We start from the raw sequence: 56,423 nt of genomic DNA, 5'->3' as shown, positions 1-56,423 counted from the left end.
CGACTGCGCGGGCCGCGAGGTCACCACCATCGAGGGCCTCGCCGACGGCGACCGGCTCCACCCGGTGCAACAGGCCTGGCTCGACTGCGACGTCGCCCAGTGCGGCTTCTGCCAGCCGGGCCAGATCATGGCCGCGGCCGCCCTGCTGAAGAAGACGCCCCGGCCCACGGACGCCGACATCGACCGGATCGAGAACGTCTGCCGCTGCGGCACCTACTCCCGGATCCGCGAGGCGATCGACAAGGCGGCCGCCGGCAGCTGACCTGCCGCCTTCAGCACGGCCGGGGACCGCCGTACGCTGAGGGCCGTGCGCAACTCCTTGGACGGCCCGGGCGCCGCGGCGACGCGGTTCACCGGGCTCGCGGCCACCAGTGAACGCCGGCTCTCCGAAACGCTCGCCGAAGTCACCCTGGACAGCGGGCAGGTGGTGATCGTCAAGCGCGGCGACGGCGACCGGGCCTCGCGGGCCGAGGCAGCGGGGCTGCGCTGGCTGGCCGAGACCGGCACCGTGCGTATCCCCGCCGTGCACGGCCACGACGAGCGATGGCTGGTCACCGACCGGGTGGCGACCGGGCGTCCCCAGGCCGACGCGGCGGAGCGGTTCGGCCGCGATCTGGCCGCACTGCACACCGCCGGCGCACCGGCGTTCGGCGCCCCACCGCCCGGCGGCCCCGAGGACGCCTACATCGGGCTGGCCCCGATGCGCAACGCCACCGGCCCCGACTGGCCCCGCTGGTACGCCGAGCACCGGGTGCTGCCGTATCTGCGCCGCGCGGTCGACGCGGGCACGGTCAGTGGCGCCGAGGCACCGGTGTTCGAGCAGGTCTGCGCACGGCTCCCCGACCTGGCGGGCCCCGCCGAGCCGCCCGCCCGACTGCACGGCGACCTGTGGAACGGCAACGTGCTGTGGGGCGCCGACGGGCACACCTGGCTGATCGACCCGGCCGCGCACGGCGGCCACCGCGAGACCGACCTGGCGATGCTCCACCTCTTCGGCTGCCCGCACCTCGACCGGATCCTGGAGGGTTACCAGCGGACCGCGCCGCTGGCCGACGGCTGGGCCGACCGCATCGCCCTGCACCAGCTCTTCCCTCTCCTGGTACACGCCGTCCTCTTCGGCCGCGGCTACGCGGAACAGGCCCTCACGGCGGCCAGGACGACTCTGCGCCCTGGTTGACGCACGAACGATTACCGGCGCACAGACCATTGACTGCGCGCCGAACGCTCCCGACACTGGCTGACTACGTAGTCATGCCGCCGCTGGCCGAGCTGTCACCACGCATGACTACGTAGTCAAAGACCGATCGACCCGCTACTCCCGGGAGCTCCCATGGCGACGACGATGACCGAGGTCGCCCGCGCCGCCGGCGTCTCCCAGAAGACGGTCTCGCGGGTCGTCAACGGCGAGCCGCATGTCAGCCCGGAGGTCCGCGACCGCGTGCTCCGGGTCATCAGAGAGCTGGACTACCGCCCGAACAACGCGGCACGCGCCCTGCTCCTCGGCCGCTACCGACGGATCGGTGTCGTCTCCCTGGGCACCGCCCTGTACGGACCGTCGACGCTGCTCATCTCCCTGGAGCGGGCCATGCAGCGGGCGGGATACTCGTTCGCCCTGGCGAGCACCCTGGAGGGGCAGCCGGTGTCCGTCGCCGTCGAGGCGCTGCTGGAGCAGGGCGTCGACGGGATCGTACTGTCCGAGCCCATCGACGACGGCACACCGCTCAGGCTCAGCGCGGACGTACCGGTGGTCAGCCTCGGTGAGGGCGTCGACCTCACCGAGGGCGTGGGCGCGGTCGTCGGCGCCGACGGGGTCGCGGCCGCCCGCATCGCCACCGAGCACCTGCTCTCCCTCGGCCACCGCACCGTCTGGCACATCCCCGGCCCGCAGAACTGGTGGGCCGCCCGCGACCGGCTGCGCGGCTGGCGTGAGGCGCTGGCCGCCGCCGGAGCCCCCGAACCGCCCCTCGCCACGGAAGGCGACTGGAGCCCGGCCGCCGGCTACGCGGCCGGCCGGCAGCTGGCCCGACTGGCCGACGTCACCGCCGTGTTCGTCGCCAACGACGACATGGCGATCGGCGCCCTGCACGCCTTCACGGAGGCGGGCCGCGGCGTCCCCGACGACATCAGCGTCATCGGCTACGACGACATCCCCGCCGCGGCCTACCTCGCCCCGCCCCTGACCACCGTCCGCCAGAACTTCACCGCCGTCGCCGGCCGCGCCGTCGACCATCTGACCGCCCTGATCGAGGGCCGCCCCGAACCGGCCGGACCCACCGCACCGGCCGTCGAGTTGACCGTACGGGCCTCCACCGGACCCATCCGCACCACGTGAGGAGTCACGTGTGTACACCCCAGCACCCCCCGAACCGCCGCGCCCTGCTGCGCACCGCCCTCGGCGCCGGCACCGCCGCCGCACTCTCCGCCTGCGGAGCCGACCGCACCACCACCCTGACCTCAGGGAACGTCACTCTCGCCCTGTGGACCCACGACCCCGGCTACGAGGCCTTCTTCGAGAAGGGCATCCCGCAGGCCGACCGGCTCACCGACTTCCGCTACCACCTGAAGGTCACCCGCGCCGGAGCCCCCGACGTGGTCACCAAACTCCTCGCCCAGGCCGTCGCCGGGCGCGGCACGCCGGACCTGGTGGGCTTCGAGATCGGCAGCTTCCCGCGCATGCTGCGCGGCGACATAGCCGAACGGCTGCTGTACGACCTCACCGACGACATCGCCGCCGTACCCGGTCTGGCGCTGGACGGGCTACCTCACGGTCTTCTTCCTCGCCGGACTCCAGAACGTACCCAGGGAGTTGTACGAGGCCGCCGCCCTGGACGGCGCAGGACGCCTGCGCACCTTCACCACCGTCACCCTGCCCGCCCTGAAACCGGTGACCGCCTTCGTCATCGTGACGTCGTTCATCGGCGCGGCCCAGATCTTCGAGGAGCCCTACCTGCTGACGGGCGGCGGACCGGCCGAATCGACCCTCTCGGTCACCATGTTCATCTGCCGCGCCGCCTTCCAGCGCCAGCAGTTCGGCTACGCCGCCGCGGCGGCCGTCGTGCTCTTCGTCCTCGTCTTCGGGCTGAGTCAGCTCGTCAACCGTCTCCTCGGCATCGGGAGGGCCTCATGACGCGCACCCGTGTGCCGCTGTACGGCGTACTCGTCCTGCTGGCGGTGGCCTTCCTCGCCCCACTGCTGTGGGCGCTGAGCGGTTTGCTACAACAGTTTCCTGTGGCCGCTGGTGCTGGTCTCCGACAGCGCCCAGTACACCCTGCCGCTCGGCCTGCAGACCCTGTTCGTGTCGGAGCAACGCCAGTACGACCTCGTCCTCGCCGGAGCGGTCCTCGCCGTCGTGCCCGCCGTCGCCCTCTTCGTCGTGCTGCGCAAACAGCTCCTCGAAGGCCTGTCCACGGGTGCCGTCAAGGGCTGACGCCACCCCCGATTCACCTCAACCACCGTATGGGAGAAAGATGTTCGAGCTTCCGCCCCGTGTCCTGTTCGGCGCTGCCTACTACCACGAGTACCAGCCCCACGAGCGGCTCAAGGACGACCTCGACCTGATGGCCGAGGCCCGCTTCACCGTGATCCGGGTCGGCGAGTCCGTCTGGTCGACCTGGGAGCCCGAGAACGGCCGCTTCGACCTCGACTGGCTCCAGCCGGTCCTGGACGGCGCCCACGAGCGGGGCATCTCCGTCGTCCTCGGCACCCCGACGTACGCGGTGCCGCCGTGGCTGGCCCGGCAGTACCCGGAGATCGCGGGGGAGTACCGCACCGGCCTGCGCCACGGCTGGGGCGCCCGCCAGGAGGTCGACTTCACCCACCCGGCGTTCCGCTTCCACGCCGAACGGATCATCCGCAGGATCGCCGCCCGCTACGCCGACCACCCGGCCGTCATCGGCTTCCAGGTCGACAACGAACCCGGCCTGCACCTCTTCCACAACCACGGCGTCTTCCAGCGCTTCACCGACGACCTGCGCGAACGCTACGGCGACGTCGAGACCCTCAACCGCGAATGGGGCCTCGTCTACTGGTCGCACCGCCTCTCCACCTGGGCCGACCTGTGGACCCCCGACGGCAACGTCCAGCCGCAGTACGACCTGGCCTGGCGGCGCTTCCAGGCCCGCCTCACCACCGAGTTCATCGCCTGGCAGGCCGAGATCGTCCGCGAGTACGCCCGCCCCGGCCAGTTCGTCACCACCTGCATCTCCTACGACCGCCAGGGCGTCGAGGACGACAAGCTGACCGAGGCCCTCGACGTCACCGCCGGCAACCCGTACTACACGATGCAGGACGCCCTCGCCCTGCCCGACCGGAACCGCTCCGGGCAGGACTGGACGACCAACGGCACCTGGGCGCTCTACCGCAGCGCCGACCGCATGTACTCCTCCCGCCAGGAGCCGTTCCTCGTCACGGAGACCAACGCCCAGGCCATCAGCTGGCCGTGGAACAACCGGCCCGCCTACGACGGCCAGTACCGCCAGGCCGCCTGGGCGCTCATCTCGCGCGGCGCCTCGATGATCGAGTACTGGCACTGGCACACCCTGCACTTCGGCGCCGAGACCTACTGGGGCGGCGTCCTCCCGCACAACGGCCGCCCCGGCCGCGTCTATCGCGAACTCGCCGCACTGGGTGCGGAGTTGGAGACCGCCGGCGACCTGGTGGCCTCGCTCACCCCGGACGCCGACGTCGCGTTCCTCTACGACGGCCCCAGCAAATGGGCACTCCAGGCCCAGCCCCCGCTGGCCAAGCCCGACGGCGGCCCGGACGACCGGTCCTACGAGACCGTCTTCGACGCCTTCTACCGGGGCGCCTTCGACGCCGGCCTCCAGTCCCGCATCCTCCACCCCGGCCAACTCCCCGACACCGAACTGCCGTCGGTCCTCGTCGTCCCGGCCTACTACGCCGCCGACGACGCCACCCTGGACCGGCTCAAGGCCTACGCCGAGCAGGGCGGCCACCTGGTCCTCGGCCCCCGCACCGCCTACGGCGACCACGAGGCGCGCGCCCGCACCGACGTCCAGCCCGCACGCCTCGCCGAGGCGGCCGGCGTGACATACGACGAGTTCAGCAACCTGGACGCCCCGCTCCCCGTGACCGGCACCAGCGGCCTCACCCTCCCGCCCGAGGCCCGCGCGGTGCACTGGGCCGACGGCCTGCGACCGCGGGGCGCCGAGGCGTTGGCGTCCTACGAGCACCCGCACTTCGGACGCTGGCCCGCCGCCACCACCCACCCCCACGGCACCGGCCGCATCACCTACGTCGGCACCGTCCCGGACCCGGCATTCGCCAAGGCCCTGCTCCGGTGGGCGACCCCGGCCGCCGACGCCTGGTCCCCCGCGCACCCGAGCGTCACGTCGACCTCGGCCAGGTCCCGTGCCGGCCACCGGGTCCGCTTCCTGCACAACTGGTCGTGGGATCCGGTGACCGTCACCGTCCCGGAGTCCGTACGAGACGTACTCACCGGCGCCGTGTACACCACCGAAGTACCGCTCGGCCCGTGGGATGTGAAGGTCCTTCAGGAGCAGTGAGGCTCGGGGCGGTGCCCGTCAGACGACGCCGTCGGCGCGCAGGGCCTCGATCTGCTCGCCGGTGCGGCCGAGTTCGGTGAGGATCGCGTCCGTGTGCTCGCCCACCGCCGGTACGGGGTCCATCCGCGCGGGCAGTCCGGCGAGGTCGGCCGGCGGCAGCAGGGCCTGCACCGTCGCGCCACCAGGTACGGCCACGTCGTGCCAGCGGTCGCGGGCGGCGAGGACCGGATGGTCCAGGAACGCGGCGACGTCGTTGACCCCGGCGCAGGCGATGGCGACGGACTCCAGGTCCTTGAGGATCTCCTCGGCGTCGGAGCGGGCGCAGCGCTCGGCGACGAGGGCGTTGAGTTCGTCGCGGTGGGCGACGCGGGCGGAACTCGTGGCGAACCGCGGGTCGTCGGTCAGCTCGGGCCGGCCGAGGAACTCCGCGCACAGGACGGCCCACTCGCGCTCGTTCTGGATGGAGAACAGCACCTCCTTGCCGTCGGCGGCCGTGAAGGCGCCGTACGGGGCGAGCGTGGGGTGCTGGCTGCCCAGCCGTGGGGGCTGGGTGCCGCCGTAGCGGGTGTAGTTGGCGGGCTGGCCCATCCACTCGGCCAGCGCCTCGAACAGGGACACCTCCACCGGGTGGGCCGTACCCCTGGTGGCGCGCGTGAACAGGGCGGTGAGGATGCCGCTGTAGGCGTACATCCCCGCGGCGATGTCGGCGACGGAGATGCCGACCCGGGCGGTCCCGTCCGGGGTCCCGGTCAGCGACACCAGGCCGGTCTGGCACTGCACCAGCAGGTCGTAGGACTTGCGGTCGGCCCATGGCCCCGAGGTGCCGTACCCGGAGATCGTGCACGGGATCAGCCGCGGCCACCGCTCGCCGAGCGCGACGACGCCCAGGCCGAGCCGGTCGGCCGCGCCCGGCGCCAGGTTCTGTACGAAGACGTCGGCGCCGTCGAGGAGCTGGTGCAGGATCTCGCGGCCCCGGGGGTCCTTGAGGTCCAGCGTGAGGGACTCCTTGGACCGGTTGAGCCAGACGAAATAGCTGGAGTGACCGTGCACCGTCGTGTCGTAGCGGCGGGCGAAGTCACCGTCCCCGGGCCGCTCGATCTTGATCACGCGTGCGCCCAGGTCGGCGAGTTGCCGGGTGGCGTAGGGGGCGGCCACGGCCTGTTCGAGGCTGACCACCGTGATGCCGGACAGGGGAAGCTGCGACGCGATCATAGGGCCCAGTTCTACGACCCCGCCCGACCCCTGTCAATGCCGCCCCGACCCTCTTGACCTGCGCATTTCTCCACCCGGCCGACCTCAGGCGGGCACGCGGAGCGTCTCCACCGTCCGGACCAGCGGGGCTAGTTCGGGGTTCTGCGCGGCTTGGTCGAGGGCTTCGCGGAGGGCTTTGTCGTTGGTGGGGCGGGCTTCCTGCAGGAGGTGGAGGCCCGCCTCGGTGACGTCGGTGTAGATGCCGCGGCGGTCGGTGGGGCAGAGGTAGCGGGAGAGCAGGCCGCGGTCTTCGAGGCGGGTGACGAGCCGGGTGGTGGCGCTCTGGCTGAGGACGACCGCGTCGGCGACCTGTTTCATCTGGAGGTGGCCGCCTTCGCCGTCGTGCTGGCGGCTGAGCACGTCGAGCAGGGAGTACTCGCGCACGCTCAGGTGGTGTCCGGTCTGAAGGGCGCGCTCGATGTGCGCCTCGATCCTTCCGTGCAGCAGGGAGAGCGCGCACCAGCCCTGGGCGAGGGCGGTGAGTGCGGGGTCCGTGGCGGTCATGGGGCCGGCTTCCTTCGTCCCGATGAGATGGGACATCCAGGATAGGGCATCCGCGAAATATACGGCTATGGCGTTTATGGTGCGCCTGCAAGTAGTGCTTCTTGTTGTGGCCGTGTGGCCGGCCCTCCGGTCTACTGCTCTCCCTGGCTCCGCACCAGATGCCGCATAGCCAGGGCCAGACCCAGCCTGAACCGGCCCTGTGGAGTGCGCAGTGGCCAGCCCAGCAGGTGTTCGGCGTGGGCGAGCCGTTCCTGGAGTGTGGAGTGGTGGACGTTGATCTCGGACGCCGCCGCCCGCAGGCTCACCGTCGTGGCGACGGCGTGCAGCGTGGTGAGCAGCCACGGCGTGGCGGCCGCGGCGGCCTCCAAGGCCCGCACGTCGGGCGGCGGTTCGGCGCCCGGGGCGACGAGGTGGGCGAGGAGAGCGACGTCGCCCAGTTCGTCGGCGTGCACCACACCGGAGCCGGGGTCCTGCGCGGTGCCCTCGGCCGAGAACCGGAGTGCGACGCGGGCCTGCTCCCAGGAGTGCGGCAGGTCGAGCACGGGCACGACGGGGCCCACGCCCACCCGGCCGACCGGCGGTTCGGGGTCCCCTTGCGCGGGGGCGATGCGGGGGCGGCCGTCGAGCGGGGCGAGGGCGCGGGCCGGTGCGGCGGGGTCGAGCCCCAGCCGACGGGCCGCGTGCAGCCGTGCCGCCTCCGGTGCCGTGGCGTCGAGGACGGTCTCGACCAGCGCCGGATCATCGGCCGGCGCCCGCCCGCGCGTCCGGTCGAGGACGAGCCGTACGGCCCCGGCGGCCCGCTCCAGGATCACCGCGTCGACGACGCTGGGCTCCGCCGCACGGGCCCGCTCCAGCCACAGCGCGGGAGCGCCGCCCGGCGTCAGTGCCGCGTACGGCCAGCCGGGGTCGGGCGGCAGGTCGTTCTCCCGGCGTGTCCCGTCGGCCTCGACCCGCACCTGCACCCGCCGGTCCGCGTCCACCAGCCGCGCCGGGACCCCGGCGAGCACGGCGGCACCGCGCACCAGCGCCTCCAGCCCGGCCCGGGACTCGGCGAGCCGGTCGAAGTAGGCGATGACGCGCACGGCGGCCCCGGCATCCGGATCCAGCGCGGTGAGACGTCCGGCCAGCTCTTTCATAGGCCCATGGTGCGGTATGGGGTCAAGGGACGGGGGCCGTCGGTGCCACTCGCACCTGAAACACCGGGCCCGGCGGCCGACCCCAGGGGGTGCGGGGCTGCATCGACATGCGGTTCCGCCGCGTGGGCGCAACCAGCCACCGACGACCCGCACCCGCCCGACCACGGGTCCCGGCAGGTGAACAGCCGCGACACCACCCGGCACCGGGCGCAACGAGCAGCCGCCCCACCCCCTCAGCGGCTCAACAACCGCCGCAGCCACTCCACATGCGCCGCCCGGCAGGCCTGCGACAGCGCCGCCTGCGGAGCGAACCCGTCGAAGCCGTGGAAGCCGCCGGGCCACACATGCAACTCGGCCGCCCCGCCCGCCTGCCAGATCCGGGAGGCATAGGCGACGACCTCGTCACGGAACGTCTCCGCGGAGCCGACGTCCAGGAAGGCCGGGGGCAGCCCCGAGAGGTCCTCGGCCCGGGCCGGCGCCGCGTACGCCGGAACGTCGGGGCCGCCGCGGAGGTCGCCGAGCAACGCCGTCCAGCCCGTCTCGTTCGCCGTGCGGTCCCAGACGCCGAGGCCCGCCATCTGGTACGTGGACGGGCTGTCGTTGCGGTCGTCCAGCATCGGGCACATCAGCAGCTGGCCGATCAGCTGAGGGCCGCCGCGGTCCCGGGTCAGCAGGGCCAGCGCCGCGGACAGCCCACCGCCCGCGCTCGCCCCGGCGACGACGATGCGCTGCGGGTCGGCGCCGAGCTCGGCGGCGTTCTTCGCCGTCCACTCCAGGCCGACGTACACGTCCTCGACCGGCGCCGGGTGCGGGTGCTCGGGCGCGAGCCGGTACTCCACGGACACCACGACCGCGTCCAGCTCCTTCGCCCAGGCCAGGGCGGCGTCGACGCCGACGCGGTTGTTGCCGATGATCATGCCGCCGCCGTGCACGTGGTAGATCACGGGCCGCGGGCCCCCTTGCGCGGGGACGGCGGGCCGGCAGATCAGCAGGGAGATCTCGGGCGCGCCCTCCGGGCCAGGCACGGCGCGGTCCTCGACCTCGAAGAACCCGTCCAGGGTCAGATCCAGCTCGGCCAGCATCTGGATTCCCGCACCCTGCCGGACGTCGGCTATCTCGTCCATCGTGAGGCCGGGGGAGATCACGTCCTTGATGAGCTCCAGGGCGGCGGCGAGCTCGGGATCGAACGGGGGCGGCGGGGCCTGGGTCATGGGTTCTCCTCACACGGGGGCACGCACGTGCCCGGCGGCTCTGCGGCCATGATCTGCGCACCGGCCCCGGCCGGGGGGCCGCCGTTCGGCGGAACCTGCCCGCCGTCCGGCGGGTGGCGAGTTCGTGACCTGGAGCTTGCCAGGACATAACCCGTTGTTCACCTGCCGGGGGTGGAGGAATGGACCGACCGGCGACAACGCTGTCAAAGCCCCACCTGCACCAGGAGTAGCACCTGTGAACGTCTCCCTCTCCGTCTGGCTGCTGACCGTCGTAGCCCTCTGCGCGCTCGTCGCCGTGGACTTCTTCATCGGTCGCAAACCCCACGACGTCTCCCTCCGGGAAGCGGGGACGTGGACCATCGTCTGGGTCGTGCTGGCCTGTCTCTTCGGCGTCGGGCTCTACTTCTACGGTGGCGGCGGGCCCACGGGCGAGTTCTTCGCCGGCTACATCACCGAGAAGTCGCTCAGCGTCGACAACCTCTTCGTCTTCGTCCTGATCATGGCGAAGTTCGCGGTGCCCTCGCAGTACCAGCAGCGGGTCCTCATGGTCGGCGTGATCGTGGCGCTGGTGCTGCGCGCCGGGTTCATCGCGGCCGGCGCGGCGATCATCTCGGCGTTCTCCTGGGTGTTCTACCTCTTCGGCGCCTTCCTCATCTGGACGGCCTGGAAGCTGATCCAGGACGCCCGCAAGGAGGAGCACGAGGAGGAGTACCAGGAGAACAAGCTGCTGAAGATGGCCGAGAGGCGGTTCGGCGTGGCCGACCGGTACCACGGCACCAAGCTGTTCATCACCGAGAACGGCAAGCGGATCATGACGCCGATGCTGGTCGTGATGCTGGCGATCGGCTCGACGGACGTCCTGTTCGCGCTCGACTCCATCCCGGCCATCTACGGGCTGACCCAGGACCCGTACATCGTCTTCACCGCCAACGCCTTCGCCCTGATGGGTCTCAGGCAGCTCTACTTCCTCATCGGCGGCCTCCTGAAGAAGCTGGTCCACCTCAGCTACGGCCTGTCGATCATCCTCGGCTTCATCGGCGTCAAACTCGTCCTGCACGCCCTGCACGAGTCCGGCGTCCACGTCCCCGAGATCAGCATCCCCTTCTCCCTCGGCTTCATCGTGCTCGTCCTGGCCGTCACGACGCTGACGAGTCTGCGCGCCTCGAAGAAGCAGGAGCAGAAGCAGAAGCAGGAGCAGGAGCAGGAGCAGGCGGAGGCGGAGGCGGAGGCCGAAGGCGTGGCGTAGCGGGCGCCCCGTCGCCCCCTTGACTTCGAGAGCGCTCGAAGATCTAGCGTCGTCAAGGTCGCTGAAGGTCCGGGTGAACGGAGACAGGACATGCGGGTCGGCGTGCACATCAACCGGTTCGACCACCCCGGAGGCGGCCCCGCGCTCGGGGCCGAACTCGCTGCCGCGGGTGCCGCGGCCGAGGCGGCCGGGGTGAGTTGGCTGTCCGTGATGGACCACTACTTCCAGATGGAGTTCAACGACCGCGCCGAGGACCCCATGCTGGAGGCCTACACGACCCTCGGCTACCTCGCCGCCCACACCTCCACGGTCCGCCTCGGCGCCCTGGTCACCGGAGTGACCTACCGCCACCCTGGCCTGCTCGCGAAGATCGCCACGTCACTCGACGTGCTCTCCGGCGGCCGGGCCACCCTCGGGATCGGCGCGGCCTGGTACGGGCGGGAGCACGAGGGCCTCGGTGTGCCCTTCCCGTCGGTCGCCGAGCGGTTCGAGCGGCTGGAGGAGACCCTGCGGATCTGCCTCCAGATGTGGGACCCGAAGGCGAACGGCCCCTTCGAGGGCAAGCACCACCGGCTGGCCGAAACCCTGTGCGTGCCGGCGCCGATCAGTGCCCCGCACCCCGAGATCATGATCGGCGGGGGCGGGGAGAAGAAGACGCTGCGGCTGGTCGCGCGGTACGCCGACGCCTGCAACCTGTTCGCCACCTCGCCGGACGAGGTCCGCCACAAGCTCGACGTCCTGCGCGGCCACTGCGAGACCGAGGGGCGCGACTACGACGAGATCCGCAGGACGGTCGTGTACACGGGCGAGGCGGTCGGCGCGGGCGACCTCGACGCCTTCACGCGGGACGTCGCGGGCTACACCGGGCTCGGTATCGACACCGTGATCCTCGGCCCGCGCACGGGCGAACCGGCGGCGTTCATCGAGAACTTCGCCGCCCCGGCCGTGCGACGGCTGGCCGGGCTCGACTGACCGCACGGTGCGCGGCGCGGTCGTGCTCACCGGCAGGGCGAGTTCGCCGCACTCCCCGTGGGCGTGGCCGTGGGTCCGCTGCGCGAGACGACCCGCATCCCGCGGGCGTCCACGCTGCGGACCTGGAGCGAGCCGCAGGCGCACCGCGTCCACACCGTGCTGCCCGCCGCCGTGCCGTGCCGGGACACCACCTGGTAGGGCTCGGCGCCGTCGGGCCATCCGCAGTGCGGGCAGACGGTACCGGTCGTGCTGGTCATGGCGACTCCTAGTACGTCGATGGGGGTGATCGTCGGGCTGTTCGACCGTCGCGACACCACCAAGGGTGCGGTCCGCCTCCGTGCACGTCCAGGTTGACTTTCCGGACGTCACCTTGAAGCGTGGCCTTCATGATTGATCTGCGCCGACTGCACGTACTGAGGGCCGTGGCGCACTACGGCACGGTCACCGCGGCCGCCCGCGCCCTGCACTTCACCCCGTCCGCCGCGTCCCAGCAGATCCGCCAGCTGGCCCGCGACCTGGGCGTCGACCTCCTCGAACCGCAGGGCCGCGGGGTGCGCCTGACCGCGGCCGCCGAGAGCCTGCTCGCGCACGCCGACGCCATCGCGGAGCGCTGGGAGGCGGCCGAGCTCGACCTGCGCGCCGAGTACAGCGAACCCGCCGGGCAACTGCGCGTCAGCGGCTTCCCGATGTCCGTGCCGGTCCTGCTGGCCCCGATGGCCGTACGACTGCGGGACCGGCATCCGCGGCTGACCGTACGGATCCGGGAGACGGGTGCGCCGGAGAGCTTCGACCAGCTCTTCGAGGGGGAGGCCGAACTGGCCGTCGTGGAGGTCACCCCGCTCAACCCGCCGCTCAGCGACGCGCGCTTCGACCAGCAGCCGCTGCTGGACGACCCGTACGACCTCGTCGTCCCCGACGATCATCCGCTGGCCGGTCGCGGGCGTGTCGACCTCGCGGAGGCGGCGCACGAGGACTGGATCGCGCCGGTGCCGGACAGCCCCTGCCGTCCGCGTGTGATGTCGGCGTGCGGAGCGGCCGGGTTCACCCCCGACGTGGTCCATCACGCGCTGGACTGGAACGTCACCGCCCACCTGGTCGCCCACCGGCTCGGCGTCGCCCTGGTCCCGAGGCTGGCCCAGCTGATGCCGCACCTGCCGATCACCCGGGTGCGCTGTGCGGGCGACCCGTATCGCAAGATCCTCACCTGCACCCGCCGGGGCTGCCGGGAGCGCCCGGCGGTGGCGGCGGCGCTGCGTGAGCTACGGGAGCTGGCGCCGACGGCGGTGGCGTGACACGGGGTCACGGGGGGCCTGAAGCACGAGCAGGGGCCGGAGCGCTTTGGCTCCGGCCCCTGCTGACGGCCTCGCGTCCGGTCAGGCCGCGACGGCCTCGCCCGCGTGCCCGTGGACGCGCGCGATGACCTCGGTCAGCTGCGCGGCGACCTCGGCGTCGTCGACCGGGTGCGTCTCGGCGAAACGGGTCACGGAGCCGGGGATGGACAGCTTGACGTCCTCCAGCACCTTGCCGCCGGCGATGCCCACGGCCTTGCGGGTCTCGTCCTGCGCCCACACGCCGCCGTACTGGCCGAAGGCGGTGCCGACCACGGCGACCGGCTTGCCGCCGAAGGCGCCGGAGCCGTACGGGCGGGACAGCCAGTCGATGGCGTTCTTCAGCACGGCCGGGATCGTGCCGTTGTACTCGGGGGAGAAGAACAGGAACGCGTCGGCGGACTGCGCGGCCTCGCGCAGCTTGGCGGCCGCGGCCGGGACGCCGCCCTCGACGTCGATGTCCTCGTTGTAGAAGGGGATCTCGGCCAGGCCCTCGAAGAGCACGACCTCGGCGCCCTCGGGAGCGAGCTTGACGGCCGCCTCGGCCAGCTGACGGTTGTGCGAACCGGCGCGAAGGCTGCCGACGAGGGCGAGGATGCGAACAGACATGCGAACTCCAAGGGGCTGAAACACTGCCGTAACGAACCGGACCGGGGTCCGCTTAATTTCTAGCACCTTAACCGGACCGCGGTCCAGTTTCATTCCCGATGCTTTACGCTGGCTTCATGTCCGCCGTTCTGCCGCCCTTCCCACCGCCCCAGGAGCCCGTCGACACGCCCCAGTTGCTGGAGGTCGGTTCCGCCGCCGACGAGCCCTGCCTGCGCGCCGACGCGGCCCGCAACCGGGCCCGGCTGCTGGAGGCCGCCGCCCGGCTGATCGCGGAGCACGGCGCGGCCGGGGTCACCATGGAGGCCGTGGCCGCGGAGGCGGGCGTGGGCAAGGGGACGGTGTTCCGCCGCTTCGGCGACCGCACCGGTCTGCTGACGGCGCTGCTGGACCACTCCGCGCGGGGGCTCCAGGCCGACTTCCTCGGCGGCCCGCCGCCGCTGGGCCCCGGAGCGCCCCCGGTCGACCGGCTCCGCGCGTTCGGCGTGGCCGTCCTGTACCGCTCCGCCGAGCAACTGGACCTTCAGCTGGCCGCCCAGCCGGACCCCACGCGTCGCTACGCCCACCCGTCGGTCCGGGCGCTCCACACCCACGTCACCGTGCTGCTGCGCCAGATCCTGCCGGACGCCGACTGCGAGCTCCTCGCCCAGCCGCTGCTGGCGTACCTCGACCCCGCCCTGATCAACCACCTGACCAGGCAGTGCGGCATGCCCATGGAGCGACTGGAGAAGGGCTGGCTCGACCTGGTCGAGCGCGTGACGCGCACCGGGGCGTGAGCGGGCGGGGACCCCGGCCCGGGCCCCCGTTCACAGGTTCTGCGAAGATGCCGTACGTCATGGTGCAGATACCGAAAACGCCCGCGCCCGCACTGCCCGCACAGCGCTCGGTACCGACGAGCGCCGATGTGGCCCGCCTGGCCGGCGTCTCGCGCGCGACCGTCTCCTACGTCCTCAACAACACCAGCGCCGTCCGGATCAGCGAGCCCACCCGCCGCCGTGTCCACGAGGCCGCGAAGGAACTCGGGTACGTCCCGCACGCGGCGGCCCGCAGCCTGCGCGCCGGGCACAGCCGTTTGGTCCTCATGCCCGCCCCGAGCTTTCCCGCCGGCCCGCTCTACAGCCGTTTCCTCGGCGACCTCCAGCTGGCGCTCGGCCGTCTCGACTACACCGTCGTACAGCACGGCAGCATCGGTCTGCACGGCGACGAGGCCGCCCGCGCCTGGGCCGAGCTGCGCCCCGTCGCCGTCCTGGTGTCCGGCTCCGGCCTCGGCCCGAAGGGCGTGACGGTGCTCAAGCGCTCGGGCGCCCGGGCCGTGGTCTCGCTCGGCCCCGACTCCGTCGAGGGCGCCCACGCCCTGCTCATGGACTACGAGGCCGTCGGACACAGCGCCGGCCGCCATCTGTACGACCGCGGCCGGCGCCGGATCGGCGTGGTGGTGCCGCAGGAGTGCGGCCTGGAGTCGTTCTCCGCACCCCGCCTCGAAGGCGTACGCCGCGCCCTGCACGGCACCGACGCCACCCTGACCGAGCTGCCACTGGCCTACACGGAGGAGTCCGCCGCCCGGCTCGCCGCCCGCTGGCGCGACCTCGGCCTCGACGCCGTGTTCGCCTACAACGACGAGTACGCCATGCTGCTGATGCGCGCCCTTGCGGACGAGGGCGTCCGCGTCCCCGCCGACACGGCCGTCATCGGCGCCGACGACCTGATGCTCGGACGCCTGCTGCGGCCCAGGTTGAGCACGGTCCACATCGAACTGCCGTCCGGCCGCGACCTCGCGGAACTGGTCGACCGCGCGGTGCGCGACCCCGGCACCGCACCCGAGACCCACAAGGTGCTGGGAGCGACGGTGGTGCACCGCGAGTCCAGCTGAGGCGCGGCGCGGCCGTCCGAGGCGGCGCGCGTCCGGCCGACGTACCGTCGAAGCCAGGGAGCGTGGACATGCGCACGACGGTCGGCATCATCGGCGGGGGTCCCGCCGGGCTGCTGCTCGCCCGGCTGCTGCACCGCGCGGGCATCGACTGCGTGGTCCTGGAGGCCCGGACGCGGGAGTACGTCGAGCAGCGGCAGCGGGCCGGCATGCTGGAGCAGGGCACGGTCCACGCGCTGCGCGAGGCCGGTGCCGCCGAGCGGCTGACGGCCGAGGGCCTGGTCCACCAGGGCATCGAGCTGCGCTTCGACCGGGAACGCCACCACATCGACTTCCCGAGCCTCACCGGCGGCCGTACGGTGACGATCTACGCCCAGACCGAGATCGTCAAGGATCTCGTGGCGCTCCAACTCGCCGAGGGCCCACCGCTGTTGTTCGAGGCGGAGGCACTGGCCGTCGAGAAGCCGGAGAGCGACAGGCCCGTCGTACGGTTCCGGCACGAGGGGCACGAACAGACCCTGACCTGCGACTGGGTCGCCGGCTGCGACGGCTTCCACGGCGTCTCCCGCGACGCCTTCCCGGCCGGCGTCGGCCGCTCGTACGGGCACGAGTACCCGTACTCCTGGCTCGGCGTCCTGGCCGAAGTGCCGCCGTCCTGCGACGAGTTGATCTACGCGCGCGGCGACGGCGGCTTCGCCCTGCACAGCATGCGCTCACCCGCTGTCTCCCGGCTCTACCTCCAGGTCCCCAACGGCACCGACCCGGACGACTGGCCCGACGACCGTGTCTGGGACGAACTCGCCGCCCGCTTCGCGATCGACGCCGACTGGACCCTGAACCGCGGCCCCATCACCGCCAAGTCCGTCACGGCGATGCGCGGTTACGTCCACGAACCGATGCGCCACGGCCGGCTCCTGCTCGCCGGGGACGCCGCCCACATCGTCCCGCCGACGGGCGCCAAGGGCCTCAACCTCGCCGTGTCGGACGTACGGGTCCTGGCCCGCGGCCTGGTCGAGCTGCACCGCACGGGGAGCACACAACTTCTCGACGGATACTCCGAGTTGTGCCTCCAACGTGTGTGGCAAGCGAGCCGTTTCTCGGACGACATGACTAAGATGTTGCACGCTCAACCAGACGGGGATGCGTTCGACCACCGGATGCAGCTCGCACGTCTGCGCCGGATCACCGCATCCCGTCACGCGGCCGCCGAACTGGCGGCGAACTACTCGGGACTCCCGCTTCCCCTGTGAGTCCCGCCCCGGTGATCGAACGGAGAGTCGCAATGCCGTTGCTCGACCCGAAGGCCTGGCAGTCCAGCTCCCTGTCGGGACAGGAGTACACCGTCACCGAGTCCGCCACCGGCGACACGCTCGGCACCGTCACCCTGGCCGGCGCCGAGGACGTCGCCCCGGCCGCCGAGGCCGCCCGTGCCGCCCAGGCCGAGTGGGCGCGCGTCCCGCACTTCGTGCGCGCCGCGGTGCTGCGCAAGGCCGGTGACCTCTTCGCCGCGCACGCCGACGAGCTGCGCGAATGGCTCGTGCGCGAGTCCGGTTCGATCCCCGGCAAGGCCGACTTCGAACTGCACGTCGCCTCCCAGGAGTGCTACGAGGCCGCCGCGCTCGCCTCCCGCCCGGCCGGGCACATCCTGCCCAGCGAGGCGCCCCGCCTGTCGTACACCCGCCGCGTCCCCGTCGGTGTCGTCGGCGTGATCGCCCCGTTCAACGCCCCGCTGATCCTCTCGATCCGCTCCGTCGCCCCGGCCCTCGCGCTCGGCAACGCGGTGATCCTCAAGCCCGACCCGCGCACCGCGGTCTGCGGTGGTCTGGCCCTCGCGGCGGTCCTCGCCGAGGCAGGCCTGCCCGAGGGACTGCTGCACATCCTGCCGGGCGGCCCCGAGGCGGGCCAGGCGCTGGTCGCCGACCCGCGCGTGCCCGTCATCTCCTTCACCGGGTCCACCGGCGCGGGCCGGGCCGTCGGCGAGGCCGCCGGACGCCATCTCAAGCGCGCGCACCTGGAGCTGGGCGGCAACTCCGCCCTGATCGTGCTGGAGGACGCCGACCTCGACGCGGTGATCTCCACGGCCGCCTGGGGCTCCTTCTTCCACCAGGGCCAGATCTGCATGACGACCGGACGCCATCTCGTCCACCAGTCGCTCTACGAGGAGTACGTCGAACGCCTCGCCGCCAAGGCCGACTCCCTCGCCGTCGGCGACCCGCACCGCTCCGAGGTCCACCTCGGCCCGCTCATCGACTCGGGCCAGCTCGGCAAGGTGCACGGCCTGGTGGAGGCCAGCCGGTCCCGGGGCGCCAAGCTCGCCGCGGGCGGCACCCACGAGCAGCTGTTCTACCGGCCGACCGTGCTCGCCGGCGTCGACGACCAGACCCCCGCGTACGCCGAGGAGGTGTTCGGTCCCGTCGCGCCGGTGCGCCCCTTCGCCACCGCCGACGAGGCCGCCGCCCTCGCCGCCGCGAGCTCCTACGGCCTCTCCCTGGGCATAGTCACCGGGGACGCCGCCCGGGGCCTCGACCTGGCCGAGCGAATCCCGACCGGCATCGTGCACATCAACGACCAGACCGTGAACGACGAGGCCGTCGCGCCCTTCGGTGGCATCGCCGCCTCCGGCACCGGCGCCCGGTTCGGCGGCGAGTCCAACCTGGAGGCGTTCACCGACGTGCGCTGGACGACGGTGCGTGGTGACGTGGCGGCGTACCCCTTCTAGACCTTCTGGACCGTCCGGACCTGCCGGATCCTCCGGACCGCGGTCCTACTGGCCGTTCTGCTCGGCCTGCGCCTGCTGCGCGGCCACGGCCTTGTGGACCTCGTCCATGTCCAGCTTCCGGGCCTGCCCGATGACGTCCGTGAGGGCGGCCTCGGGCAGGGCACCCGGCTGCGCGAACACGGCGACACGGTCCCGGACGATCATCAGCGTGGGGATCGACTGGATACCGAAGGCCTGGGCCAGCTCCGGCTGGGCCTCGGTGTCGACCTTGCCGAACACGAGGTCGGGGTTCTCCTCGGCGGCCTTCTCGTAGACCGGGGCGAACTGACGGCACGGCCCGCACCAGGACGCCCAGAAGTCGATCAGGACGAACTCGTTGTCCGTGACCGTCTCATCGAAGTTCTCCTTGGTGAGCTCCACGGTGCTGCTCATGGCGAATTCCCTCTTCCTGGTGTGGGGGCGAAGCCGTCGGCGACAACACGACCGTACGACCGCGTATTCCGGCGTATCTCCGCGCGCGTACCCGTGTGGCCACGCCGCACACCACCCGTAAGACTGACCCCATGACGGAAACGGATTCCATCGCGTACGACGTCGTGGTGCTCGGGGCCGGGCCGGTCGGGGAGAACGTCGCGGACCGCACCCGTGCGGCCGGCCTCTCCACCGCGGTCGTGGAGAGCGAACTGGTCGGCGGGGAGTGCTCGTACTGGGCGTGCATGCCCAGCAAGGCCCTGCTGCGCCCGGCCATCGCCCAGGCCGACGCCCGCCGCCTGCCGGGCCTCGCCCAGGCCGTACAGGGCCCCCTCGACGCCGCCGCTGTCCTCGCCCGGCGCAACGACTTCACCTCCGACTGGCACGACGACGGCCAGGTCCAGTGGCTGAACGGCATCGGCGCCGACCTCTACCGCGGCCACGGCCGCCTCACCGGACCCCGCACCCTGGAGGTGACCGGCCCCGACGGCGAACGGCAGGTGCTGACCGCCCGGCACGCCGTCGCCGTCTGCACCGGCAGCCGGGCCGTCCTGCCCGACCTGCCCGGACTCGCCGAGATCAAGCCGTGGACCAGCCGCGAGGCCACCGGTGCCCAGTCCGTGCCCGGCCGGCTGGTCGTGGTCGGCGGGGGAGTGGTCGCCACGGAGATGGCCACCGCCTACCAGGCCCTCGGTTCCCGGGTCACGCTCCTCGTCCGCGGCAAGGGGCTGCTGAACCGCATGGAGCCCTTCGCCGGCGAACTGATCGCCGAGGCGCTCACCGAGGCCGGCACCGACGTCCGCACCGGCACCTCGGTCGAGTCGGTGACCAGGGAGAACGGCACGGTCGTGGTCGGCACCGACCACGGCGACCGGATCGAGGCCGACGAGATCCTCTTCGCCACCGGGCGCGCCCCGCGCACCGACGACATCGGCCTCGACGCGGTCGGCCTCGCGCCCGGTTCCTGGCTGGAGGTCGACGACAGCCTCCGCGTCACCGGCAGCGAATGGCTGTACGCGGTCGGCGACGTCAACCACCGCGCCCTCCTCACCCACCAGGGCAAGTACCAGGCCCGCATCGCGGGCGCGGCCATCGCCGCCCGCGCCTGCGGCGTACCCCTCCTCGAATCCGACCCCTGGGGCGCCCACGCCGCCACCGCCGACCACGCCGCCGTCCCCCAGGTCGTGTTCACCGACCCGGAGGCGGCTGCCGTCGGCCTCTCCCTCGCCGAGGCGGAACAGGCAGGCCACCGCGTCCGGGCCGTCGACTACGACCTCGCCTCGGTCTCCGGCGCCTCCCTGTACGGCGACGGCTACCGCGGCCGCGCCCGCATGGTCGTCGACCTGGAACGCGAGATCCTCCTCGGCGTCACCTTCGTAGGCCCCGGCGTGGGCGAACTCATCCACTCGGCGACCGTCGCCGTCGCCGGACAGGTACCGATCAGCAGGCTGTGGCACGCCGTCCCGTCGTACCCGACGATCAGCGAGGTGTGGCTTCGGCTGCTGGAGTCGTACCGCGACAACTGACCCTGCTCACCCGGTCACCAGCTCAAGGTAGTCCTCGCACCACAGGTCCTCCTCGGACTCCGGCAGCAGCAACACCCGGTCCGGGCGCAGCGCCTCGACGGCGCCCTCGTCGTGGGTGACCATGACGATCGCGCCCGGATACGTGCCCACCGCGGCCAGGATCTCCGCCCTGGAAGCGGGGTCGAGGTTGTTGGTGGGCTCGTCCAGGAGCAGCACGTTGGCACCGGAGTGGACCAGGCCCGCCAGGGCGAGGCGGGTCTTCTCCCCGCCGGACAGGACACCGACCCGCTTGTCGGCGTCGTCGCCGGTGAACAGGAACGAGCCCAGGACGCGCCGCACTTCGCCGTGGGTCAGATGCGGGGCTGCCGAAGCCATGTGCGCGCCCACCGTCGCCTCCGGGGCCAACGTGTCGTGTTCCTGGGCGAAGTAGCCCAGGCGCAGCCCGTGCCCGTGGACCACCCGGCCGTCGTCGGGACGGTCCTGACCGGCGAGGATGCGCAACAGCGTGGTCTTTCCCGCGCCGTTGGGCCCGAGAACGACCAGACGGCTCCCCCGGTCGACGGCCAGATCGACGCCCGCCAGCACCCGATGGTCGCCGTACGCCTTGCTGAGGCTGACGGCGCCCAGCGGGACCCGCCCGCACGGCGCGGGTTGGGGCAGCCGGATCCTGGCCACCTTGTCGGTGCGCCGGGCCGGTTCGAGGTCGGCGAGCATGCGGTCGGCGCGCCGGTTCATGTTCCGCGCGGCCACGGCCGTCGACACCCGGGCGCGCATCTTCTCGGCCTGGGCGCGCAGCGAGGCCGCCTTGCGCTCGGCGCCCGCCCGCTCGCGAGTACGCCGCCGCTCGTCGGCCTCCCGCTGGGCGAGGTAGGCCGCCCAGCCGGTGTTGTGGACGTCGATCGTGGCGCGCCCCGGGTCCAGGTGGAACACCCGGTTCACCGTGGCGTCGAGCAGGGACGTGTCGTGGCTGATCAGCACGAGCCCGGCGTGATGGGTCGTCAGAAAGGTGCGCAGCCAGGCGATCGAGTCCGCGTCCAGGTGGTTCGTGGGCTCGTCCAGCAGCAGGGTGCCGTGTTCCGCGAACAGGATCCGGGCCAGCTCCACCCGGCGGCGCTGCCCGCCCGACAGCGCACCCAGCGGCTGGTCCGTCAGACGGGCGGGAAGTCCGAGACCGGCGGCCACCCGGGCCGCCTCCGCCTCCGCGGCGTAACCCCCGGCGGCCTGGAACCGGGCCTCGGCCCGCACATAGGCGTCCATGGCCCCCCGCGTGCCGTCGGCCATGGCCACCTCGGCACGGCGCAGGGCCCGTACGGCCTGGTCGAGGCCCCGCGCCGACAGGATGCGGTCGGTGACGGTGACCGCCGGGTCGGCGGCGCGGGAGTCCTGGGGCAGATGACCGACCTGGCCGGTGCGGGTCACGGTCCCGGCGGCCGGGGGCACCGTGCCCGCCAGGGTGTTCAACAGGGTGGTCTTTCCGGCGCCGTTGCGGCCGACCAGGCCCACGCGGTCGCCGGGGGAGATGTGGAAGGAGATGCCGGACAGCAGCAGACGCGCGCCGACGCGCACGTCGACACCAGTGACGGTGATCATGAGAAGACGCTCCGAACAAGCAAGAGGACACACGGGTGGCGTGGAAGCGGGTCCTCGGCTAGGAGATTCGGGGCGTCGACATGCGGTCAGGGTAGCGAGGGTGCTGCGTCGGGCGCCGCTGATTTATCGACGGGGCCGGCCGGCAGGGCGGTCGGCCGCCGGATCACGGCAGGTCGAAGCCGAGGGCCCGCGCCGCCACGTCCGGTACCGGCTGGGCCCAGTACTCGGCGGCGGCCTGGTTCGAGGAGAGGGAGCGCAGCTCGGCCCGGTCCAGGTAGAGCATGCCGTCGAGGTGGTCCGTCTCGTGCTGCACGATCCGGGCGGGCCACCCCGTGAACACCTCGTCGACCGCGCGCCCCTGCTCGTCCGCACAGGTCAGCCGCACCTCCGCGGCCCGGGCCACGACCGCCTGATAGCCCGGGACGCTCAGACATCCCTCGAAGAACGCGGCACGCTCGCCGCCGACCGCTTCGTACGACGGGTTCACCAGCACCCGGAACGGCTGCGGCACCCGTCCGCGAGCCAGCCGTACCTCCTCCGGCACCGGCGCCGGATCCTCGATCACCGCGATCCGCAGACCCACCCCGACCTGCGGCGCGGCGAGACCGACGCCGGGCGCCGCGTGCATCGTGATCCGGAGGGCCTCGACGAAGCGGGCCAGCAGCGCGGGCTCCAGCTGGCCGTCGAAGGGCTCCGTGGGGCGCCGGAGCACCGGGTCCCCGGCTGCCACGATGGGCAACGGGCCCTCGGTGGCCAGGAGTTGCTCGACCTGTTCGGCCAGGGGCGCGTGATCGTTCGGTAGTGCCATCGCGCCAGGATGCCATGACCCCCGCACCGCTGCCCGACTGCCTTGTGACACACGTCACTTGAGATAGCGGGAACTCGACGGCCCCTCCGCCCGACTACTGGACCGCTACAGCACACACCGTCCCCGCTCCCCACTCCCCGGAGAAGCCGCCGATGTCGATCGCTCCCTCGACCACCCCGGAGGAGGCGACGCGGCCCGACGCCCCCGCGTCGCCCCGCAGATGGGCGCCCCTGCGCCCGCTGATCCTGCGTCTGCACTTCTACGCCGGAGTGCTCGTCGCGCCGTTCCTGCTCGTCGCCGCGGCCACCGGCTTCCTGTACGCCGGAGCGTTCCAGGCCGAGAAACTCGTGTACGCCCACGAACTGACCGTCCCGGTCGGCGACGCGAAACTGCCGATATCCCAGCAGGTCGCCGCCGTGCGCAAGGCCCACCCCGAGGGCACGGTCTCGGCCGTACGGCCGTCCCCGGAGGCCGACGCGACCACCAGGGTCATGCTGTCCGGAGTCAAGGGCGTCGACGCCGACCACACGCTGGCCGTGTTCGTCGACCCGTACACCGCGAAGGTGTGTGGCGCCCTCGAACAGTACGGCTCGACCGGCGCCCTGCCGCTGCGCACCTGGATCGACGAGTTCCACCGCGACCTGCACCTCGGCGAGAACGGCCGCCTCTACAGCGAGTTGGCGGCCAGCTGGCTCTGGGTGATCGCGGGCGGTGGCCTGGTGCTGTGGTTCTCCCGCCGCCGCGCCCTGCGCAAGGTGCGGGGCACCAGCGGACGCCGCCGTACCCTCGGTCTGCACGGCACCGTCGGAGTCTGGGCCGCGATCGGCTTCTTCTTCCTCTCCGCGACCGGCCTGACCTGGTCCGCGTACGCCGGTGCCCACATCGACGAGCTGCGCACCTCCCTCGGCCAGGCCACCCCGTCCGTCTCGGCCTCGGCGGGCGGCGACCACGGGGGCCACGGCGGCGCCGCCGGCACGGGAGGGAGCGGTGAGCACGGCGTCGGCCTCGACAAGGTCCTGGCGGCCGCGCGCGCCGAGGGCCTGGGCGACCCCGTGGAGATCGTGCCGCCCGCCGACTCCTCGTCCGCGTACGTGGTGCGTCAGGTGCAGCGCAGCTGGCCGTCGAAGCAGGACGCGGCCGCGATCGACCCGACCACGGGCGCGGTCACCGACGTCGTGCGGTTCGAGGACTACCCGGTGCTCGCCAAGCTGACCCGCTGGGGCATCGACCTGCACACCGGTGTCCTGTTCGGCCTGGTCAACCAGATCGCCCTGATGCTGCTGGCGCTCTCGCTGATCGTGCTGATCGTGTGGGGCTACCGCATGTGGTGGCAGCGCGGCCGCGGCTCCGCCTTCGGCCGGCCCGTACCGCGCGGTGCCTGGCAGCAGGTGCCCCCGCAGATCCTGGTCCCACTGGTGGCGGTCGTCGCCGTGGTCGGCTACTTCGTACCGCTCCTCGGCATCTCACTGGCCGCTTTCGTCGTCGTGGACGTGGTCCTCGGCGAGGTGGCCCACCGGCGGGGCAGGCGGAAGCCCGCCGAGGTGAGCTGACCGCTGCTCGGCCGCCGGTGTTCCGTCACTGGGCCAGGGCCGCGAACTCCGCGTCGGCCCGCTCGGTGATGAGGCTCAGTACGCGTCCGGCGACAGCGAGATCCTCCGCGGGGATACCGGCGTAGACCCGGGCGGTGATCGGCGCGGTCTCGGTGGACGTCCGCTCGTACAACTCCCGTCCGGCGTCCGTGATCCGCACCAGCGACGGCCCCTGGGCGACCAGCGCCCCGGCGGTGATCAGCTCGTCGACCACGGAGTGCGCGTCCGCCGCGTCGATTTTGAGGGCGCCGACGACGCCGCCGACCAGGTGCTCCCGCTCGACCGGCGCGTCGGCGTCGGCGACGGCGACGAGCCGGAGGGTGACGGACTGCTGGAAGGTCACGCCGTGGCGGGCCAGCACGTTCTCCAGCAGGGCTCGGCTCGCGTAGTGGGCCAGGGCTATGACGCGGGGGTTGAGCGGGGGAGTGGGGGTGGTCGTGGCGGTGGTCATGACTGCTCCTTGTCGGACCCGCCGTCCAGGGCGAGCGGGCCGAGAGAGGCGAAGGGGTCGAGGGACACGTCGAGCAGGGCGGCCAGCTCGCGCCTGAACTCCCGGGTACGCGCGCTGTCCAGGCCCCCGAGCGGCGCGAGCAACTGCTCCAGCAGCCCTTGCACGACCTCGATCGCCTGCCGGGTCCGCTCCCGGCCCCGCTCGGTCAGTGCCAGCTGCACCGCGCGCGGGTCGCGGGGATCCCGGACGCGCTCGAGGAGGCCGGCGCTCTCCAGGGCGCGCGCCAGTTTGGAGACGTACAGCGGTTCCAGCCCGGTGTGGTCGGCGAGGCGTCGCTGACTGGGGCGCTCCCCGTGGCGCTGCATGCCGTACAGCGAGGCCACCAGCGCGTATTGCGCGTGGGTGAGTCCCAGCGGGGCCACGGCCCGGTCGACCGCGACCCGCCACTTCGTCGACAGGCGCCACACCAGGAAGCCGGGTGAGGCGTGCTCGGAACCCTTGCTCATGATGAATACCGTACATGGCTACTATATACATGGCTACTATTTTCCGGTGGGCATCGAGACAGCCCCGGGTGACGGACTGACGTGGCGGCCCCGGCAGGGCTAGTTTGGGCGACATGAGCAATCTTGATCGCGAGGCGGTGCCCGCCGTCTGCGGCGGCCGCGGGTTTGTCGTGGCAGAGCCCGTACGCGAACTCCTCAGCCCTCGCCGGGTCCAGCTCGGCGAATCCACCGAAGTCCGCCGCCTGCTGCCCAACCTGGGCCGGCGCATGGTCGGCGCCTGGTGCTTCGTCGATCACTACGGCCCCGACGACATCGCCGAGGAGGCCGGCATGCAGGTGCCGCCGCACCCGCACATGGGCCTGCAGACGGTGAGCTGGCTGCACGAGGGCGAGGTGCTGCACCGGGACTCGACGGGCAGCCTCCAGACGATCCGCCCGCGCGAACTGGGCCTGATGACCTCCGGCCGCGCGATCAGCCACTCCGAGGAGAGCCCGAAAGCCCACGCCCGCTTCCTGCACGGCGCCCAGCTGTGGGTCGCCCTCCCGGACAGCCACCGCCACACCGACCCGCACTTCGAACACCACGCCGAGCTGCCGGTCGTCACGGCCCCCGGCCTGCGGGCCACGCTGATCCTGGGCTCGCTCGACGGAGCCGCCTCACCCGGCACCACGTACACCCCGATCGTCGGCGCCGACCTGTCCCTCACCCACGGCGCCGACGTACGCCTCCCGCTGGACCCGGACTTCGAGTACGCCGTCCTGTCCATGTCCGGCGAAGCCCACGTCGACGGCGTGCCGGTCCTGCCCGGCTCCATGCTCTACCTCGGCTGCGGCCGCACCGAACTCCCCCTGCGCGCCGACTCGGACGCCGGCCTGATGCTCCTCGGCGGCGAGCCGTTCGAGGAGGAGTTGATCATGTTCTGGAACTGGATCGGGCGGTCGCAGGAAGAGATCGTGCAGGCTCGTCAGGACTGGATGGAAGGGACACGATTCGGTGCGGTGAAGGGGTACGAGGGCGCCCCACTGGCCGCGCCGGAACTGCCGCCGGTGCCCTTGAAGCCGCGCGGGAGGGTGCGCTGACCTGTGGGAATACCCCGCCCCTCGCGCCCTCGCGCCCTCGCGGAGTGGACCGTCAATGGTCGGTCTCTCCGATGAGTACAGGTCGAAAACAGTCGCTGGACCGATCTAAGGAGGTCGCGGCACCCTGATCGCGTGCCTGTGAGGCCTTCCTCCTTCGTCGGAAAGACCTGACCGTTGAACAACCGCCCCTTCACCACCGCACTACCGACCGGTTCGATCAGTGCGATCGCGAGGAGGCGGGCAGCGTGCTGACTCACCTCATGGCCGCGATCGGTGTCCTCGGGCTGCTGACCGTCGTGCCCGGCCCGGACATGGCGGTGGTGACCCGCCGGGCGCTCCTGGCCGGCCGCGGTGACGCGCTGCGAACCGTGGGCGGTATCGCGACCGGGCTGCTGATCTGGGGCGCGCTGACCGTGGCCGGTCTCGCGGCCGTACTCGCCGCCTCGCCCGCGGCCTACCTTGCCGTCAAGCTTCTTGGCGCCGCCTATCTGGTGTTCCTGGGTGCGCAGGCGCTGTGGCAGCACCGCCGCGCCGCTGCGGCTCCCGCCGAATCCGTCTCCCGCGCAACCGGCGGGGGCCCCTGGCGGACCGGCCTGGTCAGCAATGTCCTCAACCCGAAGATCGCCGTCTTCTACACCGGGCTGTTGCCCGCGCTGGCACCGCCCCAACTGCCCGCCGCCTGGGCCATGACGCTCCTCGTGCTCCTGCACACGGCCCTCACCCTCGCCTGGCTGGGCAGCTACGTGCTGCTGCTGTCCAAGGCCGCGCCGGCCCTCCACCGGCCGTGGGTCCGCCGTGCGCTGGGGCGGACGACGGGCGTCGCCCTGATCGGCTTCGGACTCGTGATCGCAACGGCCTCCGGCTGATCCGCACCCGCCACCCACCTCACCGCTTCCGACAACCTCCGGGAGACAGTTCATGACGAGTTCCACCCCGGACACCACCCCCCCACACCACCCCCGACTTCGCCCCCGACAAGATCACCGTCAACGGCGACCGCCTCTGGCAGTCCCTGATGCGCTCACCTAAGAAATGCCGCACCCTTCGAAGATGGCGGGGGATCACGGCATATGCCGATTTTTAGTTGGGTTTGACGCGCTACCCCATTGGCCAGGATGTCGCCACGACATGCCACACGATCGTCGCTACGGGGGCCCCATGAGCAACGCGCCGACACCGCCTCCCACATCACCCGGGCAGCCACCTGCACAACCTCCCGCTCCCGGCCGCAGGAACTGGTATGCCCGGCAGAGCAACACGGTCAAAGCCGCGATTGTCGGAGCAGCCGGAGTCATCGCGGCAGCGTGCATCGCACTCATCCCCCTCGTACTCAACGGAAGTTCGCCCGAGGAAGGCGACACGACCATCACCGACAGTGAATGCGTTGATGTGCACGGAACGAACACCGACACCTGCACCGAGAAGTAGACGGGGGCACTGATGAGGCGCATCACGGCACAATGCACCGTGCTGGCGCTGTCCACCGCTCTCCTCGCGGCTGCATGCCGGAACGAGGAGTCACCGACATCCAACAAGGTGCAAGACAGCAGATGCGTCAACATCAAGAGCCGCGACGTCAAATGCGGAGACAGTGAGAAGCCGAGCGCGGAAGACAAGATGGCCAGGAACGAGGACGTCTTCAGCGTGGACATGAAGTACAGCTACCGGGCTGAGGACAAGGAGGAGTTCAGCTGGGCGCTGGACCGCAAGCTCACAGCGGACGAGGTCACGACCCTTCAAGAGCTCGGGAAGGGCCTTCAGGTCCGCGATGTCAGCGCACGGACAGACAGGCAGCTCCGCGAGTTCCTGCACAACATCGGCGCTCGCCCCGCCCTGGCGCGGGCAACGGACTTCGCAATGCAGCTCACGGGAACGACGGGCGACAAGGTCACCGTCACGGACTTCGAGGCCGAGGTTTCCAACTGCCGTGCATCGAAGGCGGTCACATTCATCACCCTGGCCACGGCTGGCGGCATCGGTGTGGAGGCCATCGGCTTCAACCTCGACGAAGACCCGGCCAAGGCGTGGATCTACAGCAAGGATCCTTCCGTGCCGCCGAAACTGTATTCCTCTGAGCGCAACGAGAGCCTGTCGTTCACCGACACCGCTTCCTCCCTGAACGTCAAGGCGAGCATGACGCAAAAGGGTCGGCTCTGCGAGTGGACAATCACCGCGGAGTTCGTGACGGCGGGCAAGAACGGCAAGCAGGAGATCGACAACAAGGGCAAGCCGTTCGTCATCGAGGACTTCAGCAACGTCACCGATGTCTGGTACTACGACTTGGACTACAGGCTCAAGCCGGATGGCGGGGTATTCGCCCGGAAGTCCGGCGACGAGTGGGGGGACTGACACAGGTACTCCACCCAGCCACCAGGTCGTGATCAACGCCGCCCCTCATCTCCTCGTCGCCGTCGGTCGCCGTGCCCAGCGCCCGATGGTGTAGTTCGCTACACCATCGGCTCGGGGGTTGGCTCACTCGAGGTGCTGTGCGGGAAACGGAATCGTATTCGGGAGAGATTCCGAGAGCGCCGAGCTCCTGTCCCGAAGGAAGTCCCCCATGAGGTCCAAAACGTTCCTGGCCCGCGTGAAGTCGTTCGTCGCGGATCTGTTCCTCTGGGCGTTCTTCGTCGCCGGTCTGGCCGGCAGCATGGGAGGGGCGGGTGCGTTCCTGGCTGGCACGGAGAAGACGATCGTGACGTTCGCCGGTATCGCCGTCGCGCTGGTGACGGGTTCGCGCATCACGAAGAAGCCGAAGATCAAGACGTTCCTGTCGTCGCGGCCGGTTCTGTGGTTCCTGTTCCTCTTCAACGGCGGTGTCGCCGCGGTCGCGTACTTCGCGATGGACGGCGCGAAGGGCATTGCGACCGCCGCCGGTATGGGCCTGGTCTCGCTGGGAGCGCTCGGCGGACTCGTCTCGAACTACCGGCAGGGGGCCAAGTCCGCCCGCGAGAGGGCGCACGCCCAGGCCCACCGCGGCGAGCAGCCAGTGCACGGGGCTCCGTACCAGCAGACGACCTAAGAGGCCCCCCGCCAACCGCAGCCGATCCACGGACCTGCGTCCCGGTCGACGGACGACTCGCACTGGGCGTGAACCCGGCCCGAACGCTCCCATGGCCACGATGAAAGGCCTCCGGACCATCCGACGACTTACAGTTGGTCCCCCATGCGGGCCGGCTCCGGAGGATGCGGACCGCCGCCGTCCTTGACGTCCTGCTCGCAGGTTCGTCCGTCGTAGGACTGGTCATTGGGGAGCAACAGCACACCGGCGACCTGCTCAGGGTGCTCGACGGCGAGCCAGTCGTCGCCCGTGCGGTCACCGTTCGGGCCGAACGCGTCCGACGAATAGACCGTCCGGCATCCCAACGCCACGCGCTTACTGTCGACCGCGCACACGTCCACCGCGGGTCCGGATGTCTCGTCGGCGCCGTAGAAGCGGTAGTGGAAGTGGACCTGGTCACCTTCGGAGGGCACCTGCGGGTGGGGCTCAAGGCGCCAGTCGACGACCCTGGCGGTTACGCCGACAGGCCGGCCGGACGTGTCCTCCACCTGCACCCTGACACCGGCCTCACCGCGCTCCGCCGTCGTGTCGGTACAGCTCCAGAGGGAAGAGCAGCCGGAAAGGGCGAGAATCACCAGAGCCAACGGAGCACCAGCAAGCACCCGTGCGGGGAACACTCAGACGACCTCCAGACGACCTCCAGACGACCTCCAGACGACCTCCAGACGACCTCCAGACGACCTCCAGACGACCTCCAGTCCCAGTGGGGCGGAGCAGTTTAACCCGGGGTGCTGTAACTCGCCTTCTACCGCTGATGAAAACGCACTTCGGGGAAGCGTGCCGACGGGCCGTCCATCAGGGGTGTCTTCCTTCCCCGCAGGTGGGTGTCGAGGAACGCGGCCACATAGGCCCGGGTGATGGCGTCGCTGCGATCACCGTCCAGGCGCTGGAGCGGGATGCCGAGTTGCTTGGCCAGGGGTGCCAGGTCGGTGAAGGAGAGGTGCTCCGTGTCGTCGATGCTCAACCAGCGCTTCCACCCGGTCAGTTCGGTCCACGTCTCGTCCCACGTCGGGTCGGGGCCGGCGGGTACGTGGCTGGGCTTGCCCAGCATCATGACGGGCCGCTGCAAAGGGGTGTCGTTGGGGAACCGGAAGTTGCCGTCCATGTTGACCCCTGCCTTGATGCGCGGGTCCCGCAGCATGGCCGGAATCGTGCTGAACCCGCCGGCTGAGTGCCCGACCATGGCGATGCGGTCGGTGTCGACGAGCGCGCCGTACTTCCAGGCCGGTCGTTCCGCGGTGAGTTCGTCGAGCACAAAGGAGATGTCCTCGGCGCGGACGGCGCCGACCTTGGGGTAGTCCGTGTTCTCGCACGCGATGCATGCGGTCGTACGCCCGCCGGGGAACGAGATGCCGTCGGCCTCGTAGTTGTGTCCTGTCCCGGCGACGGCGTAGCCACGGCTGGCGAGCTCCTCGGCAAGACCAGTGAGCGTGGCACGGGGCATCCCGAACCCGGGCGACAGCACGACGAGGGGAAGCCCGCCCCGTGCTTTCGCCGGCTCGGCGTCTACGGTGGAGTGGGTCGCTACTGTGCTGAACAGGTCCGGCGACAGGTCCAGTTCATTGGCCTCGACGTACTGCTTGGACTCCTCGGGAGTCATATAGGGCGCAGGCGTGTCCGAGGGCCTCACCGCCGGATACCACAGCGAGACCATCAACTCCCGGTCGGCGGCGGGGACCCACGGATCGGGCCGTCCCTCGTCTTCGAGGTGCACAGTGGCCCGGCCGACCGGATGGTGACCGGACGGCTCGGGTAGCACAAGTCCGGCGCCGGCCGGTGGTACGGCATGGGCGCCGGCGTAGGCGGTCGCGGTACAGAGGGTTCCTGCCAGAGTCACGGCGACGGCAGCACCTACCAGGGATATGCGTTTCACCGAATTCCTTCCGCTGAAGTCTCATCGCGACTGAACGCCGCGGCCGATTCCTCAACCCTAAGAACGGTGGGTGCGTCTGCCATCAACCCAGGGATCCACATCCGTGCCGGCATGCATCCCTGGGTTTACATCCCTGGGAGTGCCGTTGGAGACGGTGCGCACGTCGCCGGTGACGGCGTCCCGGTAGGTGCCGTTCGGGATGCCGGTGTAGGTCGCGCTGTCGGTGACGGTGACGGTGACGGTGACGAGGGCGAAGCTGTCGGTGGTGCCGTTGGTGTAGCGGCGCTTGAAGGCCATCGAGCCGCTGATGCCGTCGGTCGAGTACTGGCCCGTCTGGAGGGCCGGGACGGCTCGGCGGATCTGGTTCAGCCGCTGGAGGTGTTTTACGAGCGGCTGGGCAAGGGTGGTGGCGACCTCGCCGGTGGCCGAGTCCGCCGTACCGAAATCGGAGGCCGTGACGGTGCCTTGGAGGTGGCCGCCGTAGTAGGCGCGGCCCGTCGACGCGAGCGGGCAGGTGGGGCCGCAGTCGATCTGCTTGCCCTTCTGGAACTCGATCTCCGAGCCGTAGTACAGGGTGGGGATGCCGCGGAAGGTCCACATCAGGGACATGTTCTCGGCCCAGGCGTCGGTGCCGCCGGTGTAGCGGGTGCTCGACTTGTTGGGGCCGTAGTCATGGCTGTCGACGTAGACGACGTTGTACGTGGCGTCGTTGACGCTGTCGTCGGAGTCCTTGCCGTTACCGAAGGCGTTCTGCGCCTCCAGCGTCGCGTTGACCCCGTACGCCCGGTCGCCGGCCAGTTCGGTCAGCGCGGCGGCCGTCAGTGTGAGCTGATTGCCGGAGACGGTGTAGTCCCTGCCCTGTGCGAGGGCGCGGTTGCCGTGCCTGAGTCCCTGGAAGTTGATGCCGTTGGGGTTCAGGGTGAGCATCCGACTGGTGCCGCGGCTCGACTTCGGGAGGAACACCTGGTCGCTGGAGGCGGTTCCCGAACGGGTGGTCCAGCTCGACCTGATCTGGGCGAACAGGTCGGGGTCCCGCCACTGGAGGGTGTTGCGGTTCAGGAACTGGCCAGCGTCCCACAGCATGGTGGCGAGCCCCGCTCGCGGGCGTAGGTGCCCAGGAACTCGAAGTACTTGAACTGTTCGCCCGCCTCGATGATGCCAGCGCGTCGAGCCGGCCCTGCTCGGAGTTCGTGTACAGGGTGGGCAGGACGAGCAGACGGTCGGTGTTCCGGCCGTCGGACTCACGCACGATCTGGTGGAACACCTTGTCGAGTTCGGCCAGCAGCCGGTAGCTCTCGTCGGCCGGGGCGATCCTGCAGTCCGGGGCGGCGCCCTGATGGGTGCCCAGGTGACGGCAGCCGGATGCTCTTGAAGCCATGGGACCCGACCTTCCTGAGGAGTTCCCTGGTCGCGGGCGGGTTGCCCCAGGAGGTCTCGTCGGGGATGGCGTCGTAGGTGTTGCCCATTTTCCAGCCGGGCTGCATGGCCGCCATCATGCTGCGGGCGGCCGGCGCGCTGGGCGGCGGTACGGGCGGATCGGCGGCCCGGGCGGTGGTGGCGGGCAGCAGGGGGAGCAGGGTTGTCGCCAGGAGGAGGGCCGCTGTCAGTCTGCCTGCGCGGCGCCGGGAGAGGAGACGGGTCAGGAGCGGGGAGAGGGAACTTGCCAGTCGCGTCGTCAACACGTGCACCTTCCGGTGGGGCGGCTCGGTGTCGCGAGCCGGCTGAGGTGTCGGCGTGAGGGAAACTTTCGTTGCGTGCGGCGGAGAAGGCAAAGAGATGCGAGGATGACCCGGCGCGGCTGAGCGGCGCTGACGGGTGATTCGATGATCGGGAAGGCCACCGTGGCGGACAACGCGGCAGAGGGACCGGCGGATCGGAAGCGCGAGGAGCGTGGCGCGCCCAAGTCGGTCACCATCGCGTACATCGCCGAGTCGGCGGGTGTGTCGGTGCCGACCGTCTCCAAGGTGTTGAACGGAAAGTCCGGGGTGTCCGCGGGCACGCGTGCGCGGGTCGAGGAGCTGATCAACCGGTACGGCTATCGCAAGCCGGCCGGGAGCAACCGCAGCAATGTCGTCGAGCTCGTGTTCCGCGAGCTCAAGGACATGTGGGCGGTCGAGATCATCCGGGGTGTGGAACGGGTGGCCCGGCAGCATCGCGTAGGCGTCATGGTGTCCGAGTTCGGCTTGCCCGACAGCAAGGCCCCGGCCTGGGAGGACACGGTCTCCCGGCGCCCGAACTGCGTACTGTCCGTGGCGCAGCTCTCCGAGGCCGAGCGGGAGCAACTGACGGCGAAGGGGATCCCGTTCGTCGTCTTCGACCCGATCGTGGAGCTGCCGGACGGCGTCCCGTACGTGGGGGCCACGAACTGGTCCGGCGGCCGGACCGCGACCCGTCACCTCGCCGAACTCGGGCACCGCCGCATCGCGATGATCAGCGGACCCGAGGGCCAACTGTGCTGCGCGGCCCGGCTCGACGGCTACCGCTCCGCGTTGCGGGCCGCCGGTCTGCCCGTCGATCCCGGGATCGTCGTGCACGCCGGCCTCACCCGCGACGACGGCGCCACCGCGGCGCGTGCCCTGCTGGCGCTGCCCGAACGCCCGACCGCGATCTTCGCCGCCAACGACCTCCAGGCGCTCGGTGTCTACCAGGCGGCTCGCGAGGCCGGACTGCGTATCCCCGAGGACCTGAGCGTCGTCGGCTTCGACGACCTGCCGGTCGTGGCCTGGGTGGAACCGCCCCTGACCACCGTCCACCAGCCGCTGACCGAGATGGCCGTGGCCGCGACCGAACTGGCGCTCACCCTCGGCCGCGGCGAGGAGGCCCCCCAGGTCGGCCTGGAGATCGCGACGACCCTCACGGTCCGGTCCAGCACGGCACCGCCGCCCAAGGGCCATTGACCCCACCCGGGCCTCTGACTAGCCTCCAGTGGAAAGTCTCTGTGAGAGGTCACGAAACTTTCTTTCCGCTGGTCGGCGAAAGGACTCGATGAGGGTGACGACGGTGACGACGGTGACGAGCAATCCGCAGACGGACACCACCACCATCAACAACCCCAACAACCCCGTGATCCCCGGCTTCCACCCGGATCCGAGCATCTGCCGGGCGGGGGAGGAGGACTACTACCTCGCCTGCTCCAGCTTCGAGTACTTCCCCGGCGTGCCCGTCTTCCACAGCCGTGACCTGGTGCACTGGACCCAGATCGGCAACGCCCTCGACCGGCCCGGCCAGCTGAGCCTGCCGCGCGGCACCCCCTCGTCCGGCGGCCTCTACGCGCCCACCCTGCGCCATCACGACGGCCGTTTCTGGCTGGTCGTCACCAACGTGAGCGGTGACGGCAACATGCTGCTCACGGCCACCGACCCGGCCGGCCCCTGGTCCGATCCGATCCTGCTGCCCGGCGTGCACGGCATCGACCCGGACCTTGCCTGGGACGACGACGGCAACTGCTGGTGCACCGTCGCCGGCGTCAGCCAGTACCGCATCGACCCGCACACCGGAGAGACGCTCGGCGAGCCGCACCGCCTCTGGTCCGGCGCGCCCGGCGCCAAGGCCCCCGAGGCGCCGCACCTGTACCGGATCGGCGACTACTGGTACCTGCTCATCGCCGAGGGCGGCACCGAGCGCTGCCACGGCATCTCGATCGCCCGGGGCCGCACCCCCGACGGCCCCTTCGAGCCCTGCCCGGCCAACCCGATCCTGACCCACCGCGGCACCGACCACCCCATCCAGAACACCGGCCACGGGGACCTGGTGCAGGGGCCGGACGGCTCGTGGTGGATGGTGTTCCTCGGTGTCCGACCACTGGGCGGCACACCCGGCTGGCACATCCTCGGCCGGGAGACCTTCCTGGCCCCGGTGACCTGGGTCGACGACTGGCCGGTCGTCGGCGAGGTGGCGCTCACCATGGCACCGCCGCCCTGGCCGCTGCGGGAGCCCGCCGCCGTGCCGGTCCGGGACGACTTCGACCTCGGCGATCTCGCCCCCGCCTGGATCTCGCCCCGCTCCCGTCCCGCCCGCGACCACACCACCGGGGAACGGCCCGGCTGGCTCAGCCTGCACGCCCGCGGGGAGTCGCTCGACGACCCCGAGGTCACCTTCGTCGGCCGCCGCCAGCGGGATCTCTCCTGCCGCGCACGGACGTTGGCCGACCCGGCCGAGGGGCGCGGGGGCCTGGCCGTCCGGCTCGACGAGCAGCACCACTACGAGATCGAGGCGGCCCCCGGACAGGTCAGGGTCCTCGCCCGCGTCGGCCCGTTCCGCTCCGAGGTGGCCTCCCACCCGACCGCCCCCGGCCCCGTGGTACTCAGGGTCGAGACGACCGCCACCCGGGAGGTCACCGACGCCCGTCAAGGACCGGACACCGTCACCCTCGGCGTGGAGGACGAGGCCGGGACCTACGTCGAACTGGCCGCCCTGGACGGCCGATACCTGTCCACGGAGGTCGCCGGCGGCTTCACCGGACGGGTCGTCGGGCTGTACGCGTCGACCGGAACCGTGCACTTCGACTGGTTCGACTACGAGGCCCGTACGGACTGAGGCGGGCCTCGGTCTCTGACGACGGCCGGTTCCGCGGGTCATGTCGCCGGCAGCTGCGTCACCGTTCGCCATGCGGTACGACGGATCACGTACAGGCGTCCGGCAGCCGGAAGGAGACGCTTTCATGCGAGGAGCGGTCGTGGCGGTGCGCACATGAGCCGCGTTCTGGTGACCGGCTCCGTGGACGGGCTCGGGCGGGCCGCGGCGCAGGCCCTGCTGGCCGCGGGGCACGGTGTGGTGGTGCATGCCCGGAACCAGGAGCGCGCGGCCGTCCTGCGCCCGCTGCGCCAACGGGGAGCGGACCTCGTCGTGGGCGACTTCACCGAGCGTGCCGCCGTACGCCGTGTCGCCGCCGAGCTGAACGAGGCGGAGCCGCTCGACGCGGTCATCCACAACGCCGGAGTCTGGAGCGGGCCCGCGGTCATGCCGGTCAACGTCGTCGCGCCGTATCTGCTCACGGCCCTGCTGCGAGCGCCGCGTCGACTGGTGTACCTGAGCAGCGGCTCGCACTTCGACGGACGGCCCTCGCTGGACCGGGTCGACTGGCGGGGCGAGCGCGCGGGCTCGTACGCCGACAGCAAGCTGTACGTCACGGCCCTCGCCGCCGCCGTGGCCCGCCTGCGGCCGGGGGTGCCGAGCAACGCCGTGGATCCGGGCTGGGTCCCGACCAGAATGGGCGGACCCCATGCGCCGGACGACCTCGAACTCGGCCACCGGACGCAGGAGTGGCTCGCCGTCGGCGACGAACCCGAGGCCCTGACCACCGGCGGGTACTGGTACCACCGGCAGCGGATGCGGCCGCACCGCGCGGTCCACGACGAGGCGTTCCAGGACCGGCTGCTGCGGACCTTGGCCGCGGAGACGGGCACCGAGCTCTGACGCGAGTGGACCGCAGCCGGGCGGGCCCATCTGAGACCCGGCTGAGCGGGTACCCGTGCGTGCGGAGGAGCGGCTTGCGCCGGTGCCCGGCGACCGACGGAGGTGGGCGGCTATGGAGCGGAGCGCCGAGGGCGGGCGACGGATGCTCGCCGATCTGCTGTACGCCAGCCACCTCATGCCGATCGAGTTGCTTCCGTCCAAGGCGGCCGAGTGCGCACGCGCCGCCGCCTTCGACGAGTTGCAGATCTACGTGGCCGACCTGCGGCGCACTTCGCTGCGTCTCCTTCCGGGCGACGAGGCGGCGGACCAGGGGCACGAGAGGGAGCTGCACATCGAGGGGACGGTCGCGGGGCGGGTGTTCCAGTACGGCCATGTCCTGGCCGCCGCGCCCGCGGGCGGCGGCGGGTCCGCGTGGTGGGTGCCGCTGCTGGACGGCACCGAACGCATCGGGGTGCTGCGCGTGAGCGCCGCTCGCGACGACGCGGACACCCGCGCGGACATGGAGGCGCTGGCGGCGCTCATCTCGCTGATCGTCGTCAGCAAACGGGGCACCAGCGACGCGCTGGCCAAGCTGGTGCGGGCGCAACCGATGAGCCTGGCGGCGGAGATGCAGTGGAACCTCATGCCGCCGCGCACCTACGCCGACGGGAGAGTGGCGATCTCCGCCTCCCTGGAACCCGCCTACGAGATCAGCGGTGACGTCTTCGAGTACGCCGTCGACGGCCCCCTGGTCCATCTGACGATCTTCGACGCGATGGGCCACGACACGGCCGCCGGACTGTCCGGCACCCTCGCGCTGGGAGCCTGCCGCAACGCCCGCCGCCAGGGCGCCGACCTCCTGGGCAAGGCCGAGGCGGTGGAGGCCGCCCTGGTCGAGCAGTACGCCGGCGGACGCTATGTCACCGGTGTCCTCGCCACGCTCGACACGCGCACCGGCGTCCTGGAATGGGTCAACCGCGGTCACCATCCGCCGATCGTCCTGCGCGACAACCGCTGGACCACTCACCTCGCCTGCCCGCCGGCCCACCCTATGGGCCTCGACCTCGGCGTGCCCGGCACGGTGTGCCAGGAGCACCTCCAGCCCGGCGACCGGATCGTCCTGTACACCGACGGCATCACCGAGGCACGCCGGCCCGGAGACCGGGAGTTCGGCCTGGAACGCTTCACCGACTTCCTCATCCGGCACCACGCCGACGGACTGCCCGTCCCCGAGACGCTGCGCCGACTCATCCACGCCGTTCTCGAGTACCACGACGGCCGGCTCCAGGACGATGCCACCGTCCTGCTCTGCGAATGGATCGGCCCGCGGGTGGAACCCGCCCGGGCGGCGGCCCGCCTGACCGGGCTGTCGCCGGGCCGGCACGGCTGAGCCGGAGGGCGTCAACTGGCTGCTGCGCGGTGTCTCCCCCATCCTGGAGACGACGATCGTCCACGAGCAGGGCCGTGGCCCCGAGGTCACGGCGGTCGGCCGACCGCACCTGCTCATCTGTGAGACCCGCGGCTCATGTGCGCAAACGGAGCTTACCTGGTCGAAAGGTGGGAACTCAGAAAGCACCACAAGCCGCCGCATCTCCCCGGGGCCGGGTGATCCCCACCCCGCGGGCAGGCTCTCGGATCCCTAGGAGCGATCGTGACCGTGTGCATCGGAGTGGAGGAGGAGTTCCACGTCCTGGAGGTGGAGAGCGGCAGGCTCGTCCCGCGTGCCGACGCGGTGCTGAGGCGGCTTCCCAGACGCACCTTCACGACCGAACTGCATCAGTGCACCGTGGAGTCGAACAGCGCGGTGCACGCAACCCTGCACGACCTGTACGCCGACCTCACCAGCACCCGAAGGCAACTCGACGCGGCAGCCTCCTCGTTGGGCCTCGCCGTGGTGGCCGCCGGCACGGCCCCCCTGGCGCCCGCCGCGCTGGCGCCCCTGACCGCCGGGGCACGCTACCGGCACATGGCCGACGAGTACCGCAAGGTCGCCGACGAACAGCTCATCTGCGGCGCCCAGGTCCATGTGGACGTACCCGACCGCGACACCGCCGTCCGCGTCATGTGCGAAGTCTCGCCCTGGCTGCCCGTGCTGCTCGCCCTCTCCGCCAGCTCACCGTTCTGGCAGGGCGCCGACACCGGATACGCCAGCTGGCGCACCCTGCTGTGGCAGCGCTGGCCCACCGCGGGACCGGTCGGCTGCTACCCGAACGCGGCCGAGTACGACGCGGCCGTGGACGACCTCGTGCGGGCCGGGGTCATCAGCGACGCGGGAATGATCTACTACGACGTCCGCCCCTCGGCTCATCTGCCGACGCTGGAACTGCGCACCTGTGACGCCTGCCCCCGGCCGGAGACCGTCGTCCTCCTCGCCGGACTCTTCCGCGCCCTGGTCACCGAGGCCCGCGAGCGACTGCGCGAGAACGGTTCCCCCGGCTGCGCGGGCCGGCACGAGTGGCTGCGCGGCGCGTCATGGCGAGCCGCCCGCTCCGGGCTCGAAGGCACCCTGGTGGACCCCGAGACCCACCAGGAGGCGCCCGCCCACCAGGTCGTGCGGAAGCTGCTCGCCCGGCTGCGGCCCGCGCTGGAGACCCACGGGGACTGGGACGCCGTCCGGGAGCTGACCGAGGCGGCCCTCGCGGACGGCAGCGCCGCCCAGCGCATACGCCGGGCCGCGCAGAAAGAGGACCTGCTGGGCTGTGTCGACATGCTGATCGCCGAGACCCGCGGCGAACGCGGACACCGCAGGCCGGTGCGGCGCCGTCACCAGGACCGGGTGCTGGCCCCGGTCGTCGTCACGCGCCGTTCCCGCGCCTCCGCCGACCCGGCCTCGCCGGACGGCATCGGAGGCTGATGTGCCGGTGAACATCACCGGGTCACCCGCAAGGGGATTCGTGCTGTCCCGCACCACCGCCCGGATCCTCGCGATCCCGGCAGGCGGACGCGAGCAGGCACTCCCGTGGAATTGCGTCAACGCAGAGGCGTGGAAGGGAGGCGGGCCGTCATGTGCGGTCTGACTGGGGAGATCCGCTTCGACGGTCGGCGAGCCGACCGGGCGGCGGTCGGCCGGATGACCGACCGGCTCGCCGACCGTGGGCCCGACGGTCAGGGCACCTGGGCACGGGGCCCGGTCGCGCTCGGCCACCGGCGACTGAAGATCATCGACCTATCGGACCGCGGCGCCCAGCCGATGACCGACGCCCGCGCGCAGATCACCGGCGTCTTCAACGGCTGCGTGTACAACCACCCGGAGCTGCGCGAGGAGCTGCGAAGCCTCGGGCACCGGTTCGAGTCGACCTCCGACACCGAAGTGGTGCTCAAGGCCTACCAGCAGTGGGGCACCGCCTGTGTGGAGCACTTCCTCGGCATGTTCGCCTTCGCGATCGTCGAGCACCGCACCGGCCGCGTCGTCCTCGCCCGGGACCGGCTCGGCATCAAGCCCCTGTACCTGGCGCGGACACCGGGCCGGCTGCGGTTCGCCTCGACACTGCCCGCACTCCTCGCCGCCGGGGACGTCGACACCTCACTCGACCCGGTGGCCCTGCACCAGTACCTGAGCTGGCACGCCACGGTCGCGGCGCCGCACACCGTCCTCAACGGCGTACGCAAGCTGCCGCCCGCCACCGTACGGGTCGTCGAACCGGACGGCACCCACCGCGACCACTGCTACTGGCAGCCCTCCTACACCCGCCGGCCCGAACGCGCCGACATGGGCGCCGACGAATGGCGGGACGCCGTACTGGACGCCCTGCGCACCGCAGTACGCCGCAGGATGGTCTCCGACGTGGAGGTCGGGGTCCTGCTCTCCGGCGGCCTCGACTCCAGCCTGATCGTCGCGTTGCTGGCCGACGAGGGCCAGCGTGACCTGATGACGTTCAGCGTCGGGTTCGAGACGGAAGGCGGGGAGAAGGGCGACGAGTTCCGGTACTCGGACCTGGTGGCCCGCGAGTTCGGGACCGTCCACCGGCAGCTGATGGTGCCCTCCGACCGGGTGTCGACGGCCCTGGACGGGGCGGTCGCGGCGATGAGCGAGCCGATGATCAGCCACGACGTGGTCGCCTTCTATCTGCTGTCCGAGCAGGTGTCCAAGGAGGTGAAGGTCGTCCAGTGCGGCCAGGGCGCCGACGAGGTCTTCGCCGGCTACCACTGGTACCCGCGGCTCGCGGAGGTCTCCCGCGAGGAGGAACCGGAGCGGTACGCCGCGACCTACTTCGACCGCTCGCACGCCGACCTCGCCCGGGTCCTGCGGCCGGACATGATCCCCCGCGAGGACGTGTCGAGCCGCTTCGTCGACCGGCACATGGCCGTACCCGGAGCGCAGACCGCGCTGGACGCCGCCCTACGGCTGGACACCCACGTCATGCTCGTCGACGACCCCGTCAAACGGGTCGACAACATGACCATGGCCTGGGGCCTGGAGGCCCGGGTGCCCTTCCTCGACCACGAACTGGTGGAGCTGGCGGCTGCCTGCCCGCCGGAACTGAAGCTGGCCGACGGCGGCAAGGGCGTACTGAAGGAGGCCGGCCGCAAGCTCCTGCCCCGTGAGATCGTCGACCGGCCCAAGGGCTACTTCCCGGTCCCGGCGATCCGGCACATGGCGGGCCCCGTACTGCAGCGCGTGCGTACGGCACTCGAGGCACCGGAGGCCAGACGACGCGGTCTGTTCCAGGAGTCGTACGTGGCCGAGCTCCTCGCGGCACCCGACGAGCACCGGACCAGGCGCGGCGCCAACGCCCTGTGGCAGATTGCTTTGCTGGAGATATGGCTGCAGACCCACGGAATCAAGTGACCGAGGACGGGGAGACACGGACGGCACACGCCCCCGCGCACGTGCTCGCTCGTCCCGGGACCCTGGACTCGACCCGCGCGCAGCCCCCGGACAGCCGGACGGGGGACCCGCACGACACCGCCCGCGCCGCCCCGGAACCGCAGCCGCTGCCCGAGGCGGGCGGCCCGCGCGACGCCGTGACACGGCTGCGCGCACACGGCTGCTGGTATCCCTCGGCCAACGCCGACGGCACCGAGACGGCCTTCATCTGCGACCGGGGCGGCGTGCCGCAGCTGTGGGCCGGCTCCGTCGGCGGTGACGACGTACGGCTCCTCGACTCCTCACCGGATCCCGTCAAGGAGGTGCTCTGGTCACCGGACGGCCGCTGGATCGCGTACACCACCGCCCCGGGCGGCGGCGAGCACACCCGCGTGCTGTGCGTGCGGCCCGACGGCTCCGGCCGACGGCTCCTGGCCGGCTCCGACCCGGCCAGCTCCGCCTATCTCGGCTGCTGGGCGCACGACAGCTCGGCCGTCGCCGTCACCTTCGCGGCACCGCCCGCCCCCCGGTTCGAGGTCTTCGCCGGGCACGCCGTGCCGGACACGGACGCGGAACCCGCCGACGGCCACCCGTTCGGCACCCGCCTGGCGGCCGACTGGGCGGACCGGGACGGCCATCCGACGCTCCTCGGCCCGGCCGCCCACGACGCGGCACCGGGACGGGAGCCCCGCGGCCCGGCCATCGACGTCGCGGCTCCCGCGGCTCCCGCGGTCCGGCCCGACGGAGGACTGTCCGTCTACCTGATCGACCCGGACGGCCTGGCGTCCCCCGTGCTGCTCACCACGGAGACCCACGCCGCCTCCCTGAGGTTGTGCGATCTCAGCCGCGACGGCGGTCTCGCGCTGCTGCGCCGGGGCCCGCGCGGCCGGCGTGAGGCGGTCGTGCGGCGCACCGCCGACGCGGAGAACACCTTCACCCTGCCGGTCGCCGACGGCGACCCGTGGATCGGCCGGTTCTCCCCGGACGGGCGGACCCTGTGGCTGCGCAGCAACACCGCCCGGGAGTTCGCGGCGCTCTTCGCGGTCGCTCTGGACGGCGACGGCCAGGCACGTGCCGTGTCGGTCGTGGCCGAACGGCCGGGCAGCGACCTCGAACTCCTCGCCCTCGCCCACGACGGCCGCACCGCCGCCCTGTCCTGGAACGTCCAGGGAGCGAGCGAGCTGGAACTCGTCGAGACCTTCCCGACCCGGCGGGCCCCCGACCGCACCGGCCCCGCCCGGCCCGTCCCCCTGCCCCACGAGGTCGTCACCCGCATCACCGCCGCCGGCAGCGGACGTCTGATGCTCGCCCTGTCCGGATCACAACGCCGACCCGGCATCTGGTGGGCCCACGAAGGCGTGTCCATGCTGCGCACCCCCTGGTCCTCCCAGGACGAGGACGCCGTCCCGCCCGGCCGCCCCCCGGTACGCCCCGTCCCGCTGCGTCTGACGGCGAGGGACGGGCTGCCCCTGAGCGGCTGGTACTACAGGGCGCCCGGCCGCGCCTATGACGAACCGGCACCCTGTGTGATCCATCTGCACGGCGGACCCGAGGAACAGGAACGTCCGGTGTTCCACCCGCTCTACCACGAGCTGGTCGGACGGGGCCTCGACGTCTTCGCCCCCGACGTCCGGGGCTCCCTCGGGCACGGCCGTTCCTTCGTCGACGCCGACCTGGGCTCCGGTCGCTTCGCGGCGTTCGACGACGTGGCCGACTGCGCGGGCCACGCGGTCATGGCGGGCCCCGCCGACCCCACCCGGCTGGCCGTGATGGGCCGCTCCTACGGCGGCTATCTGACGTTCGCCTCCGTCGTGTGGCACCCGGAGCTGTTCCGCACCGCGGTCGCCGTCTGCGGCATGTCGGACTTCCTCACCTTCTTCGCCGGTACGGAGCCCTGGATCGCGGAATCGGCGGCGCACAAGTACGGCCACCCGGAACGCGACCGGGAGCTGCTGAACGCCCTGTCGCCGATGAGCCGCATCGACGCGCTGCGCGTCCCCCTGCTCGCCGTCCACGGCGAACACGACACCAACGTGCCGCCGGGCGAGTCCCAGCAGTTCGTACGCGCCGCGCGGGAGCGGGGCATCGACGCCGAACTGCTCACCCTGCGCGACGAGGGCCACGACTTCCTGCGCGCGGAGAACCGGCGACTGTTCCGCCGGGCCGCCGCGGACTGGCTGGAGCGACACCTCCACCTGTGAACCCAGGCCGGGCCGAGTCGGCCGCCCGGCCGGGGCGCGGATACGGTCGCCACGTGCCAACCGCTCTCCAGGGGCGTAGCGTCCTGGTATGGGCGGCGTGACCGGTACGGGCGATCAGGCCCCGGACGCCGAGGCGCTGGACGCCGCGTTCGCGGAGACGGTGCGCCGGACCGGTGCGTCCATCGGCGCCCTTTACCTGCTCGCAGCGGACGAGCGGCTGCTGCGCCTGGATCTGCTGTGCGGGGCTCCCGTCGAGTTCGCCGCACCGTGGACCAAGGTCCCGCTCGCCTCCCCGGTACCCGTCGCCGACGCCGTCCGCGAGGAACGTCTGGTGTGGGTCGGCAGCCAGGAGGAGATGGTCCGCTCCTACCCGCGCACCGCGCTGGTCCTGCCCTACCCGCTGGCGCTGGTCGCCGCGCCGGTCAACGGCGTACGGCGGTGGGGGTCCCTGCTGCTGATGTGGCCGGCGACGCGCCCGCCGTACATGACGCAACGGGAGCGGGGCAACATCACGTCCAGTTGCCGCCGACTGGCCCGGCTGCTCGAGGAGACGGCCGACGGTTCTCCCACCCGGCGTGAGCAGCCACGCGCCGTCCCCGTCGGAACGGGCCGGCGCTCGGCGAGCCCGGAGGCGGCCCTGTCCGACTTCGTCGAGCGGCTGCCGGGCGGCAGTTGCGCCCTGGACCTGGAGGGACGCTTCACCTACGTCAGCTCCGGCGCCTGTGAACTGCTGGGCTGTGACGCCGGTCAACTGCTGGGCACCCAGCCGTGGCAGTCCCTGCGCTGGCTCGACGACCCCAGCCACGAGGACCGCTACCGTGCCGCGGTGATCAGTCGGGAGCCCGTCTCGTTCACCGCGTGCCGCCCGCCCGGCCAGTGGCTGGAGATCCATCTGTACCCGGACGCCAGCGGCATCAGCGCCCGTATCGTCCCCAGCGGCGCGCACACGCCGCCCTCGCCGGCGCCCCGCCGGTCCGCCCGCGCCCCCACCCCGGCCCGGGCCGGTCAGCTCTACCAGCTTCTGCACCTGGCCGCCGCGCTGACCGAGGTCGTCGGGGTGCAGGACGTCGTCGATCTCGTCGCCGACCAGATCATGCCCGCCTTCGGCGCCCAGGGCCTGGTGCTGTCCACCGCCGACGCGGGCCGGTTGCGGATCACCGGCCACCGGGGTTACGCCTCGGACACCATCAGACGCCTCGACGGGCTGCCCCTCGACACGTCCTTCACCCCGGCCGGGCAGGCCCTCGGCAGCGGCATCCCCGCGTTCTACGCCGACCCGGAGGAGATGCGGCGCAGCTACCCCGAGGCGCCGCTGATCAGCGGAAAGCAGGCCTGGGCCTTCCTGCCCCTGATCATCTCCGGCCGGCCCGTCGGCGTCTGCATCCTGTCCTACGACAGCCCCCACGCGTTCCCCGCCGAGGAACGCGCCGTCATGACCTCCCTCGCCGGCCTCATCGCCCAGGCCTTCGACCGCGCCCGCCTCTACGACACCAAGCACGCGCTCGCCCACGGTCTCCAGCAGGCACTGCTGCCACGCGGCCTGCCCCTGATCGCCGGCCTGCGGGTCGCCGCCCGCTATCTGCCCGCCACCCGGGGCATGGAGATCGGGGGCGACTTCTACGATCTGATCCGGCTCGGCGACACCGCCGCAGCGGCCGTCATCGGCGACGTCCAGGGCCACAACGTCGCGGCCGCCGCCCTCATGGGCCAGGTGCGCACCGGTGTCCACGCCCACGCCACCCTCGGCACAACCCCCGACCAGGTCCTGCACCGCACCAACCGGCTCCTCACCGACCTCGGCCCCGACCTGTTCACCAGCTGCCTCTACGCCCACCTCGACTTCGCCCGCGGACGCGCCACCCTCGCCAGCGCCGGGCACCCACCGCCCGTTCTGCGCCTGTCCGACGGGGCCACACGGCCCGTCGCCGTCCCGCCCGGCCCGCTCCTGGGCATCGACCCCGACGCCGTGTTCCCCGTGACCGAGATCCCGCTCACCACCGGGACGCTGCTCGTCCTCTACACCGACGGCCTCGTCGAGAGTCCGGGCGCCGACCTCGACGACTCCATCACCCAGCTCGCCCACCGGGTCGCCGCCGCCGACGACCGGGACCTGGACCATCTCATCGACGCACTGCTCGGGAAGGCCGCCACCACCGGGCAGCGCACCGACGACATCGCCCTGCTCGTACTCCAGCAGGCACCGCGCCCCTGACGGCCGGGACGCGATGCACGTCTCCCGGGTGCCGCTACGCGATCAGAGCCACGACCATGGCGATCAGCCCGGCCACCACCAGCGCCACCACCAGCATGATCAGGACGAGCGGCCCGGCTGCCCAGCCCCTGCGCAACTCGTTCTGCGGATAGGAGATACCGGCCGTGCTGTCCGACTCGGCGGGCGGGGTCTCACCAGGTGGTACGCCGCTGCCGGGTCGGGGGCCCGGAGCTCGGGTCGGTTCGGGATCGGGGTTCGTCATGGCGCACCCTCCTCTCCAGGACGGGTTGCCGCGGTTCACCTGTTCGGGCGCGCGGCACTGATGTCGCCGAGAGCGGACCCGGGGTCGCGTTCGATGGCCAGGTCACCGATGGAGATGATGCCCACCGGGTGATCTCCCTGGTCGACGACCGGCACCCGGCGAATGGAATGCTCGCGCATCACCCGCACCGCGAGCCCCAGGTCGTCGTCCGGCTTCACCGTGACCAGGTCCTCGCTGCACGCGTCGGCGACGGTCGTGCGGTCGGGGTCGCCGCCCTCGGCCATGGCACGGATCACCAGGTCCCGGTCACTGACCAGCCCGCGCAGGTGGTCGCCCTCGGTGACCAGTACGGCACCGATGTCCTCGTCGCGCATCATGCGGGCCACCGTCTGCACCGAGGTCAGCGGTTCGACGGTCATCGGGTCGGTCGTCATGACGTCGCGGACATGCTGAGTCATGGGAACGTCCCTCCGTGGAGTGGGGCGGTGCCGCTCACCGCCGTGCGGCCACCGAGTACCCGTGGACGGCCTTTCTCCCACGTGACCCGAGCGGGTGCTCTCACCGTGCGGTCCCGTCGGCTCGTCGCGGATGCTGGTCCTCCACGCCACAGAGGTCAGGACGTGAGCGGATGCGATGCGCGAGGGCGATCAGGAGAGGTTGCCGCGGTGTTCTGCTGTCCGTGCTCGCCGTGACGACCGGCTGCGGTGCCGCCGCGGGCGAGCGCGGTGATGCCGCGTCCGCCGCCGCGACCGGGTTCACGGCCGCCCTGCAGCGGGCCGACGGCCGGCAGGCGTGCGCCCTGCTGGCGCCGAGCACCCTCGACGAACTGGAGAAGTCCGAGCAGACGTCCTGCGACCGTGCGGTGATCCAGGAGCAACTGCCGGCCGGGGACACGGTCCGCACCGTGGACGTGTACGGCGACCAGGCCCGGGTGGTCCTCACCGACGACACCCTGTTCCTGGCCCACGTCCCGACCGGCTGGAAGGTGACCGCCGCCGGGTGCACGCCCCGTCCACGGCAGCCGTACGACTGCACGGTCAAGGGCGGGTGAGGGCGTCCCATGCGGACCATGTTCACCCTGTGCCTGGTGTTCGTGATCGGGGGCCTCGCCTACTTCACGACGCTGGGGCTGATGCACCGATGAGCCCACGTCGCTTCCTGCGCGAGAACGGCCTGAGCCTGGCGTTCGGGATCGGCTTCCTGCTGGCCCTGTGCGGACAGGCCGTCGCGGGACACGCGGACTTCAACAACGCGCTGGTCACCGACGGACTGCAGCCGATCGGCCTGGGCGCCTATCTGACCTCGTCGGACTTCGCCGTCGACGTGACGGAGAACTGGCAGTCCGAGTACCTCCAGTTCTTCCTCTACATCTTCGTCACCGTCTGGCTGCTCCAGCGAGGTTCGCCGGAGTCCAAGGAACTGGGCAAGGCGGGCCCCGAGTCCGACGAGGACCAGCTCGTCGGGGAGCACGCCCCGGCCGACGCCCCCCGCTGGGCCCGGGCCGGCGGCTGGCGCCGCGCGGTGTACTCCAGGTCCCTGGGCCTGGTGATGGGCGGCGTGTTCCTGCTGTGCTGGCTCGCCCAGTCCGTCACCGGCACCGCCGCCTACAACGAACAGCGACTGCGCGACCTCCAGGCCCCGCTCAGCTGGGCCGAGTACCTCACCGCCGCCGACTTCTGGAACCGCACCTTCCAGAACTGGCAGTCCGAGTTGCTGGCGGTGGCCTCGATGGTCGTCCTGTCGATCTACCTGCGCCAGCGAGGCTCCCCGGAGTCCAAGCCGGTCGGCGCCGCCCACACCGCGACGGGCGTGGAGGGATGACCACGGCACGGCGTTAGGCAGCAGTGGCCAGGGGTACCGGGGACGCACGGCGCGCCCCGGCGTCGTCGCTGGTCTTCGGGAGGTGGGCGTGGACGCTTCGGTGGACAGGATCGCGCGGCCGTGGGGGAGTCGTACGCCGTACCGACGACACGAAAAGTGGCCCGAGCGGGTGGACACCTGTCTCGCGGACGGCGTCGACGCGGGCGGGGTGCAGCGGTGGGTGCAGGCCGCGTCGATCCTGCACTCCGACGGGGACGCCATGGACATCGCGGTCGCCGACGGACGCATGGTCGGGGTGCGCGGCCGGGCACAGGACCGCGTCAACCGGGGCCGGCTGGAGCCGAAGGACCTCTTCGCCTGGCAGGCCAACGCCTCTCCCGACCGGCTGACGAGGCCGCTGGTGCGCGAGAACGGGCACCTGGTGGAGAGCGACTGGCCGACCGCCATGGACCGGATCGTGGCCCGCTCCCGGGAACTGCTGGCCGAACGCGGGCCCGGATCGATCGGCTTCTACACCAGCGGACAGCTCTTCCTGGAGGAGTACTACACCCTCGCCGTGCTCGCCCGCGCCGGCATCGGCACCAACCACCTGGACGGCAACACCCGGTTGTGCACGTCCACCGCCGCCGAGGCGCTGAAGGAGTCCTTCGGCAGCGACGGGCAGCCCGGCACCTACGACGACATCGACCACGCCGACGTCATCGCGCTGTTCGGCCACAACCTCGCCGAGACACAGCCCGTGCAGTGGATGCGGATCCTGGACCGGCTGGAGGGCGCCGACCCGCCCCGCCTGCTGTGCGTCGACCCTCGGCCCACACCGGTGGCCCGCAGGGCGACGGTGCACCTGGCGCCCCGCCTCGGCACGAACGTGGCACTGCTCAACGCCCTGCTGCACGAGATCATCCGTACCGACCGCGTCGACCACGACTACGTCGCCGCCCACACCGTCGGCTACGAGGAGCTGGCGTCCCGGGTGAAGGACCGCACCCCCGAGTGGGCGGCGGCGATCTGCGACGTACCCGCCGCCCGTATCGCGGAGGCCGCCGAACTCCTGGGCTCGGCCGACCGGTTGCTGTCCACGGTCCTCCAGGGCGTCTACCAGTCCCACCAGGCCACCGCGGCCGCCGTACAGGTCAACAACATCCATCTGATCCGCGGCATGCTCGGCCGCCCCGGCGCCGGGGTCCTGCAGATGAACGGGCAGCCCACCGCCCAGAACACCCGCGAGTGCGGCGCCGACGGCGACCTGCCCGGCTTCCGCAACTGGCAGAACGACGCGCACGTCGCCGAGCTGGCCGACGTGTGGAACGTCGACCCGAAGACCATCCCGCACTACGCGCCCCCCACCCACGCCATGCAGATGTTCCGCTACGCCGAACAGGGCTCGTTGCGCATGCTGTGGATCACGGCCACCAACCCCGCGGTGTCGCTGCCCGAGCTGTCCCGGATCCGCTCGATCCTGGCCCAGGAACGCCTGTTCGTCGTCGTGCAGGACCTGTTCCTCACCGAGACGGCGCAGCTGGCGGACGTGGTCCTGCCCGCGGCGACCTGGGGCGAGAAGACCGGCACCTTCACCAACGCCGACCGCACCGTCCACCTGTCCGACAGGGCCGTCGAACCGCCCGGCGAGGCCAGGCCGGACCTGGACATCTTCCTCGACTACGCCGCCCGTATGGACTTCCGCGACAAGGACGGCGGCCCGCTCGTCACCTGGCACGACCCGGAGTCGGCGTTCGAGGCGTGGAAGCGGTGCAGCGCCGGCCGCCCCTGCGACTACACCGGCCTCACCCACGCCCGGCTGCGCGGCGGCACCGGCATCCAGTGGCCCTGCAACGACGAGAACCCCCAGGGCACGCCACGTCTCTACACCGACGGCATCACCTGGGCCCACCCCGACGTCTGCGAGTCCTACGGCAAGGACCTGGTGACCGGCGCGGCGGACGACGTGGTCGAGTACCGCTCGCTCAATCCGGACGGCAAGGCCGTCATCAGGGCGGCCGCCTATCTGCCGCCGCACGAACAGCCCGACGACGACTACCCGTTCCAGCTGACCACGGGTCGCACGCTTTACCACTTCCACACCCGTACGAAGACCGCACGCGCCGCCCAGCTGAACGCAGCCGCCCCCGACGTGTGGGTGGAGGCCTCCGCCTCCGACGCGACCGCGCTCGGACTGGAGGAGGGCGATTTGGTGGACGTCACCACGCCGCGCGGCGCGGTGCGCGGGCGGCTGCGGGTGACGGACATCCGGCCGGGGCTGCTGTTCATCCCGTTCCACTACGGCTACTGGGACACCAAGGCCGGCCACGCCCCGGACGGCGAGACGGCGGGCCGCGCCGCGAACGAGACGACGATCACCGACTGGGACCCGGTCTCCAAGCAGCCCCTGTTCAAGACCGCCGCGGCCGCGCTGCACCGGGTCGAACGCGGCGACGGCCACCCCGCGCCCGCGCCGACGACCACCGCGTCCGCACCTTCCCGCGCCGACGCGCTACCGGGCACGACCGGCGGCTCCTTGGCCCTCGTCCGTGAGGAGGCCGCCGAATGAACGGCATCGCCCTCACCCTGCGCGCCCTCCACCACGGCGAACAGCGCCTGGCCGACGAGCTGACGGCCGTCGCGGAACGCCATCGCACCGAGCACGAGGTCCACCACGTCGCCACCGACCTCGCCCAGTGGTCCCGCGACCACGTCCAGCGCCTGGCCGACACCGGCCGCGACCACGGCCTCCACCTGGACGCCGCTTCCGGGACCGGCACCCCCGGCCTGCTGTCCACGCTCAGGGAAAAGGCGGCCGAGGCGGTCGGCCGGCGCCCGGAACCGGGCCTCCTCCTGCTGCGCGACCTGCGTGAACTGCACCTCGACGCCACCGAGAACTCGCTGTACTGGGAGATGCTCGCACAGGCCGCACAGGCCACCAGGGATGACAAGCTCCTCGCTCTCGCCTCCGGGTGCCATCCCCAGACGCTGCGGCAGCTGCGCTGGACCAACACCATGATCAAGAATCTCTCGCCCCAGGCCCTGACCAGCTTGTGAGGACCGACGCACCCCGCCGTGGCACAGTGGCCCTATGTGCGGCCGCTACGCCTCCACCCGCAGCCCCCAGGACCTCGCCCAGCTGTTCCAGGTCGCCGAGTGGCGTCCGGAGGAAACCCTGGCGCCGAGCTGGAACGTGGCGCCGACCGACGAGGTGTGGGCCGTACTGGAGCGCACCGCGCGCGGCGCCGACGAGGACGAACCGGCCCGGCGCCGGCTGCGGCCGCTGCGCTGGGGTCTGGTGCCCTCGTGGGCGAAGGACACCAAGATCGGCGCGCGTCTGATCAACGCCCGGGTGGAGACCGTGCACGAGAAGCCCGCCTTCCGCCAGGCCTTCGTCAAACGCCGCTGCCTGCTGCCGGCCGACGGCTTCTACGAGTGGGACGAGGTCAGGGACCGCACGTCGGGCAAGGTCCGCAAGCAGCCCTACTTCATCCACCCGGAGGACGGACAGGTCCTGGCCCTCGCCGGGCTGTACGAGTTCTGGCGCGATCCGGCGGTCAAGGACGGCGACGACCCCGCCGCCTGGCTGCTGACCTGCACCATCATCACCACCGAGGCCACCGACGCGGCCGGCCGGATCCACCCCCGTATGCCGCTCGCCCTCACCCCCGAGCACTACGACGCCTGGCTCGACCCCGACCACCGGTCCACCGACGACCTGCGCGCCCTGCTCACCCAGCCGGCCGACGGTCAGCTGGACGCGCGCCCGGTCTCCCCGGCCGTGAACAGCGTCCGCAACAACGGCCCGCAGCTGCTGGACGAGGTGCCCGCCCCCTGACCTGGCGGAAGGTGAGTTCTCGGTAAGGGTTGCCCTTACGGGCGGCCGAAAGACGCTTTTGACATCCGTTTTCATCTAGCGTGGGCGCGACGCCGGCCCGAACGGATCTCGGCGGACCATTCGCCTTCCCCTGCCCCGGAGGAACCCATGCCCGCGCCCGCGCCCCGACTCCTCACGCCGCTGATAGCCGGCGCCTGCCTTGCCCTCCTCGCCGGCTGCGGCGGCTCGTCCGGCTCCGGAGGCGGCTCCGGAAGCCATGACAACGATGCATCGCAGAGCCCCGCTTCGGCGTCCGTCATCCCGGTCGTCGCCTCGACGAACGTCTACGGCGACATCGCCGAGCGGATAGGCGGCGGCAAGGTCCAGGTGACCTCGATCATCAGCGACCCCGACCAGGACCCGCACTCCTACGAGGCCAACACACAGAACCAGTTGGCGCTCTCCAAGGCCAAGGTCGTCATCGAGAACGGCGGCGGCTACGACGACTTCATCGACCGCATGCTGAAGAGCGGCGACTCCTCCGCCGCAGTGATCAACGCCGTCAAGGTCTCAGGAAAGACCGCCCCGGCGGGCGGCGAACTCAACGAGCACGTCTGGTACGACTTCCCCACGGTCGCGGGGCTCGCCGACCGCATCGCCACCGCCCTGGCCAAGGCCGACCCGGCCGACGCCGCCACCTTCACCCGGAACGCCAAGGGCTTCGCGGACAAGCTGAAGCCGCTGGAGCAGAAGGAAGCCCGGATCAAGGCCGACCACGGCGGCGAGCAGGTGGCCATCACCGAGCCCGTGCCGCTGTACATGCTCCAGGCCGCGGGGCTGAAGAACGCGACGCCCGAGGAGTTCAGCGAGGCCATCGAGGAGGGCGACGACGTCTCCGCCCGGACCCTCCAGGAGACGCTGGCGCTGTTCTCCGGCAAGAAGGTCAAGGCGCTGGTCTACAACGAGCAGACGTCCGGCCCGCAGACCGAGAAGGCCGAGCAGGCCGCCAAGGCCGCCAAAATCCCCGTGGTCCCCGTGACCGAGACCCTCCCGCACGGCAAGGACTACCTCGGCTGGATGACCGCCAACGTCGACGCGCTCGCGAGCGCGCTGGCCAAGTGAGCCCGTCCACCGGGGCCGACGACACCGCGCTGATCAGCTTGCGCGCAGCGGCCCTGTCCTACGGCGAGCGCGTGCTGTGGCAAGGCCTCGACCTCGATGTACGGCCGGGCGAGTTCCTGGCCGTGCTCGGCCCCAACGGGGCGGGCAAGACCAGCTTCGTACGGGCGCTGCTGGGTCAACGGCAGCTGTCCGCGGGCACGTTGACCGTCCTGGGCCGCCCGCCCCACAAGGGCAGCCGGCACATCGGCTACGTCCCGCAGCAGGCGACCCTCTCCGCGCAGGCGATGCTGCGCGCCCGCGACCTGGTCCGCTTCGGCATCGACGGGCACCGCTTCGGACCCCGGCCGCGCACCGGCGCCGTACGCCGCCGCGTCGACGAGGTCCTCGCCTCGGTCGGGGCCACCGCCTACGCGGACGTCCCCGTCGGACTGCTCTCCGGCGGCGAACGACAGCGCGTGCGCATCGGCCAGGCCCTCGTGACCGACCCGCGCATCCTGCTCTGCGACGAACCGCTGCTCTCCCTCGACCTGCACCACCAGCGGGCCGTCACGGAACTGGTCGACGCCCGGCGCCGCTCCCACGGCACGGCGGTGGTGTTCGTGACCCACGAGATCAACCCGGTGCTGGGCATGGTGGACCGTGTGCTGTACCTCGCCCGCGGCGGCTACCGCGTCGGCACCCCCGACGAGGTGCTGACCTCCGAGGCCCTGTCGCGGCTGTACGGCACCCAGGTCGACGTCATCCGGGTCCGGGACCGCGTCACGGTCGTCGCCGTACCCGACGAGGCGGCACAGGAGCCGCACCACCCCGAACTGCCGCACGGAGTACGGCCATGACCCTCGCCGACGGGATCTGGCAGCAGATCTTCTCCTTCGACCACTACGGCGAACTGCTCGCCCTGGTCCGCAACTCCCTGATCGCCGGTGCCGCGCTCGGTCTGGTCGGCGGCCTGGTGGGCGTGTTCGTGATCATGCGGGACCTGCCGTTCGCGGTGCACGGGATCAGTGAGCTGTCGTTCGCCGGCGCCTCCGCCGCGCTGCTGCTGGGCGTGAACATCGTGGCCGGCTCCATCGTCGGCTCGATCCTCGCGGCCGGGACGATCGGGCTGCTCGGCTCCCGCGCCCGGGACCGCAACTCGGTGATCGGCACCATCATGCCGTTCGGCCTCGGCCTGGGCGTGCTGTTCCTCGCCCTCTACAAGGGCCGGGCGGCGAACAAGTTCGGCATCCTCACCGGGCAGATCGTCGCCGTCGACACCCCGCAGATGTCCTGGCTGCTCGGCACGTCGGCCGTGGTGCTCGTGGCACTGGCGGTCATGTGGCGGCCGCTCGCCTTCGCCAGCGCCGACCCGGAGGTGGCCGAGGCGCGGGGCGTGCCGGTGCGCGCGCTGTCGTTCGCCTTCATGATCGTGCTGGGCCTCGCGGTCGCGCTGTCCGTGCAGATCGTCGGCGCGCTGCTGGTCCTCACCCTCGTCGTCACCCCGGCGGCCGCCGCGGCCCGGGTCACCGCCTCGCCGGTGCTCCTGCCCCTGCTGAGCGTGGTGTTCGCGGTCGCCTCCATCGAGGGCGGGATCCTGCTGGCCCTGGGCAGCAGCATCCCCATCAGCCCGTACGTCACCACGATCTCGTTCGCGATCTACCTCGTGTGCAGGGTGCTCGGTACCCGCCGGGCACGGAAGTGGGGAGCCGTACGAGCGACCGCCTGACATGAAGACATGAATGAGTCTTCATTCTTTCCTTTATCGTGGGGGCATGACTTCCACGCTCACCCCACCCTCGGCCGACGCAGCCGCGGCCACGCGTGCCACGGCCGCACCCCGGCGGCGCACCCGGCTGCTCGCGCTGCCGGAGGTCCGCTGGGCCGTCGCGGCCACCGCGCTGTTCCTGCTCGCGCTGCCCCTGCAACTCGCCGGAGCGCCCGCGTGGACCTGGGGCCCGCTGTACGCGCTGGCCTACGCCGCGGGCGGCTGGGAACCGGGCTGGGAAGGGCTCAAGGCGCTGGGGGACAGGACGCTCGACGTCGACCTGCTCATGGTCGTCGCCGCACTCGGCGCCGCCTCCATCGGCCAGGTGATGGACGGCGCCCTGCTGATCGTCATCTTCGCGACCTCGGGTGCCCTGGAGGCCCTCGCCACCGCCCGCACCGCCGACTCCGTACGCGGCCTGCTCGACCTGGCCCCCGCCACGGCCACCCTGATCGCCGCCGACGGCACCGAACAGACCGTCCCCGTCGAGGAGTTGACGATCGGCGACACCGTCCTCGTACGGCCCGGCGAGCGCGTCGGCGCCGACGGCCGGGTGCTGGACGGCGCCAGTGAGGTGGACCAGGCGAGCATCACCGGCGAACCGCTGCCCGCGGTGAAGGAACGGGGCGACGAGGTCTTCGCGGGCACCCTGAACGGCACCGGAGCCCTGCGCGTCCGCGTCGAACGCGACGCCTCCGACTCCGTGATCGCCCGGATCGTGCGGATGGTGGAGGAGGCGTCCGAGACCAAGGCGCCCACGCAGTTGTTCATCGAGAAGGTCGAACAGCGCTACTCACTGGGCATGGTGGCCGCCACGCTCGCCGTGTTCGGCGTCCCGCTCGCCTTCGGCGAGGAGTTCTCCGAGGCGCTGCTGCGCGCCATGACCTTCATGATCGTGGCCTCCCCCTGCGCGGTCGTCCTGGCCACCATGCCGCCCCTGCTGTCCGCCATCGCCAACGCCGGCCGGCACGGCGTGCTGGTGAAGTCCGCCGTGGTGATGGAACGCCTCGGCCAGGTCGACGCCGTCGCGCTGGACAAGACCGGCACCCTCACCGAGGGCACGCCACGGGTGGTGGACGTACGGCCGCTGCCCGGCTCCGGCCTGAACGAGGACGAGTTGCTGCGGCTCGCCGCGGCAACCGAGCACGCCAGTGAGCATCCGCTGGCCCGAGCGGTGGTGGACGCCGCCCGTGACCGGCGCCTCGACCCGCCCACCGCACAGGACTTCGGCTCCGCCCCCGGCGTCGGCGTGAAGGCCGTGGTCGACGGCCGCACCGTCGAGGTCGGCGCCCCGGCCCGTCTGCTCGACGACCCTGACCACGAGGTCGTGGCGCTCGCCGAGGAACTCGAGGAGTCCGGCCGTACCGCCGTGGTCGTGGTCGTCGAGGGCACCCCCGCCGGACTGCTCGGCATCGCGGACCGTCTGCGCCCCGACGCCGCGGCCACCGTCGCCGCCCTGACCACCCTCACCGGCACCGCCCCGACCCTGCTCACCGGCGACAACCCGCGGGCCGCCGCCCGCCTGGCCGCCGAGGCCGGCATCGAGGACGTGCGCGCCGGGCTACTGCCGCAGGACAAGCTGGCCGCGGTCAAGGAGCTGGAGTCGGCGGGCCGCAAGGCGATGGTCGTCGGGGACGGCGTCAACGACGCGCCCGCCCTGGCCGCCGCCCACATCGGCGTCGCCGTGGGCCGGGCGGGCTCCGACCTCGCCCTGGAGACCGCCGACGCGGTGGTCGTCCGCGACGAAC

At 71.8% G+C, this 56,423-nt stretch carries 50 protein-coding genes and 3 pseudogenes (2 of these 53 only partly in view); 36 read left to right on the top strand and 17 right to left on the bottom strand.

The genetic code is table 11. The features are described from left to right. The 6 genes and pseudogenes from AQJ67_RS00760 to AQJ67_RS00735 form a co-directional block, all read left to right on the top strand. Positions 1 to 262: the 3' portion of a (2Fe-2S)-binding protein gene (locus tag AQJ67_RS00760; protein ID WP_062715930.1), read on the top strand. It extends 194 nt beyond the left edge of the window; only the last 262 of its 456 coding nucleotides appear in the window; its start codon lies beyond the left edge, outside the window; it ends in the stop codon at positions 260 to 262. A 45-nt stretch (positions 263 to 307) separates the two neighbouring features. Then, the gene (locus AQJ67_RS00755; RefSeq protein WP_062715929.1) at positions 308 to 1,177 is read left to right on the top strand and encodes a fructosamine kinase family protein; all 870 of its coding nucleotides are present in this window, start codon (positions 308 to 310) and stop codon (positions 1,175 to 1,177) included. Positions 1,178 to 1,330: 153 nt separating this feature from the next. After that, positions 1,331 to 2,332 carry a LacI family DNA-binding transcriptional regulator gene (locus AQJ67_RS00750; RefSeq protein WP_244190336.1) on the top strand — a complete coding sequence of 334 codons (1,002 nt, stop codon included), beginning with the start codon at positions 1,331 to 1,333 and terminating at the stop codon, positions 2,330 to 2,332. A gap of 468 nt (positions 2,333 to 2,800) precedes the next feature. Further along, positions 2,801 to 3,127, top strand: a pseudogene (locus AQJ67_RS00745) (carbohydrate ABC transporter permease); the annotation flags it as partial. A 111-nt stretch (positions 3,128 to 3,238) separates the two neighbouring features. Then, the gene (locus tag AQJ67_RS00740) at positions 3,239 to 3,427 is read left to right on the top strand and encodes an ABC transporter permease family protein (protein ID WP_062715928.1); all 189 of its coding nucleotides are present in this window, start codon (positions 3,239 to 3,241) and stop codon (positions 3,425 to 3,427) included. 40 nt (positions 3,428 to 3,467) lie between these two features. After that, the gene (locus AQJ67_RS00735; protein WP_062715927.1) at positions 3,468 to 5,525 is read left to right on the top strand and encodes a beta-galactosidase; all 2,058 of its coding nucleotides are present in this window, start codon (positions 3,468 to 3,470) and stop codon (positions 5,523 to 5,525) included. A gap of 18 nt (positions 5,526 to 5,543) precedes the next feature. Here AQJ67_RS00735 and AQJ67_RS00730 read toward each other — a convergent pair whose 3' ends face one another. The 4 genes from AQJ67_RS00730 to AQJ67_RS00715 form a co-directional block, all read right to left on the bottom strand. Then, on the bottom strand, positions 5,544 to 6,737 hold the full coding sequence (locus AQJ67_RS00730; protein ID WP_062715926.1) for a CaiB/BaiF CoA transferase family protein: 1,194 nt from the start codon (positions 6,735 to 6,737) through the stop codon (positions 5,544 to 5,546). An 84-nt stretch (positions 6,738 to 6,821) separates the two neighbouring features. Next, complete coding sequence (locus AQJ67_RS00725) at positions 6,822 to 7,280, bottom strand: MarR family winged helix-turn-helix transcriptional regulator (RefSeq protein ID WP_062715925.1); 459 nt, start codon at positions 7,278 to 7,280, stop codon at positions 6,822 to 6,824. Positions 7,281 to 7,411: 131 nt separating this feature from the next. After that, on the bottom strand, positions 7,412 to 8,416 hold the full coding sequence (locus tag AQJ67_RS00720) for a helix-turn-helix domain-containing protein (protein ID WP_062715924.1): 1,005 nt from the start codon (positions 8,414 to 8,416) through the stop codon (positions 7,412 to 7,414). 233 nt (positions 8,417 to 8,649) lie between these two features. Further along, positions 8,650 to 9,627, bottom strand: a complete 978-nt coding sequence (locus AQJ67_RS00715) for an alpha/beta hydrolase (RefSeq protein WP_062715923.1) — start codon at positions 9,625 to 9,627, stop codon at positions 8,650 to 8,652. Positions 9,628 to 9,862: 235 nt separating this feature from the next. Between AQJ67_RS00715 and AQJ67_RS00710 the strand changes: the two genes are divergently transcribed. Next, positions 9,863 to 10,873: a TerC family protein gene (locus tag AQJ67_RS00710; protein ID WP_062715922.1), complete on the top strand. Its 1,011-nt coding sequence runs from the start codon at positions 9,863 to 9,865 to the stop codon at positions 10,871 to 10,873. A 90-nt stretch (positions 10,874 to 10,963) separates the two neighbouring features. Next, positions 10,964 to 11,845, top strand: a complete 882-nt coding sequence (locus AQJ67_RS00705; RefSeq protein ID WP_062715921.1) for an LLM class F420-dependent oxidoreductase — start codon at positions 10,964 to 10,966, stop codon at positions 11,843 to 11,845. A 26-nt stretch (positions 11,846 to 11,871) separates the two neighbouring features. Here the strand turns inward: AQJ67_RS00705 and AQJ67_RS44575 are convergent, their stop codons facing one another. Then, positions 11,872 to 12,102 carry a hypothetical protein gene (locus AQJ67_RS44575; protein WP_079055708.1) on the bottom strand — a complete coding sequence of 77 codons (231 nt, stop codon included), beginning with the start codon at positions 12,100 to 12,102 and terminating at the stop codon, positions 11,872 to 11,874. A gap of 129 nt (positions 12,103 to 12,231) precedes the next feature. Here AQJ67_RS44575 and AQJ67_RS00700 point away from each other — a divergent pair, with 129 nt between their 5' ends. Continuing rightward, the gene (locus tag AQJ67_RS00700) at positions 12,232 to 13,137 is read left to right on the top strand and encodes a LysR family transcriptional regulator (RefSeq protein WP_062716734.1); all 906 of its coding nucleotides are present in this window, start codon (positions 12,232 to 12,234) and stop codon (positions 13,135 to 13,137) included. Positions 13,138 to 13,218: 81 nt separating this feature from the next. Here AQJ67_RS00700 and AQJ67_RS00695 read toward each other — a convergent pair whose 3' ends face one another. Further along, positions 13,219 to 13,782, bottom strand: coding sequence for an NAD(P)H-dependent oxidoreductase (locus tag AQJ67_RS00695; protein WP_062715920.1), 564 nt, complete (start codon positions 13,780 to 13,782; stop codon positions 13,219 to 13,221). Between the two features lie 98 nt (positions 13,783 to 13,880). Here AQJ67_RS00695 and AQJ67_RS00690 point away from each other — a divergent pair, with 98 nt between their 5' ends. From AQJ67_RS00690 to AQJ67_RS00675, 4 genes are all read left to right on the top strand, one after another. Continuing rightward, the gene (locus tag AQJ67_RS00690) at positions 13,881 to 14,555 is read left to right on the top strand and encodes a TetR/AcrR family transcriptional regulator (protein WP_079055707.1); all 675 of its coding nucleotides are present in this window, start codon (positions 13,881 to 13,883) and stop codon (positions 14,553 to 14,555) included. Positions 14,556 to 14,614: 59 nt separating this feature from the next. Then, a complete protein-coding gene (locus tag AQJ67_RS00685; protein WP_425264130.1) occupies positions 14,615 to 15,649 on the top strand; it encodes a LacI family DNA-binding transcriptional regulator in 1,035 nt (344 codons plus the stop codon). Between the two features lie 68 nt (positions 15,650 to 15,717). After that, complete coding sequence (locus AQJ67_RS00680; protein ID WP_062716732.1) at positions 15,718 to 16,896, top strand: 4-hydroxybenzoate 3-monooxygenase; 1,179 nt, start codon at positions 15,718 to 15,720, stop codon at positions 16,894 to 16,896. Positions 16,897 to 16,928: 32 nt separating this feature from the next. Next, positions 16,929 to 18,365: an aldehyde dehydrogenase family protein gene (locus AQJ67_RS00675; protein WP_062715918.1), complete on the top strand. Its 1,437-nt coding sequence runs from the start codon at positions 16,929 to 16,931 to the stop codon at positions 18,363 to 18,365. 45 nt (positions 18,366 to 18,410) lie between these two features. On the opposite strand, the gene trxA is transcribed toward AQJ67_RS00675, so the two are convergent. After that, complete coding sequence (gene trxA / locus AQJ67_RS00670) at positions 18,411 to 18,797, bottom strand: thioredoxin (RefSeq protein WP_062715917.1); 387 nt, start codon at positions 18,795 to 18,797, stop codon at positions 18,411 to 18,413. 131 nt (positions 18,798 to 18,928) lie between these two features. Between trxA and AQJ67_RS00665 the strand changes: the two genes are divergently transcribed. Then, positions 18,929 to 20,362 (top strand): dihydrolipoyl dehydrogenase family protein, encoded by a 1,434-nt coding sequence (locus AQJ67_RS00665; RefSeq protein WP_062715916.1) that lies wholly within the window; start codon positions 18,929 to 18,931, stop codon positions 20,360 to 20,362. A 6-nt stretch (positions 20,363 to 20,368) separates the two neighbouring features. Here AQJ67_RS00665 and AQJ67_RS00660 read toward each other — a convergent pair whose 3' ends face one another. Both AQJ67_RS00660 and AQJ67_RS00655 read right to left on the bottom strand, forming a co-directional pair. After that, a complete protein-coding gene (locus tag AQJ67_RS00660) occupies positions 20,369 to 21,952 on the bottom strand; it encodes an ABC-F family ATP-binding cassette domain-containing protein (RefSeq protein WP_062715915.1) in 1,584 nt (527 codons plus the stop codon). 163 nt (positions 21,953 to 22,115) lie between these two features. Continuing rightward, positions 22,116 to 22,760, bottom strand: a complete 645-nt coding sequence (locus tag AQJ67_RS00655) for a peptide deformylase (RefSeq protein ID WP_062715914.1) — start codon at positions 22,758 to 22,760, stop codon at positions 22,116 to 22,118. Positions 22,761 to 22,912: 152 nt separating this feature from the next. Between AQJ67_RS00655 and AQJ67_RS00650 the strand changes: the two genes are divergently transcribed. After that, positions 22,913 to 24,310 carry a PepSY-associated TM helix domain-containing protein gene (locus AQJ67_RS00650; RefSeq protein WP_062715913.1) on the top strand — a complete coding sequence of 466 codons (1,398 nt, stop codon included), beginning with the start codon at positions 22,913 to 22,915 and terminating at the stop codon, positions 24,308 to 24,310. A 25-nt stretch (positions 24,311 to 24,335) separates the two neighbouring features. Here the strand turns inward: AQJ67_RS00650 and AQJ67_RS00645 are convergent, their stop codons facing one another. After that, a complete protein-coding gene (locus AQJ67_RS00645; RefSeq protein ID WP_062715912.1) occupies positions 24,336 to 24,800 on the bottom strand; it encodes a winged helix DNA-binding protein in 465 nt (154 codons plus the stop codon). Beyond that, complete coding sequence (locus AQJ67_RS00640) at positions 24,797 to 25,306, bottom strand: MarR family winged helix-turn-helix transcriptional regulator (protein ID WP_062715911.1); 510 nt, start codon at positions 25,304 to 25,306, stop codon at positions 24,797 to 24,799. The genes AQJ67_RS00645 and AQJ67_RS00640 overlap by 4 nt, the downstream gene beginning before the upstream one ends. Positions 25,307 to 25,419: 113 nt before the next feature. Between AQJ67_RS00640 and AQJ67_RS00635 the strand changes: the two genes are divergently transcribed. The 4 genes from AQJ67_RS00635 to AQJ67_RS48845 all read left to right on the top strand — a co-directional run bounded on the left by AQJ67_RS00635 (position 25,420) and on the right by AQJ67_RS48845 (position 29,404). Further along, positions 25,420 to 26,385 carry a pirin family protein gene (locus tag AQJ67_RS00635; protein WP_062715910.1) on the top strand — a complete coding sequence of 322 codons (966 nt, stop codon included), beginning with the start codon at positions 25,420 to 25,422 and terminating at the stop codon, positions 26,383 to 26,385. Positions 26,386 to 26,630: 245 nt separating this feature from the next. Further along, positions 26,631 to 27,251, top strand: coding sequence for a LysE family translocator (locus AQJ67_RS00630; RefSeq protein WP_062715909.1), 621 nt, complete (start codon positions 26,631 to 26,633; stop codon positions 27,249 to 27,251). Positions 27,252 to 27,825: 574 nt separating this feature from the next. Next, positions 27,826 to 28,734, top strand: coding sequence for a hypothetical protein (locus tag AQJ67_RS00625; RefSeq protein ID WP_159058697.1), 909 nt, complete (start codon positions 27,826 to 27,828; stop codon positions 28,732 to 28,734). Positions 28,735 to 28,942: 208 nt separating this feature from the next. Beyond that, the gene (locus AQJ67_RS48845) at positions 28,943 to 29,404 is read left to right on the top strand and encodes a hypothetical protein (protein ID WP_244190335.1); all 462 of its coding nucleotides are present in this window, start codon (positions 28,943 to 28,945) and stop codon (positions 29,402 to 29,404) included. 128 nt (positions 29,405 to 29,532) lie between these two features. On the opposite strand, the gene AQJ67_RS00615 is transcribed toward AQJ67_RS48845, so the two are convergent. The 4 genes and pseudogenes from AQJ67_RS00615 to AQJ67_RS48835 form a co-directional block, all read right to left on the bottom strand. Further along, on the bottom strand, positions 29,533 to 30,060 hold the full coding sequence (locus tag AQJ67_RS00615; RefSeq protein ID WP_208614878.1) for a hypothetical protein: 528 nt from the start codon (positions 30,058 to 30,060) through the stop codon (positions 29,533 to 29,535). Positions 30,061 to 30,188: 128 nt separating this feature from the next. Further along, a complete protein-coding gene (locus AQJ67_RS00610; RefSeq protein WP_062715907.1) occupies positions 30,189 to 31,280 on the bottom strand; it encodes an alpha/beta hydrolase family protein in 1,092 nt (363 codons plus the stop codon). Between the two features lie 153 nt (positions 31,281 to 31,433). Beyond that, a pseudogene (locus AQJ67_RS48840) lies at positions 31,434 to 32,075 on the bottom strand (alpha-amylase); the annotation flags it as partial. A gap of 30 nt (positions 32,076 to 32,105) precedes the next feature. Further along, positions 32,106 to 32,243, bottom strand: a pseudogene (locus tag AQJ67_RS48835) (X2-like carbohydrate binding domain-containing protein); the annotation flags it as partial. A gap of 896 nt (positions 32,244 to 33,139) precedes the next feature. Between AQJ67_RS48835 and AQJ67_RS00595 the strand changes: the two are divergent. From AQJ67_RS00595 to AQJ67_RS00560, 8 genes are all read left to right on the top strand, one after another. Continuing rightward, positions 33,140 to 34,213, top strand: coding sequence for a LacI family DNA-binding transcriptional regulator (locus AQJ67_RS00595; protein WP_062715904.1), 1,074 nt, complete (start codon positions 33,140 to 33,142; stop codon positions 34,211 to 34,213). Between the two features lie 88 nt (positions 34,214 to 34,301). Further along, positions 34,302 to 35,852, top strand: coding sequence for a glycoside hydrolase family 43 protein (locus tag AQJ67_RS00590; RefSeq protein WP_062715903.1), 1,551 nt, complete (start codon positions 34,302 to 34,304; stop codon positions 35,850 to 35,852). 153 nt (positions 35,853 to 36,005) lie between these two features. Continuing rightward, complete coding sequence (locus AQJ67_RS00585) at positions 36,006 to 36,731, top strand: SDR family NAD(P)-dependent oxidoreductase (RefSeq protein WP_062715902.1); 726 nt, start codon at positions 36,006 to 36,008, stop codon at positions 36,729 to 36,731. A gap of 112 nt (positions 36,732 to 36,843) precedes the next feature. Further along, positions 36,844 to 38,100, top strand: coding sequence for a PP2C family protein-serine/threonine phosphatase (locus AQJ67_RS00580; RefSeq protein WP_062715901.1), 1,257 nt, complete (start codon positions 36,844 to 36,846; stop codon positions 38,098 to 38,100). A gap of 261 nt (positions 38,101 to 38,361) precedes the next feature. Next, positions 38,362 to 39,564, top strand: coding sequence for a carboxylate-amine ligase (locus AQJ67_RS00575; protein ID WP_079055704.1), 1,203 nt, complete (start codon positions 38,362 to 38,364; stop codon positions 39,562 to 39,564). A 150-nt stretch (positions 39,565 to 39,714) separates the two neighbouring features. After that, entirely contained in the window at positions 39,715 to 41,499 is a 1,785-nt protein-coding gene (locus tag AQJ67_RS00570; RefSeq protein WP_062715900.1) for an N-acetylglutaminylglutamine amidotransferase, read from the top strand. Then, a complete protein-coding gene (locus AQJ67_RS00565) occupies positions 41,472 to 43,718 on the top strand; it encodes a S9 family peptidase (RefSeq protein WP_208614877.1) in 2,247 nt (748 codons plus the stop codon). Before AQJ67_RS00570 ends, AQJ67_RS00565 begins: the two co-directional genes overlap by 28 nt. Positions 43,719 to 43,806: 88 nt before the next feature. Beyond that, the gene (locus tag AQJ67_RS00560; RefSeq protein ID WP_062715898.1) at positions 43,807 to 45,930 is read left to right on the top strand and encodes a SpoIIE family protein phosphatase; all 2,124 of its coding nucleotides are present in this window, start codon (positions 43,807 to 43,809) and stop codon (positions 45,928 to 45,930) included. Positions 45,931 to 45,964: 34 nt separating this feature from the next. Here AQJ67_RS00560 and AQJ67_RS00555 read toward each other — a convergent pair whose 3' ends face one another. Together AQJ67_RS00555 and AQJ67_RS00550 are read right to left on the bottom strand one after the other, a co-directional pair. Next, entirely contained in the window at positions 45,965 to 46,192 is a 228-nt protein-coding gene (locus tag AQJ67_RS00555) for a DUF6480 family protein (RefSeq protein WP_062715897.1), read from the bottom strand. 35 nt (positions 46,193 to 46,227) lie between these two features. Further along, entirely contained in the window at positions 46,228 to 46,650 is a 423-nt protein-coding gene (locus AQJ67_RS00550; RefSeq protein ID WP_062715896.1) for a CBS domain-containing protein, read from the bottom strand. A 221-nt stretch (positions 46,651 to 46,871) separates the two neighbouring features. On the opposite strand from AQJ67_RS00550, the gene AQJ67_RS00545 reads away from it, so the two are divergent. The 9 genes from AQJ67_RS00545 to AQJ67_RS00505 form a co-directional block, all read left to right on the top strand. Beyond that, on the top strand, positions 46,872 to 47,243 hold the full coding sequence (locus AQJ67_RS00545; RefSeq protein ID WP_244190334.1) for a hypothetical protein: 372 nt from the start codon (positions 46,872 to 46,874) through the stop codon (positions 47,241 to 47,243). An 89-nt stretch (positions 47,244 to 47,332) separates the two neighbouring features. Further along, on the top strand, positions 47,333 to 48,013 hold the full coding sequence (locus tag AQJ67_RS00540; protein WP_062715894.1) for a DUF6766 family protein: 681 nt from the start codon (positions 47,333 to 47,335) through the stop codon (positions 48,011 to 48,013). An 88-nt stretch (positions 48,014 to 48,101) separates the two neighbouring features. Continuing rightward, positions 48,102 to 50,561: a molybdopterin oxidoreductase family protein gene (locus AQJ67_RS00535; RefSeq protein ID WP_062715893.1), complete on the top strand. Its 2,460-nt coding sequence runs from the start codon at positions 48,102 to 48,104 to the stop codon at positions 50,559 to 50,561. Then, the gene (locus AQJ67_RS00530; protein ID WP_062715892.1) at positions 50,558 to 51,049 is read left to right on the top strand and encodes a hypothetical protein; all 492 of its coding nucleotides are present in this window, start codon (positions 50,558 to 50,560) and stop codon (positions 51,047 to 51,049) included. Before AQJ67_RS00535 ends, AQJ67_RS00530 begins: the two co-directional genes overlap by 4 nt. A 34-nt stretch (positions 51,050 to 51,083) precedes the next feature. Continuing rightward, positions 51,084 to 51,830: an SOS response-associated peptidase gene (locus tag AQJ67_RS00525; RefSeq protein ID WP_062715891.1), complete on the top strand. Its 747-nt coding sequence runs from the start codon at positions 51,084 to 51,086 to the stop codon at positions 51,828 to 51,830. Between the two features lie 147 nt (positions 51,831 to 51,977). Further along, a complete protein-coding gene (locus tag AQJ67_RS00520; protein ID WP_062715890.1) occupies positions 51,978 to 52,931 on the top strand; it encodes a metal ABC transporter solute-binding protein, Zn/Mn family in 954 nt (317 codons plus the stop codon). Next, positions 52,928 to 53,767, top strand: coding sequence for a metal ABC transporter ATP-binding protein (locus AQJ67_RS00515; RefSeq protein ID WP_062715889.1), 840 nt, complete (start codon positions 52,928 to 52,930; stop codon positions 53,765 to 53,767). The genes AQJ67_RS00520 and AQJ67_RS00515 overlap by 4 nt, the downstream gene beginning before the upstream one ends. Next, the gene (locus tag AQJ67_RS00510; RefSeq protein ID WP_062715888.1) at positions 53,764 to 54,636 is read left to right on the top strand and encodes a metal ABC transporter permease; all 873 of its coding nucleotides are present in this window, start codon (positions 53,764 to 53,766) and stop codon (positions 54,634 to 54,636) included. Before AQJ67_RS00515 ends, AQJ67_RS00510 begins: the two co-directional genes overlap by 4 nt. A 46-nt stretch (positions 54,637 to 54,682) precedes the next feature. Continuing rightward, positions 54,683 to 56,423, top strand: the 5' portion of a protein-coding gene (locus tag AQJ67_RS00505; protein WP_062715887.1) for a heavy metal translocating P-type ATPase. The gene runs 239 nt beyond the window's last position; the window shows 1,741 of its 1,980 coding nt (coding positions 1–1,741); its start codon is at positions 54,683 to 54,685; the stop codon falls past the right edge of the window.

It is taken from the genome of Streptomyces caeruleatus (assembly GCF_001514235.1).
GTDB lineage: Bacteria > Actinomycetota > Actinomycetes > Streptomycetales > Streptomycetaceae > Streptomyces > Streptomyces caeruleatus.
This window is presented reverse-complemented; position numbering and strand designations above follow the sequence as displayed.

What these genes read in the sequence shown, in the direction of transcription:
- AQJ67_RS00725 (WP_062715925.1), bottom strand. Translation starts at nt 7,280, where the DNA reads ATGACCGCCACGGACCCCGCACTCACCGCCCTCGCCCAGGGCTGGTGC.
- AQJ67_RS00530 (WP_062715892.1), top strand. Translation starts at nt 50,558, where the DNA reads ATGAACGGCATCGCCCTCACCCTGCGCGCCCTCCACCACGGCGAACAG.
- AQJ67_RS00570 (WP_062715900.1), top strand. Translation starts at nt 39,715, where the DNA reads ATGTGCGGTCTGACTGGGGAGATCCGCTTCGACGGTCGGCGAGCCGAC.
- AQJ67_RS00660 (WP_062715915.1), bottom strand. Translation starts at nt 21,952, where the DNA reads ATGATCACCGTCACTGGTGTCGACGTGCGCGTCGGCGCGCGTCTGCTG.
- AQJ67_RS00720 (WP_062715924.1), bottom strand. Translation starts at nt 8,416, where the DNA reads ATGAAAGAGCTGGCCGGACGTCTCACCGCGCTGGATCCGGATGCCGGG.
- AQJ67_RS00525 (WP_062715891.1), top strand. Translation starts at nt 51,084, where the DNA reads ATGTGCGGCCGCTACGCCTCCACCCGCAGCCCCCAGGACCTCGCCCAG.
- AQJ67_RS00675 (WP_062715918.1), top strand. Translation starts at nt 16,929, where the DNA reads ATGCCGTTGCTCGACCCGAAGGCCTGGCAGTCCAGCTCCCTGTCGGGA.
- AQJ67_RS00685 (WP_425264130.1), top strand. Translation starts at nt 14,615, where the DNA reads ATGGTGCAGATACCGAAAACGCCCGCGCCCGCACTGCCCGCACAGCGC.
- AQJ67_RS00700 (WP_062716734.1), top strand. Translation starts at nt 12,232, where the DNA reads ATGATTGATCTGCGCCGACTGCACGTACTGAGGGCCGTGGCGCACTAC.
- AQJ67_RS00550 (WP_062715896.1), bottom strand. Translation starts at nt 46,650, where the DNA reads ATGACTCAGCATGTCCGCGACGTCATGACGACCGACCCGATGACCGTC.
- AQJ67_RS00510 (WP_062715888.1), top strand. Translation starts at nt 53,764, where the DNA reads ATGACCCTCGCCGACGGGATCTGGCAGCAGATCTTCTCCTTCGACCAC.
- AQJ67_RS00705 (WP_062715921.1), top strand. Translation starts at nt 10,964, where the DNA reads ATGCGGGTCGGCGTGCACATCAACCGGTTCGACCACCCCGGAGGCGGC.
- AQJ67_RS00730 (WP_062715926.1), bottom strand. Translation starts at nt 6,737, where the DNA reads ATGATCGCGTCGCAGCTTCCCCTGTCCGGCATCACGGTGGTCAGCCTC.
- AQJ67_RS00635 (WP_062715910.1), top strand. Translation starts at nt 25,420, where the DNA reads ATGAGCAATCTTGATCGCGAGGCGGTGCCCGCCGTCTGCGGCGGCCGC.
- AQJ67_RS00665 (WP_062715916.1), top strand. Translation starts at nt 18,929, where the DNA reads ATGACGGAAACGGATTCCATCGCGTACGACGTCGTGGTGCTCGGGGCC.
- AQJ67_RS00680 (WP_062716732.1), top strand. Translation starts at nt 15,718, where the DNA reads ATGCGCACGACGGTCGGCATCATCGGCGGGGGTCCCGCCGGGCTGCTG.
- AQJ67_RS44575 (WP_079055708.1), bottom strand. Translation starts at nt 12,102, where the DNA reads ATGACCAGCACGACCGGTACCGTCTGCCCGCACTGCGGATGGCCCGAC.
- AQJ67_RS00695 (WP_062715920.1), bottom strand. Translation starts at nt 13,782, where the DNA reads ATGTCTGTTCGCATCCTCGCCCTCGTCGGCAGCCTTCGCGCCGGTTCG.
- AQJ67_RS00520 (WP_062715890.1), top strand. Translation starts at nt 51,978, where the DNA reads ATGCCCGCGCCCGCGCCCCGACTCCTCACGCCGCTGATAGCCGGCGCC.
- AQJ67_RS00650 (WP_062715913.1), top strand. Translation starts at nt 22,913, where the DNA reads ATGTCGATCGCTCCCTCGACCACCCCGGAGGAGGCGACGCGGCCCGAC.
- AQJ67_RS00715 (WP_062715923.1), bottom strand. Translation starts at nt 9,627, where the DNA reads ATGACCCAGGCCCCGCCGCCCCCGTTCGATCCCGAGCTCGCCGCCGCC.
- AQJ67_RS00555 (WP_062715897.1), bottom strand. Translation starts at nt 46,192, where the DNA reads ATGACGAACCCCGATCCCGAACCGACCCGAGCTCCGGGCCCCCGACCC.
- AQJ67_RS00590 (WP_062715903.1), top strand. Translation starts at nt 34,302, where the DNA reads ATGAGGGTGACGACGGTGACGACGGTGACGAGCAATCCGCAGACGGAC.
- AQJ67_RS00580 (WP_062715901.1), top strand. Translation starts at nt 36,844, where the DNA reads ATGGAGCGGAGCGCCGAGGGCGGGCGACGGATGCTCGCCGATCTGCTG.
- AQJ67_RS00640 (WP_062715911.1), bottom strand. Translation starts at nt 25,306, where the DNA reads ATGAGCAAGGGTTCCGAGCACGCCTCACCCGGCTTCCTGGTGTGGCGC.
- AQJ67_RS00690 (WP_079055707.1), top strand. Translation starts at nt 13,881, where the DNA reads ATGCTTTACGCTGGCTTCATGTCCGCCGTTCTGCCGCCCTTCCCACCG.
- AQJ67_RS00565 (WP_208614877.1), top strand. Translation starts at nt 41,472, where the DNA reads ATGGCTGCAGACCCACGGAATCAAGTGACCGAGGACGGGGAGACACGG.
- AQJ67_RS00585 (WP_062715902.1), top strand. Translation starts at nt 36,006, where the DNA reads ATGAGCCGCGTTCTGGTGACCGGCTCCGTGGACGGGCTCGGGCGGGCC.
- AQJ67_RS00625 (WP_159058697.1), top strand. Translation starts at nt 27,826, where the DNA reads ATGAGGCGCATCACGGCACAATGCACCGTGCTGGCGCTGTCCACCGCT.
- AQJ67_RS00595 (WP_062715904.1), top strand. Translation starts at nt 33,140, where the DNA reads ATGATCGGGAAGGCCACCGTGGCGGACAACGCGGCAGAGGGACCGGCG.
- AQJ67_RS00560 (WP_062715898.1), top strand. Translation starts at nt 43,807, where the DNA reads ATGGGCGGCGTGACCGGTACGGGCGATCAGGCCCCGGACGCCGAGGCG.
- AQJ67_RS00540 (WP_062715894.1), top strand. Translation starts at nt 47,333, where the DNA reads ATGAGCCCACGTCGCTTCCTGCGCGAGAACGGCCTGAGCCTGGCGTTC.
- AQJ67_RS00750 (WP_244190336.1), top strand. Translation starts at nt 1,331, where the DNA reads ATGGCGACGACGATGACCGAGGTCGCCCGCGCCGCCGGCGTCTCCCAG.
- AQJ67_RS00655 (WP_062715914.1), bottom strand. Translation starts at nt 22,760, where the DNA reads ATGGCACTACCGAACGATCACGCGCCCCTGGCCGAACAGGTCGAGCAA.
- AQJ67_RS00735 (WP_062715927.1), top strand. Translation starts at nt 3,468, where the DNA reads ATGTTCGAGCTTCCGCCCCGTGTCCTGTTCGGCGCTGCCTACTACCAC.
- AQJ67_RS48845 (WP_244190335.1), top strand. Translation starts at nt 28,943, where the DNA reads ATGAGGTCCAAAACGTTCCTGGCCCGCGTGAAGTCGTTCGTCGCGGAT.
- trxA (WP_062715917.1), bottom strand. Translation starts at nt 18,797, where the DNA reads ATGAGCAGCACCGTGGAGCTCACCAAGGAGAACTTCGATGAGACGGTC.
- AQJ67_RS00645 (WP_062715912.1), bottom strand. Translation starts at nt 24,800, where the DNA reads ATGACCACCGCCACGACCACCCCCACTCCCCCGCTCAACCCCCGCGTC.